The sequence below is a fragment of the Collinsella aerofaciens genome, assembly GCF_039752775.1.
GTDB lineage: Bacteria > Actinomycetota > Coriobacteriia > Coriobacteriales > Coriobacteriaceae > Collinsella > Collinsella aerofaciens_R.
Genome location: NZ_JBDMGT010000013.1, coordinates 1 through 56,144, shown reverse-complemented (window position 1 = coordinate 56,144; position 56,144 = coordinate 1). Strand labels below are relative to the sequence as shown.

The window sequence follows — 56,144 nt, the reverse complement described above, 5'->3', positions numbered from 1 at the left end:
GCTCGACCTTCTCCCTGCTGTACATGCGAACCTCCAGTCCGGACCGCCCCGCGGTCCAACTTTCTGTCCGCACCCCCTAATGAGGCAGATATGCTTACTCAAGGGCGGAAAAGGCTTATCGCTGGGTCCCAGTGACTCAAAAACCGAGATGATTAAGCAAAAGCCACTGCCAAAAAAATACAAATCTGAACTAACTGCCCACCACCCTCTGTCAACCTTTCTATTCAAACCAAATCAGCCAACGTATGTCATAGCAATCCCCGGTAGGTCGCAGGGTGGCGGCTGAGCCTTTTCTTCGGGAAACTTCGCGAAGTCCAGTTCCCGAGGGAAAGGTATGGTCTGTGTAATACCAGATAAACAGTACGTTTTTGCTTAATTGATATTTGGGAGAAGAACCAATTGGTGTGGCTTATTAAGCCCACTTTGCCATTGACGCTCATTTTAATACCACTGGGAGAATTCCGAACTTGGTTGCGCAACTGCTCCTGTATGCTGAATCAACCTAATAGGTGGATATCTGGTTACTACCAGTTGACCACTTGGTAACGGGTGTGCCCACTGCACGGAATGTACCGAACACCCCTCCCGTTTGATGCGTGCGCCATGCTGCAGGGCGTGCGTCCGCGACACTTCCGCATGTCGGAGGAAAGGAGTCCAGGTGTGTAGGAATTCCATTTTTACGAAACGGTGGGTGAAGGGAAGCGCGGTCCTCGTTGCCACTGCAGCGACGCTTGTGTTTGCCAATCCCCAGCAGGCGATTGCCACGCCACTCAAGGGTGTCGACTCAGCGACCGTGTCTCAGTCTGCCTCGAACGTCGTCGACATCGATTTCGCTGACGGCATCAAGGGCCGTATTACGTTCCTCGAGGACGGTATTTTCCGTTATAACGTCGACCCCAAGGGTGAGTTTTCCGAGTACGCCACGCCGCGCAGTAAGTCCCACACGGCTAAGATCCAGGCTCAGCCCGATACCTCGGACACCTACAGCAAGCCGAGTGCGACGGTTGCCGACAAGGGCGACACTATCGAGATCACCGGCGGAAAGGCGACCGTGATCCTGGACAAGGCGACTGGCAAGATGAGTATCAAGTCAGGCGACCGTGGCGTGGTTTCTGAGTCTGCGCCCCTCGACCTTGATAAGAAGGGTACCGTCCAGACGCTCGCCAAGGAGAAGTCCGAGAACTTCTTTGGCGGCGGCACCCAGAACGGCCGCTTCCTGCACACCAACCAGACCATCGCCATCTCCAACACTAACAACTGGACCGATGGCGGCGTTGCCTCGCCCAACCCGTTCTATTGGACGAGCGACGGCTACGGCGTGCTCCGAAACACGTTTGCAGAGGGTTCCTACGACTTCGGTTCCACGGACTCATCGACGGTCACGACTTTGCACAGCGAGAATGAGTTTGATGCCTATTACTTCGTGGCGACCAACGAGGGCGCCTCGAACGTGGCAACCGAGATGCTGCAGGACTACTACAAGGTGACCGGCAATCCGGTGCTGCTGCCCGAGTACGGTTTCTACCTGGGTCATCTTAATGCCTATAACCGTGATGGCTGGTCAACGACCTCGGGTCAAAAGAAGTGGGAGACCAAGGGCAGCAAGTCCTCGAGTGAGAAGGGCGACGTTAAATACGAGTCCGGCATGTCGACGGGCTACAAGCTCGACGGCACGCTTGCGGCCGAGACGCTCAACGGTGATGGCCCTACGGTTGATACCGAGAACATGAAGGCGACCGATTTCGACCGCCAGTTCTCCGCCCGGCAGGTTATCGATGACTACGAGGACAACGACATGCCGCTCGGCTGGTTCCTGCCGAACGACGGTTACGGTGCTGGCTACGGCCAGAACGGTTACTACAAGACCGGCGGCGTCAACTCCGACGGAACGAGTTCTGCCGAGCGCCTCAACGCCGTGCGCGCCAACGTCGACAATCTTAAGAAGTTCACCGAGTATGCCAACTCCAAGGGCGTGAGCACCGGTCTCTGGACCCAGTCGAACCTCGAGCCCGATAGCAACTCCGAGACCCCGTGGCATCTGCTGCGCGATTTCGATTCTGAGGTTAAGACTGGTGGCATCACCACGCTCAAGACCGACGTCGCTTGGGTCGGCTCCGGCTACTCCTTTGGCCTCAACGGCATCAAGACGGCCTATGACACCGTGACCACCGGCGCCAACAAGCGCCCCAACATCATCACGCTTGACGGCTGGGCCGGCACGCAGCGCTTTGGCGGCATCTGGACCGGCGACCAGTACGGCGGTAACTGGGAGTACATTCGCTTCCATATCCCCACGTATATCGGCCAGAGCCTCTCGGGCAACCCCAACATCGGCTCCGATATGGACGGCATCTTTGGTGGCGATCCCATCATCTCCGCTCGCGACTACCAGTGGAAGACATTCACGCCCTCTATGCTTGACATGGACGGTTGGGGCACCTACCGCAAGTCGCCCATGACGCACGGCGATCCATACACGGGCATCTCGCGCTTCTATCTCAAGCTCAAAGCACAACTCATGCCCTATATCTACACGAGCGCGGCCTCGGCGGCCAACATCGACACGGGCAACGGCGATACCGGCCTTCCCATGATCCGCGCCATGCTGCTTTCCGACAACTCCGAGTACGCCGCAAGCACCTCGACGCAGTACCAGTACATGTTCGGTGAGAACTTCCTGGTGGCACCGGTGTATCAGGATACCCAGGCAGATGAGAACGGCAACGATGTCCGCAACGGTATCTACCTGCCCAACTACGGTACCGACGAGAATCCCACCATCTGGATTGACTACTTCTCGGGCAAGCAGTACCGCGGCGGTCAGGTCCTCAACAACTACGAGGCTCCGCTTTGGAAGCTGCCACTCTTTGTTAAGGCCAACGCCATCGTGCCGATGTACGCCGAGAACAACAACCCCGAGGCTGTGACCGAGACCAACACCAAGGGCACCAATCGCAGCCAGCGTATCGTCGAGTTCTTCGCCACCGAGGGTGAGGGCAGCTTTACGCAGTACGAGGATGACGGCTCCTCCATCGAGAACAACACGACCGAGGACGATTCCTACGGCACAATCGACAATATTTCCTACGGTGAGCATGTGAGCACCGTCTATAAGTCGAGCGTGGTGGGCGGCACGGCGACCTTTACCGCCGAGGCATCGCAGGGCGGCTACAGCGGCTACGACTCCAACCGCACCACGACCTTTGTGGCCAACGTCTCCGCCAAGCCCACGAGCGTCTCCGCCAAGAACGGCGGATCCGCGCTCAACGTGGTTGAGGTCGACTCGCAGGAGGCCTTTGACGCCGCGACCCCCGAGGCCGGCCAGGCGGTCTACTTCTACAACGAGACCCCCAACCTCAACCACTACGGTAGCGACGCAGGCAGCACCGAGGCCGAGCAGGGCGAGAGCTTCAACAACACCAAGATCACCACGAATCCCAAGGTCTACGTCAAGTTCGCGAAGACCGATGTCGCCACGGCAGCGCAGACGCTCGAACTGGGCGATTTCGTGAACGCCGATGCCACGCTCGCGGCCGACCGCTTCAACGAGAACCTCTCCGCACCCGCGAACCTTGCTGCCCCCGAGGACGCCACGACCCCCACGAGCATTAAGCTCACCTGGGGGAAGGTCGATGGTGCTACCTCCTACGACCTTAAGGTAGACGGCACTGTGTTCGCCGTGGGCGATGCGGCAGAATTCACGCATACCGATCTTGCCTACAACAGCAAGCATACCTACCAGATTCGTTCGCGCAACGCCGATGGCTACTCCGCATGGAGCGACGTGCTTGAGGCGAACTCTGCGCTCGACCCGTGGCGGAACGTGCCTGAGGCCGAGGAAATCACTTGGGAGGGCTCGCTCTACGGTAGCCATAAGGCCGAACTCGCCTTCGACCATGAGTTCCAGTCGGGCGACGGCGGTTTCCACTCCGGTGGCAACGATCTGGGCAAGGCGCTTACCGTTGACTACGGTCGCGCTTACAAGCTCGACAAGCTCGAGTACTATCCGCGCGATGATGCCGGTAACGGCACTGTGACCAAGATGCGCATCGAGACGAGCCTCGACGGCGTGCATTGGACGACGCAGGAGGTCGACTGGGAGCGCTCCGCCGCTTGCAAGACGGTGGCGTTCGACGGCGCCGTGGCCGCGCGCTACGTGCGTATGACGCCGCTCGCGTCCGTGGGCAACTTCTTCTCCGCCTCCGAGATCGCCATCTACAAGACCGACGGCACGGACGGCTTCGCTGTGGGCTCCAACCTCAACAAGGCCACGGTCTCCGACGGCGACTACTCCAACATGAAGAATTACCTGGGTCTTGAGAACCGCGAGCCCGACACCTCGACGTTCGACTCCCAGATCCGCGCCCACTTCGCCGACCTCAACGGCAACGGCGTCTACGACGTGTACGACTACTCCTTCACCATGGCGGCGCTCGACGGCGGCACTAAGCAAAAGGGCAAGGCTGCTGGCACCCTCGCGGTGATCCCGAGCAAGATGGAGGTCGAGGCCGGCGACGAGATCACGGTCGACGTCTACGCCACCGACGCCGAGAACATCAACGCGCTCGGTGCGCTCGTCAACTTCAACAGCGACCAGTTCGAGTATGTCTCCGAGAGCATCGCGCAGGATGCGTCGACGGCGGGCATGGAGAACCTCTCGCGCGAGAAAGTGCAGTTCACGGATGGCCACCAGACCATCAACCTGGCCTTCGCCAACCGCGGCGACGCCAAGCTCTTCAACAGTACTGGTGTGGTCGCGAGCTTTAAACTCAAGGCTAAGACGGCCGGCAAGGTCGAGCTGCCCTCGACGTCTTGGCTCGTCGGCCCGGCGTGCGACGCGCTCGAGTTCGTGAGTGATGGCACCGTGACGATGCCCGGTGTCCCGCAGCCCACCAAGTCCGAGTACGGCCGCGACGCCTTTGACATCACGATGACCAACGACGAGCTCCCCACCGACGACGGCACCAACGTCGAGAAGCTCATCCAGCAGAAGAGCTATGACGGACTGTTCGACAACAATGAGGGCGGCAACGACTTCGAGTTCCTGTGGAACTATGGGCCCAACTGGATCGACGGCAAGATGCCGACCTACGTCAAGCTGCCCGCCACGATGACGTTCGCCTTCAAGACGCCGTCGAAACTCGATAGCGTCGAGGTCGTTAACCGCAACGGTGGCAACGGCACCGTGCAGAAGATTAAGTCCGTCGTGACGTTCGAGGACGGCTCGACCCAGGAGTTCTCGGGCGGAAGCTTTGATTCCTATCAGGCTCGCTACGCCTTTGGCCTCTCTGCCGAGAACAAGGGCAAGAAGGCGACCAAGGTCGAGATCACGCCGCTTGAGGCATCGGGTGACCAGATGCTCACGCTGCGCGAGATCAACTTCAACTACACACAGGGTGTCGAGGCCATCGAGGGTGTCGAACTGGGCAAGAACCAGACCGAGTTCTTCGAGGGCGATGTGACGCTCGTCGACGCCAAGGCCACGCCCGAGAGCGCCGGCTACCCCTATGTGACGGTCGAGAGCTCCGATCCTTCTGTGGTGAGCGTCTCCGCTGTCCAGGCCGGCGATAGCGTGAGCTACTACCTGCGCGCCAACAAGGCCGGCAAGGCAACGATCACGGTGGCGTCGGTGCTCGATCCCTCCAAGACCGCATCCTATGAGGTCGAGGTCAAGGCTGGTGTCGACACCTCTGCGCTCATGGCAGCGCTTTCCAAGGCCGCGGGCTACAGCGAGTCCGTCTACACCAAGGATTCCTATGCAGCCCTCACCGCTGCGGTCGAGGCGGCTCAGAAGCTCCTCGATGGCGGCCAGGGCAGCTATAGCAAGAAGGATGTCGCAGACGCCACGGCCAAGATCGAGAAGGCAATCGACGGCCTCAAGATGCGCCCCGTCGATGAGAAGAGCCTCATCAACACGCCCGAGAACCGCGAGAACGTCAAGGTGACCGGCTTCTCGAGCGAGGCCGACTATGAGGGCAGCAACGCCGTCAACGCTCTTGACGGCGATGAGCAGACGCTCTGGCACAGCGACTGGGCCTATAAGGCCGGTATGCCCCAGTACCTGACCGTCGACCTGGGCCGCGACTACGATCTCACCGACGTCACGTTCCTGCCGCGCCAGGACGGCGGCACGAACGGCGATATCTTTGAGGCCGAGGTGCTGGTTTCCGACACCGCCGACGGTTATGAGATGGGCACCGCCACGTCGATGGGTACGTTTACCTTCGACAACGACGGCCGCGTGCTCACCGACCGTGGCGACTGGAAGCAGATGAGCTTTGGTGCCGCGCGCGGTCGCTACGTGACCGTCAAGGTGCTCCACGCCGGCGGTGGCAGCGTTGACGCCTACTGCAGCATGGCGGAGCTCAAGTTCTACGGTACGGCCGTTCCCAATCCGGTGGCGAAGGACGACCTCACTGCCGCGATTGAAAAGGTTGATGCCGAGGTTGCAGCCGGCGACCTTAAGGCCAGCGACTACACCGAGGCTTCCTGGACCGCGTTCCAGAACGCCTTGGCGAGCGCCCGCGCCATCCTGAACGACGAGAACGCCACGCAGGACGAGGTCGACCAGGCACTCAAGGCACTCGAGAGTGCTCGCGACGCGCTTGAGAAGACTCCGGTGACCCCGGTCGAGAACCCGACCAAGAAGCAGCTCAAGGCCTTGGTCAAGCAGGCGAAGGAGACTGACACCAGGGGCAAGACGGACGAGTCTGTCAAGGCCCTGACGGATGCCATTACCTACGCCGAGGACGTCTTGGGTGATGAGAATGCTTCCGACATCCAGCTCCAGGCGGCCTATGACCAGCTCAAGCTGGCCATTGAGAGCCTCAAGGATGCCGATTCCGGCAACCAGGGCGGCTCGGGCAACCAGGGTTCCGGCAATGACTCAAACGGCGGCAACCAGGCGGGCAAGCCCGCAGGCGACAAGGCCCAGGGCAGCAAGAAGAGCGGTTCGGCGATCCCCAATACCGGCGACCAGACGGCGGCGACCGTCGCGGCCGTCGGTGGTCTTGGCGCCATCATCGCCGCGATCGGCGCTTTCTTCCATCGTCGCAGCAAGGCTAAGTAGTCCCAGCGACAACTAAGCAAACGTGCCCGCCGCTCCGTCAAGGACGGCGGGCATTGCTTTATTATTTCAGCCAACGTACGTCATGGCAATATCCGGTAGGTCGCAGGGCGCTTCGCGGGCGGGCCAGGCTCTATCTGAACGACTTTGCGAAGCAACCGGAGTGAAGATAAAGCCTGGCCCGCCCGCAAAGCACCACGCAGACCGCAGGGACGGGAGCAGCTATACTACTCTCAGTAGTTAAGGGTCGCGGATCCGCCGCGTCACCGCTCTCAACAGGAGGTCTTTGTTTATGGCAGATCAGAAGCCGGTTGTCGGGATCATCATGGGCTCCAAGTCCGATCTGGGCGTTATGGAAGGTTGCACCGCCGAGCTCGAGGCGCTGGGCGTGCCCTATGAGCTCGTGATTGCAAGCGCGCACCGCACGCCGGCGAAGGTCCATGAGTGGGCCTCGACTGCTGCCGACCGCGGCATCAAGGTGATTATCGCTGCCGCCGGCAAGGCTGCTCACCTGGGCGGTGTCGTGGCTGCGTTTACGCCGCTGCCGGTTATCGGCGTGCCTATGGAGACGAGCGATCTGGGTGGTATGGACTCGCTACTGTCGATGGTGCAGATGCCTTCGGGCGTGCCCGTTGCCTGTGTGGCCATCAACGGTGCCAAGAACGCTGCCATTTACGCCACGCAGATCCTGGGCGCCTGCGACCCCGAGTACCGCAAGGTTATCGAGAAGATGAAGCAGGAGATGGCCGACGCCTAGGCGCCCCGCCATCCTATTTGCAGCATAAGGAGAGCCATGTCCGACTATCAGGGAAAACGTTTTTCGGCTTCTCAGATTCCCGATCCGTCGAAGCCAGACGCTGCCCATGCGGCGCAGCAGGGCCGGACATCCTCTCCTCAGCAGCCGCGTGCGCCGCGCCCCGTGACGCCGGCGACGCATCGCCGACAGGATACACCTGCCGCGTATCGCCCCTCGTCATACAGCACGGCCAAGAAGCCGCCCCGGTCTTCGTCGCACGCCGCGCCGTCGGATTACGCCGAGCCGCCGCGCAAAAAGCGCCACTCCGTCATCCCCATCTTGCTCATCATCATCGGCATCGGTCTGATTGTTGCCGCCGCTGCCATCTTTATCAATGCACAGATTGGCTACAAGCAGGCGAGTGAGTCGTATCAAAAGATCGAAAAGCAATATGTGAGCGACAAAGACGCCAGTGGCGTGCCGATTATCGACTTCAATGCGCTCGCTCAGACAAATCCCGAGGTTGTGGGCTGGATTTACGCACCCGGCACCAACATCAACTACCCCGTGGTGCAGACCAACAACAACTCCAAGTACCTCAATACGCTGTTCGACGGCACCGCCAATGCGTCGGGTGCCATCTTCTTGGATAGCGACGATACCGCGCCGGGCATGGTGGATCAGCAGACCACGATTTACGGCCATCACATGAACGACGGGTCGATGTTCAACGTGATTTCGGACACGACCGATCAGGCGACGTTCGACAGCATGGAATACGTGTACTACATCACGCGCGACGCAACGTATAAGCTGCGCCCGCTGGCGACCAAGGTGGTCGAGGATACGTATGCCAAGGCGCGTACACCCAACTTTGAGGGCGATGATGGGCTGACGAATTATCTGTCCGAGATGCTCGATGGCGCCTCGGCCGCGGCGAGTGACGCGACAGATCGTGCTGCTTCGGCAACCAAGGTCGTAACGCTCGTGACCTGCCGTTCGCTGTCGCTGAGCAACACACGTGCCGTCATGGTGCTCACACCGGTCGAGGAGTAAATTAGCTACTGAATGCGGCAAGGGGAGAAACAATGCTTGAGAGTGGCAAATCGATGCCTTCTGTTGATGCTTGGCTGCGCGAGGCCAAGGCCGATGCTTCGGCGTCCGGGTGCGGCATGTACCTGACGCATAACGGTGCGGTGCGCGCGACGCCTAAGTCCGAGGTGCGCGGGGTCGAGACCGATGGCGTGGCGCCTGGGCATAAGGTGGGCGGCATGGTGTTTGGCTACGATGCTGACAAGGTGCAGGCCGCTATCGAGGCAACGCGCGCGATGCCGGGTATCGGCTACGTGCGCGTGTGGCTGGCGAGCGGCGAGCTTGCCGTGGGCGACGACATCATGCTCGTGCTCATCGGCGGGGACATTCGCCCGCACGTGGTCGATGCGCTGCAGGCGCTTGTCGGTACCATTAAAAATGAATGCGTGAGCGAGGTCGAGCGCGAGGCATAGGCTTCGCGTCGATAGAAGGCTCGTTTACAAAAAATGCCCGCCGGTACGTGTGATACCGGCGGGCATGTTGCGTTTTGGGCGCGCTGGACGCTACACGCGCGTCGCATCCTTGGGGCTCATGGTCATACTCTGGAAGCGGTTCTCCATGTAGTCGTTATCAAAATACTTGCCGTAGAACTGCGCGACGGGAATATCCGGCTCCGTGCCGTTGACGCGCTGGTACCAGTAGTCGAGCGACTGCAGCGTCATGACGCCGTCGACCAGCATAATGACGGTAAAGATGACGGTAGCCGAGTAGCGACTCTTCCACGGAATCATGTTGATGAGTTTGAGCAATCTGGGCAGCAGCAGCTTGATCCAGATGAGTCCGCCCAGGCCCCACAGGCAAGCAAAGCCCGTGCAGGTGCGTCCGCCCGTAAGGACGGCGAGTGGGTCGGGCATGCCAAAGAGCTTCATATGCGAGTAGCTCCACGAGACCACGCCAAATGAGGTCTGCATAAACCAGCCCACGAACACCTCAAAGCTCGCGCCGAGTACAGCGCTTACCAGGAAAATGATGATGGGGTTCTTTTTATAGAAGCGGTTGAGCACCATGGTCATGAGTACGGCGCCAAAGCCATAGATGGGGCTGAAGGGACCGAACAGCATGCCGGCGCGATCCTGGTAGACGCCCGGATCGTCGACCGTCATGTGCCAGATGTCCTCGGCGATCAGGCCGAGCACGCAGCAGACGAGGAATACCCAGAACAGATTGAAGTAGTTGAGCTTGATGTAGCCCTCGCCGGTTTCATCGCGGCCGAGCATGCCCTCGGCGGCGGCGTCGCGGTCGAGCATCTCCTGCAGGCGGCGCTGTAATTCGCGCTCCTGGCGAAGCGTGGGATCGACGGTGGCTGAAAGCGCGATGAGGATGCCGAGCTGGATGGCGGGGCGTAGCAAAAAGAGACCGATACCCTGGAGCATCACGTCGACCAAAAGCTCGACGACGGTGAATGCAATAAGGATGTAGGACAGGCGGGCGGCGTTGCGGCGCTGGTTTTTGATAAGGTCCAGGCCAAAGATGATCAGGATGACGGCACTTGCCGCAGAGAGCATGATGCCGGCGACGATGAGTCCAACCGAGACCAGCATATTGTCGCCGAGCTTTTCGGCGGCGTTGCCGTTGATGAGCGCGGTGATGACCTGCCACATAAAGGCGGCGACTGACGGGAGTGTGCCCACGCCGGACAGGATGCACAGGACGGCGTACACCTTGATGATGAGGGGAATCTTCTTGACCTCCGTGGCGCTGGGGACGCTGGGGTCGAGTTCGTTTCGATCCATACAGAACCTTTCTCGCTTTGTCCTAGGTTACAAGGATACGCCGCCGACCTGCCAAAAGACAGGACGAACGTCCCAATTGCAACAATGCAACCCTCAACGGTGGGCGCGGCGCGGCACTGGCGTCCATGTCGTGTAGCCAAATAAATGTTTGGCCGCAAAACGGATTATTAGCTCGGTGGGCTTTTAAAAAGCGCTGCTCATGCGCTGGGGAGCGCGTCGCGCCGTGCGTATAATAAGGCGGGTAACGCCAAAATACGAGGCTCTGAGGGGATGCCATGTCTCAAGAAACCATCCGCGCGGCCGAGCGTGCCGCGGGACAGGTGAACGCCATGTCGACGTATGATCCGGACTCCGACCAGCTGCATGAGGAATGCGGCGTTTTTGGTGTCTGGGCGCCCGATCGCGACGTGGCTCGACTGACGTACTTTGGCCTGCGTGCACTGCAGCACCGCGGCCAAGAATCGGCGGGAATCGCCGTTGGTGACGGCGGTACGGTTATGGTCCGCAAGGATCTGGGCCTGCTCGACCGTGTGTTCTCCAATGCCGACTTGTCGACGCTCTCCGGTCAGCTGGCCGTGGGTCACGTGCGCTACGGCACCGCCGGCGCCAAGAGCTGGGAAGCCTCTCAGCCGCACCTCTCTACCATCAATAGCGTCATTATCGCGCTCGCGCACAACGGCACCCTCGTCAACACCGACGAGCTGCGCCGCCAGCTGATCGAGCTGGGCGTGCCGTTCCTCTCCAACTCGGATTCTGAGGTCGCGACCAAACTCATCGGCTACTTTACTCAGCGTACAGGCCATCTGCGCGAGGGCATTCGCAAGACCATGGAGCTCGTGCGCGGCGGCTACGCCATGACACTCATCAACGAGCAGGCGCTCTACGCATTCCGCGATCCGCACGGCATTCGCCCGCTCGTGCTGGGCAAGCTGGTGGACGAGGGTCTGGACCAAGCCGATGCCGCATCCGTTTCGCAGCTGCCGTCGCAGGACGGCGCCGCGACGGTCGACGCCACCACCCATGTCACCCGCGCCGGCGGCTGGGTCGTTGCTTCCGAGACGTGCGCGCTCGACATTGTGGGCGCCGAGTATGTTCGTGACGTCCGTCCCGGCGAGATCTTGCGCATCAGCGCCGAGGGCCTTGTGTCCGAGCAGGGCGTGCCTGCCGCCGAAGAGCCTGCTAACTGCATCTTTGAGCAGGTCTACTTCGCTCGCCCCGACTCCATCATGAACGGCAAGAGCGTCTACGCCTGCCGTTATGACATGGGTCGTCAGCTGGCACACGAGGAGCCCGTCGAGGCCGACCTGGTCATCGGCGTGCCCGATTCCGGCCTGCCGCCCGCGGAGGGTTATTCGCACGAGAGCGGTATTCCCTTTGGCGAGGGCCTTATCAAGAACCGCTACGTGGGCCGTACGTTTATCGAACCCACGCAGGAGCTGCGCGCCATGGGCGTGCGTATGAAACTCAACCCGCTGCGCGACAACATCGAGGGCAAGCGCCTGGTCGTCATCGACGACTCCATCGTGCGCGGCACCACCATGGTGCAGCTCGTCAAGATGCTACGCAACGCCGGCGCCAAGGAGATTCATATCCGCATCAACTCACCCGAGGTTATCTGGCCGTGCTTCTACGGTATCGATACCGACGTGCAGTCGCAGCTTATCAGCGCCAACAAGACGGTCGACGAGATTTGCGAGTATATCGGCGCCGATTCGCTGGCCTTCCTTTCGGTCGAGGGCCTGCTTAAGGTCATGCCCAAGGGCGGTTACTGCGATGCGTGCTTTACCGGCCGCTACCCCGTGGCGATTCCCGAGAGTTTTGGCCGCGACAAGTTCATGGAGGGCTTTAAGCCCCGCAACCTGGACAAGCCGCTGCACTTTGATGACGACGCCGTGGTCGAGAAATACGACGACCGCAGCTGGGAAGAGGAGCACGGCGAGGCCTAAAGCCTGCCATGTAGGGACAGGTTTATTTTGGTAGGTTTTACCTGCTGTTTTGTTGATATGACGGCGCGCGTTGTTATGGCGCGCGCCGAAATGAACGCAACTATGAGCACCGTTTGGCGCCCGGGCGGCGGACGGTAGTGGGAGAGGAAGGCTCAGATGAGCGACAGCAAGCATGTGACGTATGAGGATGCCGGCGTCGATACCGCCGAGGGCGGCCGCGCCGTCGACGCGATTAAGCAGATGGTCAAGGACACCAATCGCCCCGAGGTTATCGGCGGCATCGGCGGCTTCGGTGGCCTGTTCTCGGCTGCCGCGCTTAAGGATATGGAAGACCCGATTCTGATTAGCGGTACCGACGGCGTGGGCACCAAGCTCGTGCTCGCCCAGATCATGGATCGCCACGAGACGGTGGGCCAGGACCTGGTCGCTATGTGCGTCAACGACATTCTGGCTTCGGGCGCCGAGCCGCTGTTCTTCCTGGACTACGTTGCCATCGGCCACATCGAGGCCGAGCACATGGCAAAGATCATCAAGGGCGTGGCCGATGGCTGTAAGCTCGCGGGCTGCGCGCTCGTGGGCGGTGAGATGGCCGAGCACCCCGGCGTCATGGCTCCGGCCGACTACGACCTTGCCGGCTTTACCGTGGGCGTCGTCGACCGTCCCAAGATGCTCGACCCCGCAAACGTCCGCCCGGGCGATGTGATCCTGGGCCTGCCTTCCACCGGCGTGCACTCCAACGGCTACTCGCTCGTGCGCAAGGTCATCGGCGTCGACGGCATTAAGCCGGGCACGCCCGAGGCCGCCGCTAAGGCGGAGGAGCTGAGCCGTCCGCTCGAGGAGCTCGGCGGTGCTTCGCTGGCAGACGCCCTGCTGGCTCCCACGCGCATCTACGTCAAGCCGATTCTGGAGCTGCTGCGCGGCGGCGCTCCGGTGCACGCCATTGCCCACATCACTGGCGGCGGTATTACCGAGAACCTCAACCGCGCGCTCGCCGACGACGTCGACGCCGTGGTCACCCGCAACGGTGCCGAGATGGGCTGGGACGTTCCTCCCGTCATCACCTACGTGTCGCGCCAGGCCGAGCTCGCGCCCAACGAGGCATGCAAGACCTTCAACATGGGCGTCGGCCTGTGCCTGATCGTCGCTCCCGAGGACGAGGCCGCGGTGACCGAGGCCCTGGTCGCGCTGGGCGAGAAGCCGTTCCGCGTGGGCGAGTGCGTCGAGGGCTCCGGTAAGGTCGTGTACTCCGATGAGCGCTAACGAGCAGATGGCTGCTGCCGAGGGCCTGGGCTTTGTGCCCTACACCCGTCCGACCGGCACCGATACGGCCGAGCCGCTCAAGATCGGTGTGCTCATCAGCGGTTCGGGTACCAACCTGCAGGCGCTGATCGATCTGATCGCCGCCGGCAAGCTCAACGCTTCGATTGAGCTTGTGGTGTCGAGCCGTCCTTCGGCTAAGGGTTTGCAGCGCGCTGAGCGCGCGGGCATCCAGACGCTCACGCTGTCCAAGGATGTCTATGCCGACCCCATCGCCGCCGACGAGATCATCGCGCACGAGCTGCTCGAGCGCGGCTGCGAATATGTGGTCATGGCCGGTTACATGCGCATGGTGCACACGCCGCTGCTGGCGGCGTTTCCCAACCGCGTGGTCAACTTGCATCCGGCACTGCTGCCGAGCTTTACCGGCGCGCATGCGATCGACGATGCCTTTGCGCGCGGCGTCAAGGTAACCGGTGTGACCGTGCACTTTGCCAACGAGATCTACGACAACGGCCCCATCATCGCCCAGCGCGCGCTGGCTGTCGAGGAAGGTTGGGATGTCGACACGCTCGAGGAGCACATCCACGCGATTGAGCACGTGCTGTATCCCGAGGTTGTTCAGATGCTCGCCGACGGCCGCGTCCACGTGCTGGAGAGCGGCAAGGTCGCAATTGACGCGCCTCGCGGCTAGCGGCGCACAGTACAATTTAGCCGAGTAGTCAGGGTGGTCATTGGCGCCAAGGCGCGCGTGGCCACCTTTTGTTTTGGGTAGTCATCGGGAACGGGCTTTAACGACTGGTCATTCAAGAACGTCGCAGGTGACTAGGTGAGAGAGGTGAGCGCATGGCGGATAACGAAGCGCTGTTTACGCCTGAGCTGGTGTTTTTTGATTGGGAGTGTGCGACGCCGGATGAGGTGTTCGCGCGGCTCGAGGGCGAGCTTGCACCACGTGGCTACATTGCATCCGGTTGGCTCGACGCCGTTCGCACGCGCGAGGATGCCTATCCCACGGGTCTTGCCATGCCGGCGGCAAACATTGCCATTCCGCATACCGATCCGGGGTTTGTGGCCAAGCCCTATATCGCGGTGGTGAAGCCCGCCGCGCCCGTGACATTTAACGCTATGGCTGGCATGGGCGCTCCGGTGTCGGCGCAGATCGTCATTAATCTGGGCATCGCCGAGCCGGGAGGCCAGGTCGAAGCCCTGCAGGCGCTCATGAACATCTTTATGGACGCCGATGCCGCAGCCGACGTGCTCGGCCAGACCACGTCCCAGGGCATGGTCGACGCCATCCGCCGCCACTTCTAAGGTGGGGCTGAGTCGGCACTTGGGGACTGTCCCTAACTGCCGGCTGCCAGAGCTGTCCCCTTTGCACCAAAATGGTGCAGATTAATCTGTCCCCAATGCACCAAGCGTGCCGCGGGGGCTGCGTTGTGACACAATGGCGTTTGTTCGATTCGTTATGCGAAAGGCCAACTATGGCAAATAAGAAAAAGAACTCCGAGGCCGCGCCGACGCCCGAGCAGCAGGCCCGCGCTGCCTCCAGCTCTCGCAAGAAGCAGCGCAAGACGTACGTGTCTAAGACCGTCAAGATCGTTCTGGTGGTCATCGGCGTGCTGGCGATGCTGCTTTCCGTCTCGGCGATGGCGTGCTCCGGCCTTATGTCGCAGGCTGAGGACACCTCGGGCTACAAGCTGACCGGCGGTGTTGCTGCCACTATCAACGGCACCAACCTTACCGAGGACACCGTGACCAAGCAGATCATGAGCATGCGCACGTCCTACGGCTACACCAAGGATGAGGATTGGGCGCAGTATCTGGTTGACAACGACCTCACGCCCAAGAAGTACCGCAAGCAACTCATCGACTCCTACACGCAGCAGATTCTGCTTCAACAGGCACAGAAGGAGAACGGCGTGACGGTGTCGGACGAGGAGGTCGAGAAGGCTTGGAAGGACGCGTGCAAGAGCGCGGGCGGTGCCAAGGCCTTTAAGAAGACCCTCAAGACCTACGGCTATACCGAGGACACCTACAAGGACTCGCTCAAGGAGAGTCTGGCACAGCAAAAGCTCAAGGACGCCGTGGCGCCCACCAGCAAGCCCAAGGACAGCGAGATTGTCGATTACATCAACGAAAACCTGTCCAGCTACAACGACGCCCGCCGCTCGTCGAACATCCTGATCAAGGTTGATTCCGACGCTTCCGACGAGGACAAGGCTGCCGCCAAGGCCAAGGCGCAGGAGTGCCTGGACAAGATCAACTCCGGTGAGCTGAGCTTTGAGGACGCCGTTGAGCAGTACTCCGAGGACACCGGTTCCAAGGAGAAGAAGGGCGATGTGGGCTGGGATAAGCTTACCACCTTCGTCGACAGCTACCAGACGGCGCTCGAGGGGCTCAACAAGGGCGACGTGAGCGACGTGGTCGAGTCGACGTACGGTTACCATGTCATCAAGTGCACCGACTACTTCCATGTCGATAATCAGGTTGATGATATCAACCAGGTGCCCAAGGCCATCAAGAAGTATGTCTCCAACGTGGTGAAGACGCAGGCGGCCAGCACCGCGTACAGCGAGTGGCTAGAGCAGTACAAGAAGGATGCCGACATCACCGTTAATCCCATGCCCAAGGACGTACCCTATAACGTGAGTCTGAAGGGCGTCACCAAGAGCTCGACCGACGATTCGTCGACGACTGAGTAATCATGGGGCGGTGCTCGCACGAGTGCCGCCCACGCTATTAGAGAGGATTTGCAGATGACCAACGAAGAGCTGCAGAAAGAAATGATCGCGGCCATGAAGGCCAAGGACAAGGTTCGCCTGTCCATCATTCGCCAGGTCAAGGCCGAGGTGAAGAATATCGAGGTTAACGAGCGCCGCGATGTGACCGAGGAAGACGTCAACAGCATGATCAAGCGCCTGATCAAGCAGACGAGCGAGACGCTGGAGATGTCCATCAAGGCCGGCACCGACCAGGAGCGTACCGACAACCTGACCGAGCAGGTCAAGATCCTGGAGAGCCTGCTGCCCGCGCAGGTTTCGGGCGAGGAGCTCGAGGCCCTGATCGAGCAGGTTATCGCCGAGCTGGGCGCCACGTCCAAGAAGCAGATGGGCCAGGTCATGGGTGCCCTGGGCAAGGCCACCGGCGGCAACTTCGATAAGCCGGCCGCAGCAAAGATCGTCGGAGCCCGCCTCGCGTAGGGGCCGAGTGGCACACAGTTGAGGCTGAGGGGGCGTGGCCGTCATGGTCGCGCCCCTTTTTGCTGGGCTGGGCACTCATTGGGGACAGGCTTAAATGAGTGCCCAATGAGCAGGTACTCATTTAAGTCTGTCCCCAATGAGTGGGTGGAAGGTTGCGGGTTCTTTACGGGAATGTAGTGTGGGCTGCGGAAACGTGGTTCTTTCCGTACAATAGTTCAACTCATGTAAACGCAGGGAAGGGACATTCATGGCAGACATGATCGAGATCAAGCATCTCAACAAGTACTTTGGCGACCTGCATGTGCTCAAAGATATCAACCTCACCGTCAAACGTGGCGAGAAGCTCGTAATGATCGGGCCTTCCGGCTCGGGTAAATCGACGCTCATCCGTTGCGTCGATTATCTGGAGGAGCCCACGTCGGGCGAGGTTGTCATCGACGGTACGCCGCTCACCAAAAAGAATCACCTGGAGATGGCTCGCAAGTATAGTTCCATGGTGTTTCAGCAGTTCAACCTGTATCCCAACATGACGGTGCTGGGCAACCTGACGCTCGCGCCCATCAAACTGCAAAAGAAGAGCAAGGAGGAGGCGACCGAGATCGCCATCGCTGCGCTCAAGCGCGTCGGCATGGCACATAAGGCCGGCGAGTATCCGCAGAATCTCTCGGGTGGTCAGCAGCAGCGCATCGCCATCGCCCGTGCCCTGTGCACCAAGCAGCCCATCATCCTGTTTGACGAGCCGACCTCGGCGCTCGACCCCGAGATGGTCCAGGAGGTTCTGGACGTTATGATTGAGCTCGCGCAGGAGGACATCACCATGATCTGCGTGACGCACGAGATGGGTTTTGCGCGTCAGGTGGCCGACCGCGTCATCTTTATGGAGGACGGCCGCATTCTGGAGGAGGGCACGCCCGAGCACTTCTTCGATAACCCCGAGAACCCGCGCTGCCGCGAGTTCCTGTCCAAGATTCTGCACTAGGCGCGGTGATGGACATGACGGATATGACGAGGGCGGCCGTGTCGCGCCGTCACTTTTTGCGGCTGGCGGGCGCCGGCATGCTTGCGCTGACGGGGACCGCGCTTACCGGTTGCGGCAACTCCACCAGCGGCGAGGGCTCCGACAAGGGCTCTAAGCTTGCGGCCATCAAGTCGCGTGGACATCTGAATGCCGGCGTTAAGAAGGATGTTCCCGGCTACGGCTATTACGACACCGCCAAGGGTCGCTTTGAGGGCATGGAAGTCGATTTGTGCTACCAGATCGCCGCTGCCGTCTTTGGCGTGAGCTACAAGGAGGCCCGTGCCCAGGAGCTTGTCGAGTTTAACGACGTAACACCCAAGACGCGCGGCCCGCTGATCGATAACGGCCAGCTTGACGTGGTCGCGGCGACCTACACCATCACCGACGAGCGCAAGAAGAGCTGGGATTTCTCGACGCCGTACCGCACCGACTACGTGGGGCTCATGGTCAAGAAGCGTTCGGGCTTTACCTCGATTGAGGATCTGGACGGCAAGGTCATCGGCGTGAGCCAGGGTGCTACCACGCAGGGCCTGATCGAGCAGATGATCAAGGACAACGGCTTTAGCTGCAAGCCAGAGTTTAGGGCCTTTAGCGGCTATCCCATCATCAAGAGCTCGCTCGACGCCGGCAATATCGACGTCTTTGCCATGGACCGCTCCACGCTGGCCGGTTACATGAACGAGACCGTTGAGCTGCTGCAGCCCGAGGTCAAGTTTGGCGAGCAGGGCTACGGCGTGGCGACCAAGAAGGGCTGCGACCTTTCGGCCGTGGTCGATCAGGTGATTTGCGATCGCCTGGCCGACGGCTGGCTCGACCAAGAGGTCAAGACCTGGGGTCTTGTATAGGCGCATCGTCCAAGGAAGGAATCAAATGCTCGAAGGATTATTTGACGCCGACCGTTGGTCGACGACATTTCAAAATATGGGGCCCTTCTGGGAGGGCTTTGGCGTGACGCTGCAAGTGGTCGTTGCCGGCCTGCTGTTGTCGCTGGTGCTGGGCACGCTGCTGGGCGTGTTCTCTACCACTCGCTCGCGCATGCTGCGCGCCATAAGCCGCGTGTACGTGGAGTTTTGCCAGAACACCCCGTTGCCCGTGCAGGTGCTCTTTATGTACATGGCCGGTCCGCAGTTTTTGCAGGCCATAACCGGTGCCGACCAGCCGGTGCGCATCGCGCCGTTCGTGCTGGGCTTCTTGGGCGTGGGTCTGTATCACGCGGCCTACATTTCGGAGGTCATCCGCACTGGTATCGAGGCGGTTCCGCGCGGTCAGATGGAGGCGGCCCAGAGCCAGGGCTTCACCCGTGCGCAGGCGTACTGGTACATCGTACTGCCCCAGACATTCAAGATCATTCTGCCGCCGCTGTGCAACCAGGCGCTCAACCTGGTCAAGAATACGTCGGTGCTGGCGCTTGTGGCCGGCGGCGACCTTATGTACCGTTCCGACAACTTTGTGAGTCTGTACGGTTACCTGCAGGGATACATCGTCTGCTGCCTTATGTACTTCATCATCTGCTTTCCGCTCGCCATACTGGTGCAGTGGCTCGAGCGCCGCTCCAAGGAGCGTCCGCGCGGTGTGAGCCTGGCCGAGCTGGGGCTCGACAACGTAGAGGAGGCCTAGCGCATGGAAATCTTCAACGCGACCAACCTGCTCTACATTTGGGGCGGCTTTGTTAAGACGATCGAGATCTCGGCGCTGTCGATCTTTTTCTCGCTCATCTTTGGCACGGTGCTGGCGCTCGTTAAAAGTTATGCGCCCCGTCCATTCCGTATTTTGGTGAGCGCCTATATCGAGCTGTTCCGTTGCACGCCAAACCTGCTGTGGATCCTGTTTATCTACTTTACGGTGCAGGGTTTGGACATTGTGATTTCGACCATCGCCTTTACGCTGTTTACCAGCGCTGTTATGGCCGAGATTGTGCGCGGAGGCCTCAACTCGATTCCGCGCGGCCAGTTTGAGGCAGCGCAGAGCCAGGGTTTTGGCTTCTTTGCCACCATGCGCTACATCATTCTGCCCCAGACGTTTAAGACGATCATTCCGGCGCTGTTTAGCCAGTGCACGACCGTCATCAAGGACAGCTCGTATCTTTCGGGCATTAACGTGGCCGAGCTCATGTACACGGCCAACGTCGTGATGGCCCACGCGATCGATCTGTCGCAGGTGCTTATGCTCTACGGCCTGGTGTTTGCGATGTACTTTGTGCTCAACTTTGGTATCTCGCTGCTGGTCCGAGCGTATCAACGTCGTATTGTGGCAGCGTAGAATGTGACAAAGGGACTGTCCCTTTGTCACATAGAGAAAGGAATCGCGATGAGCGATCTGGAGAATAAGAAGAATCCTGTGGTCATTACCATCGCGCGCGACTTTGGCGCCGAGGGCCACGAGATTGGTCGTATCCTCGCCGATGAGCTGGGGATTCCGCTGTACGATAACGAGCTGCTGGTGCGTGCTTCGCTGCGCGCGGGCGAGTCGCTCGACAAGATGGCCGCCTACGACGAGCGCCTGGCCGTGGAGAACATGGCGTTTCTGCCCGACCGCTACGATGCGCGTTCGTACTCGGACAAGTTGTTCCAAAAGATGAGCCAGGTGATTTTGGATCTGGGTGAGACCGAGAGCTGCATTATCGAAGGCCGTCTGTCCGATTATCTGCTGCGCAACAACCCCAACCACATCGCCGTGCTGGTGACTGCGCCCTTTGAGGACCGCGTCGAGATCGTGCGCAAGAAGCGCGGTCTCAACAAAAAGAAGGGCGCCAAGCTGGTCAAGCAGCAGCAGAAGGCGCGCGAGGCGTTCTATAAGCGCTACAGTGCCGGAAAGTGGAAGATGACGAGCGGTAAAGACATCGTCGTCAACCGCGCCAAGCTGGGCCGCGAGGGTTGCAAAGACGTTATTGCCGCAGCCTACCGCTACAAAGTAGCGCAGCTCGAAGACTAACCGACCAAAACCATCACAAAGGTGCCTGTCCCCATCGTGGTGGTTGGGTGGTCGGCATAGAAAAAGTCCCCGCCGGGCGTGTGCTCGACGGGGACTTTGCCGTTTGGTGGTTAGCGCTGTAGGTGATTACTCGCCCAGCAGGCTCTTGGTGATGGAGGCAGCGGCCTTCTTGCCGGCGCCCATCGCCAGAATGACCGTAGCGGCACCGGTGACGATGTCGCCGCCGGCCCAGATGCGGGGATCGGTGGTCTGGCCGGTCTCCTCGTCGGCGACGATGTAGCCCCACTTGTTGAGCTCCATCTTGCCGCCGATCTTCTTTGCGAAGGGGTTGGCGTTGGTGCCGATAGCCGAGATTGCGACGTCGCAGGGAATCTCCTCGATGGCGCCCTCGATGGGCACCGGGCGACGACGGCCGGACTCGTCGGGCTCTCCGAGCTCCATCTTCTGGACCTTGACGGCGCACACGGAGCCGTCCTCGCCAGCGACAAACTCGAGCGGGGAGACGAGCGGCAGAACCTCGACGCCCTCGGCCTTAGCGTGGTGCAGCTCGGCGCGACGGCAGGGCATCTCGTCCTCGGTACGACGGTAGGCGATGATGGCGTGCTCGGCGCCCAGACGCTTGGCGGTACGGACGGCGTCCATAGCCACGTTGCCGCCACCAAAGACGACGACGTTCTTGCCGTGCTTGGTGGGGGTGTCGTACTCGGGGAACTTGTTGGCCTTCATCAGGTTCACGCGGGTGAGGTACTCGTTCGCGAAGAAGACGTTGGGCAGGTTCTCGCCGGGGACGTTGAGGAACTTGGGCAGGCCAGCGCCGGTCGCCACGTAGATGGCGTCGAAGCCCTGCTCGAACAGCTCCTCGGCCGTGGCCATGTTGCCCACGACGGAGTTGTACTCAAACTTGACGCCCATGTCCTCCAGGCCGTCAATCTCGCGCTTGACGACTGCCTTGGGCAGACGGAACTCGGGGATGCCGTAGACCAGCACGCCGCCGCCGGTGAAGAAGGCCTCAAAGACGGTGACGTCAAAGCCGTTGCGGGCGAGCTCGCCGGCGCAGGTGATGCCGGACGGGCCGGAGCCAACGACGGCGACCTTCTTGCCGTTCTTGGGGGCCATCTTGGGCGTGGAGGCGAGCTCGGGGCGGTCACCCAGGAAGCGCTCGAGCTGGCCGATGGCCACGGGCTCGGACTTCTTACCACGGATGCACTTGCCCTCGCACTGGTTCTCCTGCGGGCAGACGCGGCCGCAGATGGCGGGAAGCATGGAGTCCTCGCGGATGGTATCGAGAGCGCCGCCGAAGTCCTTCGCGCGGATCTGCTCGATAAAGCGGGGAATGTTGATGTTGACAGGGCAGCCCTCAACACAGAACGGCTTCTTGCAGTTGAGGCAGCGCTCAGCCTCGGCCAGCGCCATCTCCTCGGTGAAGCCCTTGTCGACGGGGCGGAAGTCGCAGGCGCGCTCGGCAGCCGGCTCCTCGTTATCGGGGGTGCGGGGCGACTTCATATCGGCAACGAAACGACCGTTAACTAGTGGCATGCGCAGCTCTTTTCCTCATAGGCCTTGAGGGACTCGCCCTCTTCGGAACGGTAAGCGGCCTGGCGGGCACGAAGGTCATCCCAGTCGACCAGGGTGGCATCGAAGTCGGGGCCGTCGACGCAAGCGAACTTGGTCACGCCGCCCACCTCGACGCGGCAGCAGCCGCACATACCGGTGCCGTCAACCATGATGGGGTTGAGGGACGCGGTGATGGGGGTGTCGTATTTCTGGGCGGTGAGGGTCGAGAACTTCATCATCGGAACGGGGCCGACGCAGAAGACCTGGCTCACGGCCTTGTCCTGCAGCAGGCGCTCCAGCGGAGCGGTGACAACGCCCTGCTCGCCGTAGGAGCCGTCGTCAGTGGTGATGTGGATGTGGTCCTCGTCGAGGAGCTCGCGGAACTGGTCCTCCATAAGCAGGAGGTCCTTGGTGCGGGCGCCCATGATGGCGTGCACCTCGTGGCCGGTCTCGACCAGGTGCTTGGCGACCGGGAAGGCAATTGCCAGGCCGACGCCGCCGCCAATGACGGCGCAGGGGCCCTCGGCCATCTCGGTGGGAACGCCCAGCGGGCCCACGACGTCGCGCAGCGACTCGCCGGCCTCGTAGGTGGAAAGCATCTCGGTGGTCTTGCCGATCACCATGAAGATGAACTCGACCCAGCCCTCGTCACCGTTCCAGCCGGCCAGGGTAAACGGGACACGCTCGCCCGTCTCGTTGGCGCGAACCATGAGGAACTGTCCAGCGTGCGCATGCTTGGCGATTGCAGGCGCCTCGATGCGGAACTTGAACACCTTCTCCGAGAACTGCGTCTTCTCCAGGATCTTATACATAGAACCCCTCTCTTGTTAGGGCCGCCGAACCGTGCCTCCACGGAAATGGACGGTAGCCCGAATAAAACCGTACGCGCACAGGCGTTGTGCAGACATACGGTGCAAATTATACCCTCATGGACATGTCACTTACGTGTGTCTTCGGCGGTTGGGAGCAGGGTTTATCCACTTTGGCCTACCAAAGGGGGAGAGGTTTATTTTGGTCGGTTTTATCAGGTAAAACGGCAAATGGGGCCGGCCTCGGGTTGTGATGAGGCCGGCCCCATTTGGGGTGCTATGCATGTATGTCGGCGCGCGGTTGATTGCGATGCCGCAACTGGGGCGTTTCCGCAGGTAAAACCTGCCGAAATAAACCTGTTCCTAAATGATAGGTTTTAGTGCTTGCCGTTGGCGGAGGCGGCGCCGTTGACATGGTCGCGGGCATAGACCACGCCGTGCACGATCGCCAGGCCGGCGGCGTCGGCCGCGCGGGCGCAGGTGTCCTGGAAATCCTCGGCCTCGCGGGCGCGCAGCTGCTTAAGAACGTAGTCGGCGACGGCCATCTTGCCGGGAGGGTTGCCGATGCCGGTGCGGATGCGGCTGAAGTCGCGGCTGCCCATCTTGTCGATGATGGAACGCAGGCCGTTGTGACCGGCATGGCCGCCGCCCACCTTAACACGCACGTCGCCGGCGGGAATATCGAGCTCGTCGTGGATGACGAGCAGCTCCTCGGCCTTGATCTTGTACTCGCGGCAGAGTTTGGAGATGGGCCCGCCCGAGGTGTTCATGTACGACTGCGGCTTGACCAGTACAATCTGGCGCTTGCCGCCCTCTTCCTCGGGATCGTTGATGTTGATGAGCGCGACCTCGGCGCCTGCTTGGTTTTTCCAGTACGTGACGCCGGCCTGACGGGCCAGCTCGTCGATTGCTTTGAAACCAGCGTTGTGACGGGTCTCGGCATATTCCTCGCCAGGGTTGCCAAGTCCGGCAACCATGCGAATCTTAAGCGGCTGTGCAGCTGCCATATTTGTCCTTCCGTTACATAAAAAGTTTAATCAACGACAAAGGCTACCACGCCCGCCGAAGGCGAGGCTTTGCTTCAGCGAAATCCCACCAGACAAAAGCGCGGCCGCGGCAGAGCGAGCCGTCGGAACAGAAGAAACCCCCGCGCGACCTTTGCGAAGCAAGGGGGAGCGCGGGGGTTTCTTCTGTTCCGACGGCGATGCGCCGGGTTGCAAGGACGATGCGACTACAGCGCGAAGTCGCCGCCGACGAGCGTGGAGACGGGCTCCTCGTGGTAAACGGCGGAGATGGCCTGAGCGAACTCCTCGGCGACCGAGATGGTCTTGATCTTGCCGCCGACCTCGACGGGAATGGCGTCGGTGACGAGGCACTCGACGATCGGGGCGTCGTTCAGACGCTCGATGGCCGGACCGGAGAAGATACCGTGGGTGGCGCAGACGTAGATATCGCCAGCGCCCATAGCCTTGAGCTCCTTGACGTTGGCGCACAGGGTGCCAGCGGTGTCGATCATGTCGTCGTTGATGATGCAGGTCTTGCCCTTGATGTCACCGATGATGCCCATGACCTCGGCGGCGTTGTGGCGCGGACGGCCCTTGTGGGCGATGGCCAGGTCGCAGCCGAGCATGTCGGACAGCTTCTTGGCGGCCTTGGCGCGACCCACGTCGGGGGAGACGACAACCAGGTTGTCGGTGTCGAAGTGCATGTCGTTGTAGTACTGGCCAAACAGCGGCAGCGCGGACAGGTGGTTAACCGGGATATCGAAGAAGCCCTGGATCTGGCCCTGGTGCAGGTCGAGGGTGATGATGCGGTTGACGCCGGCGCGCTCGAGCAGGTTGGCGACGAGGCGGGCGGTGATGGGCTCACGCGGGCCGGCCTTGCGGTCCTGGCGGGCATAGCCGTAGTGGGTGATAACGGCGGTGATGGAGCGGGCGGATGCGCGCTTGGCGGCGTCGGTGGCGATGAGCAGCTCCATGAGCATGTCGTTGACGTTGCCGCCGGCCACGGACTGAATCAGGAAGACGTCGGCGCCGCGGACGGTCTCGTCGTAGCGGGCGTAAATCTCACCGTTGGCGAACTGCTTTAGCGTAAGGCCCGAAAGCTCGACCCCAAGGTACTCAGCAATCTTCTGAGCGAGGGGACGGTTGGAGGAACCGGAATACACGCGGATGGACTTGCGCATATTCTCCGACTTCTCGGGATCATTAATCGGCATTACCCTTCTCCTTTATATCGAATGCCATATAGATGCCTTGTTGCATTGTAACCGCGCGGCGGGGTTAATCGGGTCTTGATAACGTCTTTACCGTCAACGGACACGAACCGACCACTCATCCGGTTGCGCAGGTCACGATAGAAAAAGGAGCCGCCCCCATGGGAACAGCTCCTTAGATGCTTGGTAAAACGTTATACCTCGTCGTCCTCGTGCAGACGGCGGCGATAATCGGCGGCCCAGCCCTCAATATTTATCTGGCGGGCACGACCCAGGCCAAGTGCGTCTGCCGGGACCGGCTCGGTGATGACGGAGCCGGCGGCCACGAGCGCGCCGTCGCCAATCTGGGCGGGCGCGACCATCATGGTGTCGGAGCCGATGAAGGCATCCTTGCCGATGACGGTCTTGTGCTTGTGCACGCCGTCGTAGTTGCAGGTGATGGAGCCCGCGCCCACGTTGACGCCGGAGCCCATGGTGGTGTCGCCGATGTAGGACAGGTGCGGCACCTTAGAGCCCTCGCCGATCGTGGACTTCTTGATCTCCACGTGCGTGCCGGCCTTGGAGCCGTCGAGCATATGGGTGCCCGGGCGCAGGTAGGCGCGCGGGCCGCAGTCGACGCCGTTCTCGATGACGGCCTCGACGGCGATGGTTTCATCGATGGTGCAGCCGCTGCCGACGGTGGTGTCGGTGAGGCGGCTGTTGGGGCCGAGCTGGCACTCCTCGCCCACGGTGACGTGGCCGATCAGGTGCGTCTGCGGCCACACGACGGTGTCGCGGCCGATGACGGCATCGGGACCGATCCAGGCCTGCGTGGGATCGATGAACGTGACGCCCTCGGCCATCCAGTGCTCGTTGATGCGGTCGCGCGCGATGGCGGTGAGCTGCGCGAGCTGAATGCGGCTGTTGACGCCCAGGCCGTCGCGGTAGTCGTCGCAGTGGAAGATGGAGACCACCTGGCCGTGACCCTTGAGGATTTCGAGCATGTCGGGCAGGTAGTACTCGGACTGCGCGTTGTCGTTGCCGATCTCGTTAATGTGGGCGGCGAGCTGCGCGCCGTCAAAGGCGTAGCAGCCGGCGTTGCACTCCAGCAGCGTGGCGGCCTGCTCGGGCGTGCAGTCCTTCTGCTCGATGATGCGCTCGATCTGGCCGTCGGCGCCCAGCTTGATGCGGCCGTAGCCAAAGGGGTCGGGCGGGGTCATGGTCATGACGGTGCAGGCGAGCTCGCCGGTGGCGACGGTCTGCGCGAACTTGGCGACGGTGTCGGCGGTGATGAGCGGCAAGTCGCCGTTGAGCACGACGACGGGGCCTTGCGTGATGCCGCAGGCCTCGAGCGCGACCTTCACGGCGTGGCCGGTGCCCAGGCGCTCGGTCTGCTCGACGCACTCGACCTTGGTGGCGCTGTTGGCGTAGGCGCCGTCGATGAGGGCGCGCATCTCGTCGGCGTGGCTGCCGATGACGACCACGACGCGGCTGCAGCCGGCCTTGATGGTGGCGTCGACGATCCACTGAACCATGGGCTTGCCCAGGATCTTGTGCGAAACCTTGCAGTGGTTCGACTTCATGCGGGTGCCCTCGCCGGCGGCGAGGATAATTGCGGTTGCGTCCATGTGATCTCCTGTTACGTTATAGAGACGTGTGCTTGGAAACGATACACGGCGCAATATGATACCGCAGGCATATGTTGAGCGCGTAACGATTGGATTGCGGCGGTTGAGGCTTGCGCCGCCGGCGTGGCGTTTGCGCTGGCCGTGCATGGCGGCGGTGCTGCGGAGCTGTCGTTTGAGCGAGGGGACGGGGGTGCCCGTGGACAACATACGAGAGGAGTTTGGCGGCGAGCCCGTCGCGGCATTCTCGATGTCGCATCCAGCTGTGCCGGCGCTCTATATAGTGCTGACGCTGGGGCTCACCATGTTCTCGATGCAGCCGGTGCTGATTGCGCTGTCACTTGCGGGCGGGTTGGCGTATGGATTTGCGACGCGTGGGGCTGCCCGCACGCTGGGCGCACTTCGCTGGCAGCTGCCGGTGATTTTGATTATCGCGCTGGTCAATCCGCTGTTTAGCGCTTCGGGTTCGACGGAGCTGTTTCGCATCGGCGTGCGCGCGGTGTATCTGGAAAGCATGGTATACGGCCTGTGCATGGGTGGGCTGTTTGTGGCGAGCGTGCTGTGGTTTGAGGCCGCGGCGTCGATGCTCGAATACGACAAGGTACTCGCGTTGCTGGGCAACGCCGCGCCGGTGATCGCACTCATGATTTCGATGTGCATGCGGCTTATCCCGCAGTTTTTGCGCCGCGGCCGCACGGTGCTGGCGGTGCAAGATGCGATTGACGTGCCGGGGCGCGCGCCGACCGACCCCGTGCGCTCGCGCCTGCGGGCGTCGAGCGTGCTGATGGGCTGGGGCATGGAAGATTCGCTGGAGCGCGCGGACGCGATGCGCTCGCGCGGGTGGGGTGCCGCGACGCGTCGTACGACGTATGCGCGGTATCGGCTGGGGCGCGGCGATGTTGCCGCGCTGGTTGGGCTTGTGCTGTTTGGCGTGGTCACGGTGGCAGTGGCGTGGACCGCGACGACGCAGTATTCGTTTTATCCGCAGCTCTTGGTGCCGGCGCCGTGGCCGGGCTATGTCGTGTACGCTGCCTGGATGGTGCTGCCTTGCGCGTTGCACGCGATTGATGAGAAGAGGTTTGGCTGATGGCTCGGTTGGATAGGGGCCCGGTGTCGGGTGCGGCGTGCGGCCCGGATATGCCAGCGATTGAGGTGCGGAGCCTGAGCTTTGCCTACCCCGGGGCTGATGCTGCGGTGCTCGAGGGGCTTGACTGGTCTGTTCCCCAAGGTGCGTTTGCACTGCTTGTTGGCGGTACAGGTTCGGGCAAGTCGACGCTGCTGTCGCTGCTCAAGCCCGAGATCGCGCCGACGGGCGAATGCGCTGGCGAGCTGCGCGTGCTGGGCGAGCCCGTCGCCGACATGGATGTGCGGACATCGGCGGAGCACGTGGGTTATGTGTTCCAGGATCCCGAGAACCAGATCGTGTGTGAGACCGTGTGGCACGAGATGGCGTTTGGCCTGGAAAACTTGGGGCTAGCGCGCGACGAGATGCGCCGCCGTGTTGCCGAGACCAGCTATTTCTTTGGTCTGGAGGACTGGCTTCATCGCGATACCGATACGCTTTCGGGCGGTCGCAAACAGTTGCTGTCGTTGGCGGCCGTTCTGGCGCTGCGCCCGCGCGTGCTGCTGCTCGACGAGCCCACGTCCCAACTGGATCCCGTTGCGGAGAAGAATTTCCTGCACGCGCTGTTTCGTGTGAATCGCGAGCTGGGCTGCACGGTTGTTGTGGCGACGCATCAGCCGCGCCCAATGCTCGAATACGCGACGTGTGCGTACCGGATTGAGGGCGGCCGCGTGCGTGAGGTGGCGGATATGGCTTCTTTGGGACGCCGAGAATCGCTGTTTTCCGATGACATGTTGGGGTGGGGTGCCATCCGATGTGCAAAAAACGGAGTATTCAGCAGGCGTGAGGACAATTTGGGCTCTCTGGAGCCGCCCGGGGACGTATCGAGCGCGAAAAAAGTTCAGAATTGGACAAATCGTCCAAATTTGTGGCGCAAACGTCGCTCGAGAATGGCTCGGAAGCCTTCCCGCGCACGGATGGAAGCAGAATACTCCAAAAAATGCACGCTGGGTCGGCTACCACCCTGTCGGAAGGTTGGTTTCGCTACGATCGAGCGTCCGGCTGGGTGTTGCGTGGGCTCGATGCGTCGTTTTCGGCTGGTGCGGTGCATGCGATCGTGGGCGGCAACGGATGCGGTAAGTCGACGATGCTTTCGGTGCTGGCCAAGACGGTCAAGTTGCAGCGTGGGCATATGGAGCGCGGGGCGGCCTCGGCGGCGCTGCTGCCTCAGAATCCCAAAGCATTGCTGGTTGCCGAGACGGTTCGCGACGAGCTGATGGAATGGGCTTCGACCTGCGGATATGACGAGAACTTGGCGCAGGAGCGTGCGGCGAGCTTGGGGTTGTCGGGTCTGGATGGACGCCATCCGTACGATCTTTCGGGCGGGCAGCGCCAGCTGCTTGCACTGGCAAAGCTGCTGCTGATCGGCCCCGAGCTGCTGCTGCTTGACGAGCCCACGAAGGGCTTGGACCTGGAGAGCCGCCGCATCATCGCCCGCGCCCTGCGTGATCATGCGAAGGCTGGCGGCACCGTCATCATGGCCACGCACGATTTGGACTTTGCCGAGCAGGTAGCCGACTACGTCGCCATGATGTTTGACGGCGAGATTGCCTGCATGGAGCCCCCGGCCGACTTCTTTGCCGACAACGTGTTCTATAGGGCGTGATGGGATGACGGACTGTCGTTTCTCGTGCTTGCTTGCAAAACTGGAGATCCCGCTGTTGTTGGCGGTGCCGGCGGTGATGACTGCGGCGTTGCTGGCGGGTGTTGAGCAGGCAGCGTTGGCCATGCTGGTTGTGGTGGTGCTGGTGCTCGCGCTGTTCTTTGCGGGCTACGAGGTGTCGCGCCCGGGCCTTCGCCAGATTATGCCAACGCTGGTTCTGGCAGCGTTGGCCGCGGCGGGGCGCATCCTGTTTGGGCCCATTCCCGACTTTAAACCGGTGAGCGCCATCGCCATTATCGCGGGGGCGACGCTTGGTCGCCGCAATGGTTTTATGGTTGGCGCGCTGGCGGCGCTGACCAGCAATTTCTTTTTTGGACAGGGCATGTGGACGCCGTGGCAGATGTATGCCTGGGGTCTGGTGGGCTATATCGGTGGCGCACTGGCGCATGCGGGCGCTTTTGATCGCGCCGACGGCACCGTGCGCATGCCGGCGCTGCTGGCGTACGGCTTTGCGTCGGGCCTGCTCTATGGCGTCGTGATCAACGCGTATGACATTATTGGTTTTGTACAGCCGCTTACTTGGGCGGGTGCCGTGGCGCGTCTTGCCACGGCAGTGCCGTTCGATATTACACACGGCCTTGCGACCTGCGTGTTTTTGGCCGCCTTGTACAAGCCTTGGTGCCGTCGCATCAACCGCGTCGTCGTGAAATACGGGCTGTAAGGCCGGTTGCACCGGGGCGAGAATCAATACTGCTTTGGTGCGATTTCAAAACTATGACGGTTTACGGGGTTGGATTGACGCAGACCGACCATACCGGCATTTTTCGATAATTGGCGAGCCGTCTACCTGCGGTTTTAATTTGCTTGAGTTGCGTGTGGTTGGAGGTCCGCGATTCGGCCCCGTAAACCGGCATAGTTTTGGAATGGCCGGCTGATATGACGGGCATCGTGGCCCTCAGAGAGCCAAATTGATCCGTTTTCTTCCGTCCACAGGCGTCCCCAGGGAATCAGTTGACGGGGCGCGCCACGAAACTGGCCCATCTACTACGTTTAGCTTGATACCCCCGGCCATGACCGCGTTTTATAAAAAACCACAGGCTTTCTACCCGCGGTTTTCTTTTTTCGTTGTTCGCTGTGGTTGAGGGTAGTGGCTTAAACGTAGTAGATGGGCGTGTTTCGTGGCGGCTGTGCCGCGTGGATTCCCTCGCGAGGTGAAAATGATCCGTTTTCTTCGTCCCCGAGGGATCGTTTGGGGCTAGAGCTCTAGCGTGAGGGTGACGGGGCAGTGGTCGCTGCCGAAGATATCGCCACGGATACCGGTGTCGCGAACGTTGGCGGCGATCGAATCGCTTACCAGAAAGTAATCGATGCGCCAGCCTGCGTTGTTCTTACGGGCATTAAAGCGGTAGCTCCACCAGCTGTAGACGCCCTCGACGTCGGGGTTTGCCGCGCGCCAGGTATCGGTAAACCCGCCGTTGAGCAGCTCGGTAAACTTGCCGCGCTCCTCGTCCGAAAAGCCTGCGTTGCCGCGGTTGGACTTGGGGTTCTTAAGGTCGATCTCCTCGTGCGCCACGTTAAAGTCGCCGCAAGTTACGACGGGTTTGCCGGTCTCGCACTCGAGCGCGTTCAAAAAGCCGCGGTAGGCATCGTCCCAGGCCATGCGCACGTCGATGCGGGCGAGTTCGTTTTGCGCGTTGGGAGTGTAGACATCCACAAACCAGAACTTGTCGAACTCCAGCGCGCAGACGCGGCCCTCGGTCGCGGCTTGGGCGACGAGCTCGGCCGCCTCGCCCTCGCCGGCGTAGGGCAGCAGCGCATCGGCGCGCAGTACGCGCAGCGGTTCCTGGCGGCTAAAGACCGCGGTGCCCGAGTAGCCCTTGCGCTCGGCGTAGCTCCAGGTTTGGTGATAGCCGGGCAGGTCGATATCGACCTGGCCCTCCTGCAGCTTGGTCTCTTGCAGCGCCAGGATATCGACGTCGAGTTCTTGCGCGATCTGGATAAAGCTCGGGTCCTTTTTGAGCACGGCGCGCAGGCCGTTGACGTTCCACGAGGCGAAAGTGTAAGTCTGAGGCATGGTGTCCTTTCGACGGGGTTGGCAGGCTTAAGATTAACGCAACAAGAGCGGGGCGGAGTCCGCGAGTGATAGTGCGAACGCCGCCGTCCCGGAGACACGGACGGAGGACTCATATGACGCAGGCAATATCGGACCCCAGGCAGGCCTCCGCCGCGCTGGCGGATCTGTTTGACACCCACAAGCGCGTGGTCTTCTTTGGCGGCGCTGGTGTTTCTACGGCAAGTGGCATTCCCGATTTCCGCAGCGTGGACGGCCTGTATCACCAGCAGTTTGCCTATCCGCCCGAGACCATGCTGTCGCATAGCTTTTACGAGGCGCATCCGGCGGAGTTCTTCGACTTTTACCGCACCAAGATGATCGCGCTTAACGCTAAACCCAACCGCTGCCACACCAAGCTGGCCGAGCTGGAGCGCGCCGGTAAGCTTGATGCCGTGGTGACGCAAAATATCGACGGCCTGCATCAGATGGCCGGCTCACAGCGAGTGTTTGAGCTGCACGGATCGGTCCATCGCAACATTTGCCAGTCGTGCGGCGCGGTCTATAGCGCCGAGTGGATTTGCTCGCGCGAGCACGAGGATGCCGCGGGCGTGCCTGCGTGCCCCGCGTGCGGTGGCCGCATCAAGCCCGATGTAGTGCTCTACGAAGAGCCGCTCGACGAGCATGTGTTGACCGGTGCCGTTGCCGCCATCGCCGCGGCCGATGCCCTCATTGTGGGCGGGACCTCGCTCGTGGTGTATCCGGCGGCAGGCCTTACGCGATACTTTACCGGCGATACGCTGGCTATTTGCAATCTTGCTCCTACCGATCAGGATGCAAATGCCGACCTGCTGATTTCTTGCGACATCGCGGCCGCGTTTGCGTTCTAGCCCGCGCGCGCGGATACAATAGAAAGACTGAGTGCAAAGCGACCCCGCCGCCAGCTCCCCAGACTCGGCGGCGTGGGCATTTTAGGAGGATGTTCATGGCGAACGACAGCAAGACATGGCGGTGCGGAAAGTACGAGCTCAGCTTTGACCGTCCGCGCATCATGGGCGTCCTCAACGTGACGCCCGATTCGTTTAGCGACGGCGGGGAGCACTTCGACCCGGACGCCGCGATCGAGTATGGCCTGGCGATGCTCGACGCCGGCGCCGACATCATCGACGTGGGCGGCGAGTCCACGCGCCCCGGCTTTACCCCGGTCAATCCCGATGAGGAAGCGCGCCGCGTGCTGCCCGTGGTGCGCGCGCTGGCCAAGGAGGGCGCCATCGTCTCGATCGACACGCGTCATGTGGCGGTTGCCAAGGCGGCCGTGCGCTGCGGCGCCTCGATCGTCAACGACGTGACCGGCTTCACCGACCCCAAGATGGTCGAGTTTGTTAAGACGAGCACCTGCGGCGTCATCGTGATGCATGCCGGCGAGGTCGCCGCGCCCACCCGCACGCACGCAACGGTGCAGCTCGATACCTCGGCAGCGGCGTTTGTTGCCGAGAAGGCGCGCGAGGCGGCTGCCGAGGCCGCGCGTGAGGCCGAGAAGCCGGCTCGCCGCCGTCGCGGCAAGTTGCTGGGCGAGCCTAAGCCGGAGGCCAAGCTTCCGGGCGGCGTGGTGCAGCCCTCGTTGCCGTTTGGCGATCCGGAGCCCGCGCCGGAGCCTTCAAGCGAGCAGGAGACGCCGGCCGCCGAGCAGGCTACTGCCGCCGAGACCGTTGCGCCCGCGCCCGAGGCCACGCCCGCAGCCACCGAGGCCGCATCGGAGTCCAATGACCGCTTGGCCGCCATGATGCGCCGCAGCGCCCGCCGCGAGGAAGCCTACGTGCCTACCTCGCAGCTCCGCCGCTTCACCCTGCCCGATTCGGCGCCCATCATGCGCCGCGTCATGGGCTTTCTGTCCGACCAGGCCCGCACACTCATCCATGCCGGCGTGTCGCGCGACCGCATCTGCATCGATCCTGGCCCGGGCTTTGGTAAGTCGGCTAACGAGGACATCGTCATCCAGCGCGAGACTGCCAAGATGGCGTCACTGGGCTATCCGCTCATGTGCGCCGTGTCGCGCAAGCGCTTTGTGGGCGCCGTCTCGGGCGTGACCGAGGCCGCCGAGCGCGATGCCGCTACGTTTGGCGTGTGCCTGGGCGCCATCCAGGCCGGTGCCAACATCGTGCGCGTGCACGACGCCGCGGGTTTTGCGCAGTTCCTGAACGGTTACTGGGCGGTTGCCAAGCCGCAGCCGCGCCGCGCGTTTGTGGCTGTGGGCTCCAACCTGGGGCATCGCTGCGACAACATCCGCGCCGCACGCGAGATGATCGCCGAGATTCCACTCACCTGCGTGTCCAACTCCTCCAAGATTTACGAGAGCGAGCCGGCCTACGAGACGCGCCAGGACGCGTTTGCCAACGCCGTCATCGAGATCAAGACCGAGCTGGCGCCGCTGGTGCTGCTCGATGAGCTCATGAAGATCGAGGCCGAGCTGGGGCGCGACCGCTCCAAGAAGGCCAAGGCCAACGGTCCGCGCACCATCGACCTGGATCTGCTGTGGATGGATGGCGAGACCCACGGCGGCAAAAAGCTGCGCCTGCCGCATCCTCTCATTGGCGAGCGCGACTTTGTGCTGGTGCCGCTCGAGGACCTGATGCACGACCCAGCGCGGTTCTTCCGCTACAACGGTGTCGAGGTCAAGGAGCCCGAGGACCGCGTGGGCCATATCGTTGGCGAATTGGGGCGTATGTAGATGATCGAGATGAATGCTGTTGCCGCCGGCACCGAGCTCGACGCGGCGCGTAACGCGGGCCGCGAGGGCGTGTCCGCGGGCTGGTGCGCGTGGAGCGCGGGCGATGCTTCGCTGACGTTTTCGCTGGTTGTGCGCCCCGATGTGAACATGCATGCCTTCCACGGCCTGCCGTTTGTGGCCGCGATGGGCATGATGGACGCGCTCGTGGGCACGGCATCGACGCCGGGGTTGGGCCTTGCCGGTAAGGTGGGTATCCAGTGGCCGAGCGATATCGTGTGCGGTGCGCCTGCGTTTGAGACGTCGCTCGCGCGTGTTACCGTGAACGGCGGTGCCGGTGCTGTGGGCATGTTCGGTGCCGTGACGGTGGATATTGAGCGTTCGGCGTTGAGCGAGCTTGGTGTGGACGTGGCTGACGAAGCGCTGGTCGAGGCGCTCGCCGCCGCCGTGCTGGCCCGCGTGGACGCCTGGGCGGTTGTTGTCAACACGCCGCAAGGCGCCGCAGGGCCGTTGGCCCCCGTGTTGGGCGAGTACTTCGATATGGTGCCGCTGCTCGGTCGCCAAGTTGCGGCGGTGTCGCCCAACGGCTTGCCGCTTGCGGTCGGTGTGTTTGCGGGCCTGGACATCTGGGGTCGCGCGACCATCAAGACCGATGCCGGCGAGCAGGAGTTTCCGCCCGAGGCCGTACGAATTCGCGGGCTGTAGCGCGGGGCGTTCGCGCCCAAAGATAGACATGACAACAAGACCCTCCTCGGCCTGTGCCGGGGAGGGCTTTGCGTGACTGCGGGGTAGCACCTCGGACCTATTCCTCAAAACTGAAAATTTTTCGATTTTGAGGAATAGAATTAAGCCAGCTCGGGCTTTTGCGAGGTATATTCGTTGCAGAGCCTATTCCTCGAAACTGAAAAATTTTCGTTTTTGAGGAATAGCGATAAAAGACCGCAGGGAGGCGCCAATGAAACTCATCAATAGAACGTCATACATGGACATGTTGACGAGCCTTATTGGCGTGCCGGACATCAAGGTCATAACGGGCATTCGCCGTGGCGGTAAGTCAAAATTGCTCGAGGCCCTCCGCGATTACGTGGAGGCAAATCTGTCCAATTCGAATGTCATCCATATCAATTACAACCTTGACGAGTTCGAGGACCTGCTCGAATATCATGCCCTGCTCGCCTATGTAAAAGAGCATCGAGCGTCCGACAAGCAAAACTTCCTGCTTATCGATGAGGTTCAGATGTGCGACGGCTTTGAACGCGCGATCAACAGCCTCCATGCATCCGAGCAGTACGACATTTTCATTACCGGATCGAACGCCTTTTTGCTGTCGAGCGATCTGTCGACGCTCTTTACGGGGCGTACGTTCGAGATCGAGGTTTTCCCATTCTCGTTTGAGGAGTATCGTCTCTATGGCGACGAGGGCGATGTCGACCGCGACTTCGATGAGTACGCGAGAACCGGCGGTATGTCCGGCTCTTACCCTTATCCACTGCAGGAGCAGCGCTATCAATATCTCTCCAATGTCTTTAAAACGCTCATCGTGAGGGATATCGTGCAGCGGCATAACGTGAGAAACGAATCGGCGCTGCTGCGCATTGCCGATTACATGATGGACAACGTTTCCAACATTACGTCGGCACGCAACATTACTGATGCATTAAATGCGGATGGGCTAAAGATTACGAACAAGACGGTCGGCACGTACATGGGGTACCTGTGCGATGCGTTTGCCTTCTATAAAGTTCGTCGGTACGACATTCGCGGCAAAAAATACCTTAAGAGCGGCGAGAAATATTACCTGGCAGACCACGCGTTCAAATACGCACTGCTCGGTACACGTGATATGGATTGGGGACGCGTATACGAGAACATGGTGGCCATCGAGCTGCTGCGCCGCGGATACGAGGTATACGTCGGTGTGCTCTATAAAAAGGAAATTGACTTTATAGCAATCAAGCGAAGCGAGAAGCTCTACATTCAGGTGAGCGACGACATCAGCTCGGATAAGACATTTGAACGCGAGATTTCGCCACTGCTGAGCATTGGCGACGCGTACCCCAAGATGATTCTCGCCCGAACGCATCACGAGGCCACGGACCGCAATGGGGTGCAGATCGTGGACCTGGCGAGGTGGCTATGCGGCGAGGCGTAGCAGAAAGCCTATTCCTCAAAACTGATAAATTTTCGATTTTGAGGAATAGGACCGATGCGTTGCCTAGTTCGCCGCTCGCGTTCGTGCTCGACTTAAGCCCCTGCTCTATCCCAGCTCCTGCATGCGGCGGTAGATTTCGCAGATACCCTTGATGGTGAGCTGTCCGTCGACCACGTCGAAGGCGTCGGTCGAATCGGCGACGATGCTGGCGAGACCGCCCGTGGCGATAACGGTGGCGTCCTCGCGGCCCAGCTCGCGCTTCATGCGCGCGACTAGGCCCTCAGCCATTGCGGCGGCGCCCGTTACGGCGCCGACCTTGATGCACTCCTCGGTATCGCGGCCGATGGCGTGCTCGGGCGCCTCGAGCGGAACGCTGGCGAGCTTGGCGGCTCGGGCGGCGAGCGCGTCCATCGAAATGCGGATGCCCGGCGCAATCGCTCCACCAATGTAATAACCGTCCTCATCGATGACGTCGATATTGGTCGCGGTGCCAAAGTCCACCACGATTGCCGGCGCGCCGTAGAAAGTTTCGGCCGCAACGGCGTTAGCGACGCGGTCGGCACCTACGGCCTGGGGACGCGCCGCGCGCAGCTTGGTCACCGCGGCCGTCTGCGGTCCGATGACGATGGCGTCTGCGGCAATGCGGTCGGCCACGGCGTGCCATTCGCGCGAGAGCTGCGGCACCACGCCCGCAAAGGCGATCGCGTCGACCGCGTCGAGCGAAAGGCCGTACATCTTAAAGAAACCCATCAGGCGCACATGGATCTCGTCGGCGGTATAAGAGCGGTCGGTGGGCATGCGCCACGACTGCACCAGCTCGTCTCCGTCAAACAGGCCCATGGCCGTCTGCGTATTTCCCATATCGATAGCGAGCAGCATGTCTACTCCCAGTGTTGGCATAAAAGGACGCGCACCATTGTATACGCGTCGCCGACGGCACTCGGCTGCGATTCGTTTACGGTGATAGGGGCTGAGGGGTTTAAATATGAAGGAATTATGCTCCACGAGTTTTTCCTTGCCGTTTACCGAACTCCCGCGTAATATTCTTTCTTGCGCACATGAGGCGCCCAGACATTGCGGGGTGGAGCAGTCTGGTAGCTCGCCGGGCTCATAACCCGGAGGTCGTAGGTTCAAATCCTGCCCCCGCGACCAAAATTTCAGCCCTGAACTGGTAAAACGGTTCAGGGCTTTTTCGTTGCCTTGGGGCAAAAATGCCCAAAGTAATCTGTATGGTAATATGTATGAGCGAAAAAAGCCTTAGACCCTGCGTTTCGCCAGGCTATCTCTGAGCGCTCGGAGCACCTCAACCGCAACGGGCAACTCGTCAATCTCGAATGAATCAAGAATCTCTTGCACCTCGGCGGAAAGCTTCGCCTTGTCGGGTTTTGGGGCGTCACTGAGCAAAGCGTCGGTGCCTACCGACAGCTCCTCTGCAATCTTTGCGAGCACGGGCAAGCTCAGCTTGGTGTTGCCCGTTTCGATGTGGCTCATGTGCGTTACCGATATTCCAACTTTTTGCGCGAGCGCCTCCTGCGACAGCCCGCAGGCTTTGCGGTAACGCCTGATGCGCTGTCCTATGTCGAAGTATTTCATTTTAACCGCCCGTCAAAATCAAGTTGCCTTGAATCGTATGGGCGATTAGCCTCAAATATAATAAACTGGAAAGGCTGTATTTCATGCATGCAGTTAATGTTTGAGACCTCATTCTTACGAACGAGGCGAGAGCGTTAGTGAGTCAAAAAAACAGGAGGTAATGCGATGACGCCAATGAACGAGCAGGAAAACCTGCTATCGGGTATCACAATCGCTCATAACCTGATGCACCGCGTGGTCAGTCTTCAGCAACGCATCAACCAGCTCACCACTCAGTTTGCCGCCAAGACGGAAAAGAAGACTAAAAGGCACCCTGTTCTCTATGCAATCGGGGGCTTCCTTATCGCGTTCACGCTTATCACGAGCACGCCACTTAAGGTGATAACGTATCTCCCTACCCTTCCGTTCTTCTCGATGGGAGGCACGGAGCTTCAATTGGCGGTCTGGAATATCGTGAACCTCATCGTCTCAGCTATCATCGGTGCGATTCTATACAAGGTCATAGCGAAGACGGCGGACAAAAGCCGCTCCCAGAGAAATGCCGCGATTGACCAAAGCAACCAACGAGTTGAAGCCAACAACCAGGCCCTAGCCCAGAGCATCGAGCAAACCAAGCAGGAGATTTTCGCCGTACAGCAGCAATGGGCTTCGCAGGTCGCCCCGTGGTACCCCATGGATTACGACAGCATCGAAGCCGTGGATTTCTTCCTTGCTGCCGTGCGCAACCATCGCGCCACCACCGTACAGGAGATGGTCAACCTCTACGAGACCGAGATGCACCAGCGCCGCATGGAAGCGGGCCAGCAGCAGATTCTCAACCAGCAGCGCATCGGCAACATGCTGCAAATAGGCAACCTGTTCATGCAGGGGCAGATTCTCAATCAGGCCCAGCAGATAAACGCGAACACCGCCAGTGCGAGCGGCAACCTCGACTGGATGGCTCGCGCGATGGGAAAGCGCTAAGTAATGACGCGGTTGACATAACGAGGCAACTCGAAACCACCATGAAAGAAAAGGGGATGGATAATGAACGGATTATCCCAGTGGGCGCGCTCGCATAAGCCCCAAGCCGCAGCGATAGCCGCTGCGATCGTTGTTGCGATCGTTGTTGCGATAGCCGTGGCAAGTGGAGCGTTCGCAACGTCCGAGCAACAACCAGAACAGCAGGAGTCAAGAACTGTCGATGTGACCCTCAGCGTCACGGCCGACCACGGCTGGGACGAGAACTCCACGCCCGCCATCGCCCATATCGAGGGCAACGACGTGGACTTCTACCACGCGGTGACCCCTGATGCCGAAGGCAACAAGGGCACTTCCACGGTCGAACTCGCCGAGGGCGACTACACCGTGAGCTTCGTCAGCCCCGTCAACTCCGACGGTTCCGCGTTCGACATCTACGACACGGGCGCTCCCGTCGACATCACCGTCGACGCCGACGCGAAGACCGCACCTGCCGTCAACTGCCCCATGGCGCAGATTCCCGCCGACAAGGTCACCGATGACATGCTCGCCGACATCGTCAACAAGACCAAGGACGCCATCAAGAAGGGTGACGAGACCCTGAAGGGCGATGCGGGCACTGGCATCCTCGATAAGCTCGACGGCAACGTAGCCAAGAACCCGAACGCGAGCGACAAGACCAAGCAGGAGGCAACTGACGCCGACAAGGACGTCGATGTCAACGACAAGCCTGCACAGACGACGCCGTCTGCCAAGAATGACAACAACGCCAAGGCCGACAGCAACGCTGGTTCCCAGCCTTCCAACAACGGTTCTTCGAACGCTGGTTCTGCTTCCAGCAAGCCCTCCCAGTCCAGCCAGCCTTCCAAGCCTGCCCACACGCACACTTGGGTGAACCACACGGCCACCCGCAATGTCTGGGTAAGCAACTGGGTCGACGTGCCAGACTACAGTACTCAGCAGGTCGCTGTCGGTACCAAATACATCTTCTCTTACGACGGCTATACCACTACTAGCGACGCCGACGCCGAGTCACACGCTGTAGCACTCATCAAGCAGGGTTTGCCTGATAACTACCGTATGGAAACTGTTTACGAGACCCAGACTGTCCAGACTGGTTCCCACAAGGAAGACCACGGTACCAACAAGACCGAAACCTACGTGGACTACGTGTATTGCAGTTCGTGTGGTGCTCGCCAGTAGCCCATCACGGCACGTGCTGTGTTCGGGCATAGCCCTCACAGACCCGCGCGCTCCCTTTCGGTCGCGTGCAGGTGTCCGTTTCCCGAACAAGGGGAGCATCCGCATAACGGGTGCTCCCCTTGTTTTTTGCCCAGATGCTCCGGAATACCGCGAAACAGGATCAGCAACAGCGCACCGGCCTTTGAAGGGCTTTTCGAGGTCTTTCGGTGGGCTGTTCTGAGACCTTTTCGCGCCCCTGTCCGAACAAAGCCCCTGCGAAGGTCTTTCGCTGGGCTGTGCTGAGCCCATTTCGCGCCCCTGCCCGAACAGAGCCCCTGCGGAGGTCTTTCGAAGGTCTTTCGCTGGGCTTTGGATGGGCATGCGTGAAAGACGCCTGCGGCGTCGGGTGCCTCTGAAACGGAGATAAGGAGGTACACGATGGACAGGGAGCGTCTTGAACCCAGCAGCCCCCAGGAGGAGGCCATGTGGAGGGCGCAGGTGCTCAGGCGCACCGCCCGCATCTGCTCGGCGAAGGCCAAGGAGCTTGAGCGCATGGCGAAGGTGGACGGCAACGCCCCCATGCGCGACAGCGGCACCCTGAAGGACGTGCTCAGGCGCATCGACAACGTGATGGAGTGGCGGTTCGTGAACGCTCTGGGCGAGGTCGTCCTCGACGGGGACATGCTCGCGGAGAGCATCGACTGCGAGGCCCTGCGCACCATGCGCTACTGCGTGGCTGAATGTCTCAAGCGAATCGAGGAGCGGGAAGCGGAGGGGAAAAGCGATGAGTGACTACGGCATCAAGACCTACGCCGACCTCGCCGAGACGTGCGGGAACATGGTGCTCGCAAACGAGATGGCAAAACGCCCGCTTGAGCTTGTAAGTGGGGACTGGGCGCCATGGGAGGAGATTTTCCAGTGGTACATCATACAGGACCCGTCGTTTGTCATGGGGCACACGGGCGAGCCGGTGTTCTACGACGAGGAGCTTGACCTGTACGTCCTTGGGGTAAATCATCTAGGCACGGCTTGGCAGCCCGTGCCCGCTCCGACAATCTACGACTGAAAAGACGCCGAAGGGCGCAGCGAAACAATCGCTGCGCCCTTTATTTTTTTTTCTTCGCGGACACTCAAGACGCACTTTCTACACGTCGTCACTTTACGCCTGGACTTGTAGAAAAACTCCGAGAAGATTGCCCCGTTTATGGGGCTTGCCGAAGCGCTTTCTACAACTGTCGCAATTTTCGACAAATTCAACCCCTGAAACACGCCTTGTTTTCTACGGCGTTTCACGCCATATATCAGGAGAAATCGCCTTGGCTCCCTCCGCTATACGCTTCGGGGGCAAAAAAGGCAAAAGGGCATAAGGGGGACTGACGCAGCGTGCGCTGCGGTCGGCATAGCCGACAGTCTCCCTCGATGCGACCTTAGGGTCGCAAACGCTGCGAGCGCAAGGCGCTCGCAGATGCCGTCTCAGGACGTACGCCAGCGGGCTTGGGTGCCGGCGGAGCGCCACATGAAAAGGGACGGAGGCGAAAAGCCGTCCGTCCCTATCGAGACAGTGGATGCCGCCGTGATCGAAGCGACTACCCCTGCGGTGCGGGGCAGATCGCTTCGCTTTCGCGGCGGCCTGCATCATGAGGTTCAGCGGGCTGCGGGTTGGCTTACGGCTCGCCTTGCGGGACGTCTCGCACCAGCCCCTCGTATCGCTCCTTGATGCTGGCGGGCATGCACCGGCGGTCGGTGTCGGACCCGCAATAGGCTCTGTTCATCCACTCGGTCACTTCGTACTCCAAGATGAGCGGTTCGGGCCAGCCCATCTTTGAGGGGGCGCGGACGGGGTTTTGGGTGGAGCTCCATCCGATGCCGTGCTGGGGCAGGAGCGCCTTGACCTCCTTGACGAAGACCTGCTTGGACTGAACCCTTCCCGAGGGGTTGTTGCGCCGCGACCAGTGACGGTACAGGTCGTGGAGGAACTGCCAGGGGAGCAAATCCCAAGTGACTTGCGGCAGGATGTCGTCGAGGAACTGGCGCACGGGGTCGTTCACCTCGCGATACTCGGCAAGGAGCCTGCACGTCGCCTCGGGGGCGTCAAGCTCGTAGTAATCGGTCTTTGCGAGGATGCGGTGGAGCACGTATTCGAGGACTTCGGGTCGGTTCAGGTAGTCGCCCTTGATGTACTTGCGCTCGCAGCCCTCGAAGCGCTTCTCGAAGGGAATCACCAGAAGGCGGCGGTACAGAGACTCCGACTTGTCGCGAAGCTTCGGCAGCGAGTTGATGCACTGAATCATGAAGCCTCGGAACTTCACCGAGCGCGGGTCTTTGAACTTGCGGTTCATCAAGAACGGGTCTCCCGTGATGATGGACTTGAGCGCCGCCGCATCGTCCAGGTAGGTGCCCGTGTCGTTCTCGTCGGTGATGATGGCGGAGACGCGCGTGAGGGATTCGAGCTTGAAGTCGTCCCCGAACGCCTTGATGGGGATGGACGCCCACGCCCCCTTGCCGCAGAGGTTGCGGGCGAGGGTGCAAAACGTCCCCTTGCCGTTGTTGCCGAGGGTCGAGTGCAGCCACGCGCTCTTGTTCCAGTCGACGTTGGGGCGCACGACCGCACCGAGAACCTGCCAAAGAAGCTCCACGACCTTGGGGTCGTCGGAAAGCTCGTCCATCCACGTCACCACGTCCCAGTCGGTGCCGTCCTCGTTGTTGCGGATGACGGGATTGGGGGCGTCTTCCACGAAGTCCGTCCCGATTTTGGAGGTGAACACCAGCTCGGGGTCGAAGTCCATGAGAATCTTGTTGCCATAGTCGTACAGGCCGTTGTTCACGGCGACGAGGTCGGGTTTGGTGCAGGGGGACACCACCTCGCACACCGCGCGCAAGATCGCAACGACCTCATCGACGTTGCGTTTGCTGATCGTTGCGTCATAGCGGCGGATAAGCCGCGTGAGGTTGTCGCTTCTGGTGTCGTAGACGCCCTTGGCGTCCCCCTCCGACTGGTACACGCCCACGTCGTAGTTTCCGTCCCCCTCGTCTGCCGCCCAGCAGATGAGCTTGGCGTGGTGGAGCCACTTGATGGCAAGCGCAATCTGGAGGGGCAGAAGCTCCCTGAGCTTCTTGAGGCGCTCTCCCGGCGGCTTCTGGTCGGGGTAGGCGTCCTTCAGTTTTGCGCCGATTGGGGCATTTTCGTCACGAGGACCGAGGTTGTACCTCTCAATGGCGTTGTTGGTGGCTTGGAGCAGCTCATTCTCAATGGTTTCTGGGGACGGGATGCTGTCCATGTCGATGCCCCCAAGATAGTCTTCGGTCACGGTTCTTATAAGCTCGTTATACGTCTGTCCCATGGCTTCTCCTCCGAATCTTTCGCGGTGTTTTTAGAATGTTTTACCGTGACATTCGGTGACTGAGAAGACCTCGTTATCTGCAAAAGCGCAGGTAGAAGGGCTTTCTGTTCATAAATGAGCGGAAAGTCGGTGTGCTGTTTTCGTGAAGTGAGGACGCCGCGGCGGAGAAGGTGGCGCACGGCAGGTTTGGCAGGTGCGCGGCAGGGGTCGGCGCGGCGACTTCCTGCCGCCCTTCCTTCTGAGGCGATGGGGGCTGAGAGGGCGCTGGCAGTCCTGGCAGCCTAAATAGTACATGGACACAGGTAAGACCGTCCCCTGCCTTTTCGTGTACGTCTTCTTCCACCGCTACCCGTTTTGCGGTGGCGGGAGGGGCTGCCAGGGTTGCCAGTCCCGCGTTGCGAGCCTGCGGGCGGGGGTTTGGGATGGCAGTTCGGGCCTGAAAAGCCCTGCCGCAAGACTGCCGCGAGGCCGCAACGGCGTCGCCCCGATCATGCAACGACGGGATGAGGAGCGTGCGAGCGTGCGTTGCAAGTGCGGGGCTTGCCCTGCCGCTTATGGTGACTTTATGGAACTGTTTTCCGAAAAACGCGGCGTGAAAACGGGCGCGTCTCTCTCGTTGCCCTCAGCATCGGTCTTCCCGGGCGATGTGCCTAAAATCAAGCGACATTTTCCCCGTTTGGCAAGAATGGCACAGCGGGGTAAGATGTCATCAGGCCGTTTGAGGCCTCGTGCTCTGGCGCTTCCGTCTTCTCGGAGCGCTAACCACTGGATGCAGGTGGCGTCTCCCATGACGCCTTAAGAGGCTGCCTCGGGGAAACAGAGCCTCCCCACGCCATGTCCGATGCACCAAACCCCTGCTCGGGCTGGGCAAGGCCAAAAGACCGCTGCAGGTCGGCTCGCGGGACGCGCGAATTGGGTTTCGCCGATTCCCGCATGTCAGGAAGCGCGGATGTGCGTATCGCATCCGATGGGAGCGCCTTCTGGCCAGGATGCACGCCGCTATTGCGGCTGTGCCTGTTGCCAGGAGGCAGTCATGGCTACAAACGAAACCGATTCCATTTTTCTCATCGACTCAAAAGAGGCCGCATTCGTGCTGGGCATCAGCTCTCGCACGCTCGCGAACTGGCGCTGCAAGGGCCGAGGGCCTGCGTACATTCGCCTGGGCAAGAAGCGCTCCCCTGTGATGTATCGCGTGAGCGACGTGCAGGACTGGATTGTCGAACATCAGGTAAAGGCGAGCGGAGATGCTCGCCGATAGGCGACGCAAAGGAAGGGAGGTAAAACATGTCCCGCGTCGCCCTTGAGCTTGGAGAGACAAGCATTGACCGCGCAAAGATTACGCCGACGCCCGACGGTGGCTATCGCATGCAGTGGAGCATGCGCTTGCTGAACGGGCGTCTCATCAAGAAGACGACCAAGGGGAAGTGCACCAAAGGCGAGCTGCGCCGCCGCGCTCATGCCCAAGCTGAGGAAATTCTCGCAACAGGCGGGGGCAGCACTCCTTGGAAGGGCTCGTCGAGCATGCGCGACTATATCCGCAAAGAGGTAATCCCCGGAATCGAGCGCACCGATGATTCCATCTTGCGACCCCGAACACGGGACAAATACTGCCACGTGCTCAATCTCGCGGCGGAGGCGTTTGGGGGCTTTCGCATCGCGGACGCGGTTCGCCCGCGCAACCTCGAAGGCATCTTGGAGGGGATGGCAAGGCGCCACGGCACCTCTACCGCCAAGCATTGCCAAAAGACGGTGAGCAAATATGTTCTTGAACCTTTGGTGCGCGACGAGGTAATCGCTCACAACCCCCTCAAGAGCTTCAAGCCGCGCCTGCCTGAGTGCCGCATGACAAACAAGGCTCCGGGCGGACAGGCGCTCACGCCGGAGGAGCGCGGGCGCGTGCTCGAATACCTGCTTGCGATTGACCCCAATGATGTAAATCCGCCGAAAAGAGGGCACTATACCGTTGAGGATGTGCGCAATCTGCGCCGCGCTGTCGTTGAGATCACGCTGCTGCAGGCAGTGACGGGGCTTCGCATCAACGAGGCGAGACTTCTCAGCCGCGCGAACGTCGAGGACAAGGACGGCTTGCTTAGCGTCACCGTGACGGCCGAGGTGTCAAAGACCCATCGCGGGCGTACCATCCCCATCCTTGACGAGCGCGTTGCCGAGCGCATGAGGGCGCGGCTGGAAAGAGCGGGGGCCGAACCAGGCGCGCTGCTGTTCCCCGCCCCCGCGGCTCCTGGCAGCGCGTGGGACATCAACAACGCGCAGCATGCCATTAAGAAGCTCTATCACGAGTTGGCAGACGCCTTGGACATACCCCTTCTCGATAAGGTCTTGACCCATGTCTGGCGCGCGACCCTCAACACCGAGTGGATGCAGAAAGGCGTTCCCGATTTGATTCGCTCGGCGTATTTCGGGCACAGCCCCGAGGTGAATCGCAGCTACTATACGGATACGACCAACGTCTCCGTTTTGGTGGACATGCTCCGTACGACCTAGGGGTTCGAGGTAATCTGTATGGTAATATGTATGAGCGTGATTTTACGTGATTTTACGTGATACCGAGTGACACTGTTTTGGTCGAAAAATAGGGTTTGAGCTGGGATGATACAGCGTGTGACCTCGGGAAACTAAAATTTGAAAAGGGTGCCCGGAGGTCGTAGGTTCAAATCCTGCCCCCGCGACCAAGAACTTGCAGCTCGTCGGCCTAGCCGACGAGCTTTTTTGTTATTGCGGGTCAATGTTTTCGACCCAGCTCTCAACTTCCCAAACAAAATCTCAATCTGTAACATCTAGATCCGATTTGGGCGGCTAGGTGTTACAGATCGAGATATACCGGTGGGTTGGGTCGTGTTTGTCTAAATCTGTAACACGAGGGACGGATTTTGCCGAGTAACTGTTACAGATTTAGATTTTCTAGCAGGCGGGTTTGGTTTGTCTCGATCTGTAACAGATAGGGGCCAAAAGTGGGCCTAGCTGTTACAGATCTAGATTGTTGAGGATGGGCCGAGAGGAATGTCTCGATCTGTAACAGTAAGACCCGGTTTTGCCGCGTAACTGTTACAGATTGAGATAAACCGACGGGCCGCCCCGCCCATCCCCATCCACCTGCTGCCACCTGATATTCGCCGATTTCCGTTGCGCTGTTGTATTCCCATGCCATATCCTCTAGATAACTACGCGGCATCATCGCCGCCGCGCCTACAAGAGAGGAATGTCCATGACCACACCTGCATCCAAGCTGCTCCAGCCCATTACGGTTGGCCCCCTTGAGCTCAAGAACCGCATTATGTTTCCGCCGCTGACCACCGGCTACGAGGAGCGTGACGGTTCCATCGGCGAGCGCAGCCTGGCTTTTTACGAGCGCTTGGCCCGTGGCGGCGTGAGCTACATCGTCATCGGCGACGTCGCTCCCGTCATGACCGCAAGCCCCACGCCCAAGCTGGCAACCGACGCCCAGATCCCCACGTTTAAGGCGCTGGCCGATGCCGTCCACAAGCACGGCGCCAAGGTCGCGCTGCAGCTGTTCCACCCCGAGTACGATGTGCCCGGTGTCGGCCGCATGGTCATGGGCTCCATGGCTGCCGCCAAGGCCGCGCAGGAGGCCAAGGCCGCCGGCGACGAGGAGACCTTTGCCGCCAAGATGGCCGAGTCCAACGAGATCCGCAACCAGGCCTACGCCAAGCTGCACCACGACATGCAGCACTTTGTGAACGAGGCGAGCGTAGAGCAGCTCACCCAGATCAAGGAGGCCATCGCTGCCTCGGCCGCTCGCGCACAGCAGGCCGGGATCGACGCTATCGAGGTCCACGGCGACCGCCTGGTGGGTTCGCTGTGCTCGGCCATCCTCAACCAGCGCACCGACGAGTACGGTGGTTCGTTCGAGAACCGCGTTCGCTACGCGCTGGAGGTCGTCGCCGCCATTAAGGAGGCCGCGCCGCAGCTGATGGTGGAGTACAAGCTCCCCGTGATCATGGAGAACCCCGACGGCACGCCGCGCGGCAAGGGTGGCCTGCAGCCCGACGAGGCCTGCGAGTTTGCCAAGCTGCTCGAGGGCGCGGGCATCGATATGATTCAGGTCGCACAGGCCAACCACACCGGCAACATGGGCGACACCATTCCGCCCATGGGCGCCATGCCCTACAACTGGACGCTGCCCGTGGCCGAGCGCGTCAAGGCCCTGGTCTCCGTGCCGGTGGCAACCGTCGGCCGCGTTGTCTCGGTTGAGGCCGGCGAGAAGATTCTGGAAGACGGCGCGGCCGATATCATCGCCTATGGCCGCTCGCTCATGTGCGACCCCGACATTGCGCTGAAGGCCGCCACGGGTGAGCCCATCCGCGAGTGCCTCAACTGCAACAAGGGCTGCGTCGACGCGATTCAAAATCGCAAGTACATCTCGTGCGTGCTCAATGCCGAGAACGGCGACGAGGCGACCATCGCCATTAAGCCGGGCGAGGGCGACAAGAAGATCGCCGTGGTGGGCGGCGGCATCGCCGGCCTGGAGGCCGCACGCGTGGCGGCCAAGCGCGGCTACGACGTGACCATCTACGAGGCGAGCGATCACTTGGGCGGCCAGATTGTGCTGGCGGCTGCGCCTCCGCGCAAGGACGAGATCATGCGCTCGGTCGAGTACTACGAGAAGATTCTGCCTGGCCTGGGCGTGAAGGTCGAGCTCAACCACGTCGCTAGCCCCGCGGACCTCAACGCCGCCGATGCCGCGATTGTGGCTGTGGGCGCGCACGACGTGGTCATCCCCGTTCCGGGTGGCGACTCGGACAAGGTCGTCTCGAGCTGGGACGTGCTGGCCGGCAAGGTGGAGCTCAGCGGCCGCGTCGCCGTCATTGGCGGTGGCCTGGTGGGCACCGAGACCGCCGAGTATCTGCTGCAGCACGGCTGCGAGGTGGCGATCGTGGAGATGCTCGACAAGATTGCCGCGGGCGAGTCCGAGACCATTCTGCCGCTGATTATGAGCGACTTTGCCGAGCACAACGTGGAGCAGCACGTGAAGACCCGCCTGACCGCCATTACCGACGAGGGCGTGGAGGCTGTTCGCACCACCGAGGACGGCGCCGAGGAGCCGGTGAAGATCGCCTGCGATTACGTGGTGATGGCCGTGGGCTCCAAGGCCAACGCGTTTGACCTGGATGGCGTGACGGTGCCCGTGACCTGCGTGGGCGACTGCTCGGGTGAGCGCACCGCCGACATTGCGAGCGCCATTCGCACGGCGTATCACGCGGCCAACGAGCTGTAGTTGAACATCGCGGCCAGGCGGGGCGGTAGCACGGATCCGTCTCGCCCGGCTGTGCCCCGTCGGGTGTCAACCGGTGCGGGGCCTGCAAGCGCAGCAGGTCCCGCCCTTTTTGTTTTGCTCCGGTGGATGGCAATGCGCGGTAATCATGAGGAGTGAGGACGTCTACTGCCTTGCAGATCACTCAAAATTATTGGGGGAGGGGTTAATAACTATATCCTCTATATCAAAGGACATAAAGAGATGCCAATTTTGTTGACAAGCGAATGACGATTAGCTGCGAGTCAGCTACCAGCGTAAATAATCGATAAAGAAATGTCGTAATTTGGTGCCAAATGCCCAGATAACGCCGCGTCTATTTTAATTAACTGCTTTGAGCAAACAGTAAAATGCTACTATCTAACTTGCACGTAAGAAAGCAGATTAACGGTTAAGGCTAAGAAGTGGCAGGTATGTCGGAAGCAACTAGGACTCGCACGCATGCGCCCGAGGTTAGGCAGCGCGCCGTCGAGATCCTCCAAGAGGGGGTCGGTCATCGCGCCCTCGCCGCGGAGCTTGGCATTCCCCAGGCCACGGCTCGTCAGTGGGCCCGCGCGTATGCCGTGGGCGGTGCCGACGCCGTTCTCAATGCCGGTTCGCATCATCACACCTACTCGTACGACGTAAAGCTCGCTGTGGTTAAGGACCGTCTGGAAAACGGCTTGACGGTTCGCGAGGCCATGATCAAGCACAAGATTCCCAGCGAGTCTTCGGTCAAGGCTTGGTGCCGTCAGTACCGCGAGAGCGGTGAGGCCGCACTGGTCGATAAGCCGCGCGGTCGCAAGCCGCGCGTTAAAAAGGCGGAATAGCAAACGGGATGGTGCGCCCATAGGGGCGCATTTTTCTTGCCGCGCCAACTTTTTGGACCGACGCGAGCCTGTCGGGACATCCTCCAACGTGGCCAATAAACCGCGCGCAGTGGCCCGCGCGCCTGTCGCTGCGATAGGGGAGCGTCGCCCCACTGCTCCAATGCGGACAGGCTCCTTGCCCCGTACGCCTAAAACTCCCCAGTTGACCGAAAACCCGCTGCCGCTACTCATCAATTGAGCTATAACGTTAAACAATTGCAGCGTTTTTGCATGGGGGAGTGATGGTATGACGCTACTGTATTTCCTTACCCTGTTTCCGCTGGTACCGGCGCTGAGCATGCTGCTCGCGCGCGGTGACCGCGCCCGCGATGCGGTGGGGCTCATAGGTTCCGGCATTATTATGGCGGTGACAGTTGTAGTCGCCGTCATGTTTTTTGGCACGGGTCCGCAGAGCTTTGAGGTTGCCCCCGGTACCTCGCATGTGCTCTCGATCATCAGCTCCGTCATCGACGTCATCCTGTGCGCCGTCATCCTATACAACGCGTACAAATATAGGAACGCGCTCACCACGGTGCTCGGCATAGTCCAACTGGTGGGCTCGCTCGCCTTTGCAGCCATGACGCTGCCCGCGACCGAAGCCGTCACCGCAACCCCGCTCTACCTGGACTACATGAGTGTGATCATGGTGCTCGCCGTTGGCATTGTCGGCAGCCTTATCTGCGTGTATGCCCTGGGCTACATGAAGGACTTCCAGGCCCATGACGAGCACGAGGCCGCGCTGCGCGGGCAGACCGCGCCCGACCGTCGCCCGCAGTTCCTGGCGCTCATGTTCCTGTTCCTCTCGGCCATGTTCGTCATCGTGACGAGCGACAACCTTGAGTGGCTGTTCTGCGGCTGGGAAATCACCACCGTGTGCTCGTTCCTCATGATTGGCTACACGCGCACGCCCGAGGCCATCAAAAACGCCTTCACCCAGATCATCCTCAACATGCTGGGCGGCATCGCGTTTTTGGCGGGCCTTATGTTTCTGCACGTCAACGGCATGCCGCTGACCATCTCGGGCATGATCGAGCTTTCCGGCGCCGGTACCGCGCAGTCCGCACTGCTGGTGATGCCGGTCGTCCTGCTATCGCTCGCCGCCCTTACCAAGGCCGCACAGATGCCGTTCCACACTTGGCTGCTGGGCGCCATGGTTGCCCCCACGCCCACGAGCGCCCTGCTGCACTCGTCAACCATGGTCAAAGCCGGCGTGTTCCTGATGGTCAAGCTGAGCCCGCTCTATGCCATCTATCCCGTGACCGGCTTTATGGTCACGAGTGTGGGTGCCATCACGTTTTTGCTCGCTGCCCTCATGGCCATCTCGCAGAGCAACGCCAAGCGTGTGCTCGCGTACTCCACCATTTCCAACTTGGGCCTCATCAGTGCCTGCTTGGGTGTCGGCGCGCCCGAGGCCGTATGGGCGGCCATCTTCCTGATCCTGTTCCACACGGTGGCAAAGTCGTTGCTGTTCCTGTGCGTGGGCACGGCCGAGCATCATATCGGCAGCCGCAATATCGAGGACATGGACGGTATGTTCAGCCGCATGCCGCACTTGACGCGCCTGATGATGCTGGGCATCATGGGCATGTTTGTGGCGCCGTTTGGCATGCTCGTGTCCAAGTGGGGCGCCCTGGTGGCGTTTGCCCAGACCGGCAACGTGCTCATGATCATGGTTCTGGCCTTTGGCTCGGCCGCGACGTTTTACTTCTGGGGCAAGTGGCTTGCCAAGCTTTCGGGCGTCGACCCCACGGCTCAAAACGTTGAGGTCAATGTCCATAAGACCGAATGGATGGCGCTCAACACCATCGCCGCGTTGCTGATTCTGTGCTGCGTGGCGTTTCCGATTATCTCGAGCGGTCTGGTGTCGCCTTACTTGGCCATGGTGTTTGGCCGCGTGCCGTACGTTATCGGCAAGGACGCTATGTATCTGATGGTGGTTATCGTGGCGTTTATCGCCGTGGTGCTGCTGACTTCGTTCCGCGTGAGCAATAAGCCGCACGTCAACGTGTACCTTTCGGGCGTGGGAACCGACAAATATCGCCATTTCCGCGGCTCGATGGGACACGAGGTGAAGGCCGAAAAGCGCAATTGGTACTCGGAGGACGCCCTTGGTGAGAAGCGTATTGGTCCCGCGGGTAGCGTCGTGTGCTGCAGCATTATCTTGTTTGCGCTGCTGTGTTGCGCGTGGATTGGGCCCGAGCGGCTTGCCATGAGCGCGCCCTCGGTGCTGCGCGGCAAGTATTTTGAAGGCTCGGGCGTCGTGGGCATCTTTATAGGCACCGTGGCGTTTGCCTTGATTGCGCCGCTTGTGGGCGGCCTGATCGACGGTCTTGACCGTAAGCTTTCGGCCCGCATGCAGGGCCGCGTGGGCCCGCGCCTGTTGCAGCCCTTCTTCGACGTCGCCAAGCTGCTGCGCAAGGCCCCCGCCAGCGTAAATACCATGGACGATACCTACATGGCGTGCGCGCTCATCTTTACTGTCGTGGGTGGCGGCATCTTTGTGTCGGGCTCCAACACGCTGCTGTGCGCTTTTATGGTGACGCTTGCCGCGATCTTTGTGGTGTTGGCGTCCGCCTCGACGCAAAGCCCGTTTGCCCAGGTTGGCGCCGACCGCGAGCTGCTGCAGGTTATGAGTTACGAGCCCGCCGTTCTGCTGATGAGCGTGGGCCTGTATCTTGCCACCGATAGCTTCGATTCCATCGCCGTGACGGGGCAGTCGGCCCCCATCATCGTGTACAGCGCGCCCATTTTCCTCGCACTGCTCGCGGTGCTTACCATCAAGCTGCGCAAGTCGCCGTTTGACCTTTCGTACTCGCATCACGCGCATCAGGAGATTGTCCAGGGCGTCGCCACCGAGATGAGCGGTGGCACGCTGGCCAAGATGACCCTTATGCACTGGTGCGAGACCGTGCTGTTTTTGATGTGGGTGGGCATGTTCTTTGTTTGGGACAACCCGGTGAGCTGGGTGGTCGCCCTGGTCGTGATGGCTGCGACGTATTTTGTCGAGGTACTGATCGACAACACCTTCGCACGCAGCACCTGGCGCAGCTGCTTTAGGCTCGGATGGGGCGTGGCGCTGGTGTTTGGCCTGCTCAACCTTATGCCCATCCTCGTCGATGTGTTTATTTAGGAGGCGGCATCCATGGATCATAAAATGTCGCGCTCGCCGTGGGTTATTCATTACGACGGTTCGAGCTGCAACGGATGCGATATCGAGGTGTTGGCCTCACTTACCCCGCAGTTCGATGCGGAGCGGTTTGGCGTGGTCAACACCGGCAACCCCAAGCATGCGGATATCTTTTTGGTGACGGGGTCGGTCAATGCCCAGAACCTGCCCGTCGTGCGCCAGATCTACAACCAGATGCTCGAGCCCAAGTGCGTGGTGGCCTGCGGTATCTGCGCGTGTTCGGGCGGCGTGTTCCGCGATGCCTATAACGTGATCGGCGGCGTGGACCGCGCGATTCCCGTGGATGTGTACGCGCCCGGGTGCGCCATTCGCCCCGAGACCGTGATCGATGCCATCGTGGAGGCATGCGGCATCCTGGACCAGAAGGAGGCCGTGATGCGCGCTGGCGGCGATCCACTTACCGTGGGCGGTGCCGCTACTTGGGACGGTGGCGTTGAGTTGGGCGAGGACGGGTTTGTGGCTGCGGGGGCCGGGGCTGATGGTGCCGGTGACGGTGTCGAGGCCAACGTGTCCACCAGGTCCGCCGCGCCCGCCGCTGCAAAGGAGGCCGAGTAATGCAAAAGGCTATCTATACCACCGTCGGGATCGACGAGCTCCTGTCGCATGTCCAGGCGCTCAAGGGCGTCGGCGCGCGCTTTGTGCAAATGCACGCCGAGCGCAACGTCGACGACGGCACGTATCGCCTGGTCTATACGTTTATCAACGTTCGTGTTGCTCAGGAGCAGATTGCGCAGGACGGCAGCTATGCGATCGAGAACCTGGTGGTTGAGGGAATTAATCAGTACCAGGAGATTCCGTCCATCAGCTCGTACTATCCGGCAGTATTCCCGTTTGAAAACGAAGCGCACGACCTGTTTGGTCTTGCCATCACTGACATGCAGATTGACTTTAAGGGCTTTTTCTACCAGGTCTCGACTACCGAACCCATGAGCGTTATCACGCCCGAGGTGAAGGCCGCGCGCGAGAAAGCCATGAAGGTGCGTGCCGCTGCCGAGGCCAAGGCGCGCAAGGCCGCGGCCGAGAAGGCCGCCGCCGCTGCGGCTGCTGCAGGGGAGGGTGCTGCGAGCACAGGCGATGCCGCGGGCGCCTCTGCTCAGCCCGCTGCGGCTGCCGGCTCCGATGCTCAGCATGATGAGGTCGCTGCGAAGGCCGCGCTCAACGCTGCCGAGATGGAGGCAAAGCTCGCCGCCATGGATCCCGAGAAAGCGGCCAAGGTCCGCGCGGCGCTTGCCGCCAAGGCCGCCCGCGACAAGCAGAAAAAGGAGGCGTAAGGTCCATGGCACATCGCTCCGTTATTCCGTTTGGCCCGCAGCACCCGGTGCTGCCCGAGCCGCTTCATCTGGATCTGGTGATCGAGGACGACCGCGTCATCGAGGCAATTCCGCAGATCGGCTTTGTGCACCGCGGACTCGAGAAGCTCACCGAAAAGCGTGATATGCACCAGTTTGGCTACATCGCCGAGCGCATCTGCGGCATTTGCGCCGTGGGCCACAGCTGCGGCTATGCCAGCGCCTGCGAGCGCATGCTCGACATCGAGGTGCCCGGCCGCGTGCAGTATATCCGCACCATTTTGCACGAGCTTTCGCGCATTCACTCGCACCTGCTGTGGCTGGGCCTGCTCGCCGATGCCTTTGGCTTCGAGGCGCTGTTCTATCGGTCGTGGACCCTGCGCGAGCAGATTCTCAAGATCTTCGAGAGCACCTGCGGCGGCCGCGTGATCCTTTCGATTAACGAGATCGGCGGCCTTAAGCACGACATTGAGGACTCCGAGCTGGCCGGCATTGTCCAGACGCTTGACGCCATGCGCCCCGACTACGAGGCCCTGGTGCATACGTTTTTGGACGACGACAGCTGCGGCGAGCGCTTGCATGGCGTGGGCGTGATCAGCAAGAAGGATGCGCTGGAGCTTTCGATGGTCGGCCCGTTCGGTCGCGCCTCGGGCGTGGACTACGACGTGCGCATGTTTGGCGACGGTGCCTATGCGGACCTGGCTGCGTTTGAGCCCATCGTTGCCACCGATGGAGACTGCTATGCTCGCTGCCAGGTGCGTTGTGCCGAGGTCACGCAGGCCATGGACATCATTAAGGAGCTTGTGGACAAGATCCCACACGACGGTATCGGCGGGCGCACCAAGCTTACGCCGGCCGACGGCGCGCGCGGCGAGGTTGTGATTGAGCAGCCGCGCGGCGAGGCGTATTACTATGTGCGCGGCAACGGCACCAAGAATCTGGACCGTTTTCGCGTGCGCACGCCGACGTCGCAAAACCTGGCAGGTCTGACGCATGCGCTGCAGGGCGTACTCCTTGCCAACGTTCCCATGATTATCCTGACCATCGACCCCTGCATTAGCTGCACGGAAAGGTAGGCGCGGCATGAGTTTGCTGACATTTGCCAAGACGGCCTTGGGCTCTATGGTCAAGCAGCCGGTTACGGTGTGCTATCCGCAGGAGAAGCTCGCGGCGCCCGAGCGCTTGCGCGGGCATATCGTCAACGACATGGACGTGTGTATCTGCTGCGGCATGTGTGCGCGTCGCTGTCCGGCGGGCGCGCTCGCAGTCGATCGCAAGGGTGGAACGTGGTCGATCGACCCGTATGCCTGCGTGGTGTGCGGTGAGTGCATCGAGAGCTGCCCCAAGCACTGCCTGACTATGGACACCGCCCGCACCCCAGTCGCAGCGGACAAGACTCCCACAGTAGAAACCAAGCCGGAATAGCGCTGGAATAGGGCCGGTGGGGCAAAAATGCCCCATCGGCCCCGCGCTTAAACGCGCGGTTGGGCCGCCACGAACAAAGCTATGCCGGATTACGGGGCTGGATAGCGAATCTCCGACCATACAGAAAATCGCAAAAACAAAACCGACGCTCCTATAAGTTGTCAATAGGCAGTTTGCGGGAGCGCTCCCTTCAATTCGCACAGGAGCTCGTAATA

45 protein-coding genes, 1 tRNA gene and 1 pseudogene are annotated in these 56,144 nt (G+C 60.9%); 37 read left to right on the top strand and 10 right to left on the bottom strand.

From position 1 onward, the window contains the following. Positions 1–691: 691 nt before the first annotated feature. The 4 genes from ABHR63_RS05165 (at position 692) to ABHR63_RS05150 (ending at position 9,307) form a co-directional block, all read left to right on the top strand. Complete coding sequence (locus ABHR63_RS05165; protein WP_346964956.1) at positions 692–7,069, top strand: discoidin domain-containing protein; 6,378 nt, start codon at positions 692–694, stop codon at positions 7,067–7,069. Between the two features lie 289 nt (positions 7,070–7,358). Beyond that, complete coding sequence (gene purE, locus ABHR63_RS05160; RefSeq protein WP_346964957.1) at positions 7,359–7,823, top strand: 5-(carboxyamino)imidazole ribonucleotide mutase; 465 nt, start codon at positions 7,359–7,361, stop codon at positions 7,821–7,823. Positions 7,824–7,859: 36 nt separating this feature from the next. Beyond that, a complete protein-coding gene (locus tag ABHR63_RS05155; RefSeq protein WP_346964958.1) occupies positions 7,860–8,858 on the top strand; it encodes a class B sortase in 999 nt (332 codons plus the stop codon). A gap of 32 nt (positions 8,859–8,890) precedes the next feature. Further along, a complete protein-coding gene (locus tag ABHR63_RS05150) occupies positions 8,891–9,307 on the top strand; it encodes a molybdenum cofactor biosynthesis protein MoaE (RefSeq protein WP_346964959.1) in 417 nt (138 codons plus the stop codon). A gap of 90 nt (positions 9,308–9,397) precedes the next feature. On the opposite strand, the gene ABHR63_RS05145 is transcribed toward ABHR63_RS05150, so the two are convergent. Continuing rightward, positions 9,398–10,627 carry a putative ABC transporter permease gene (locus tag ABHR63_RS05145; protein ID WP_117716194.1) on the bottom strand — a complete coding sequence of 410 codons (1,230 nt, stop codon included), beginning with the start codon at positions 10,625–10,627 and terminating at the stop codon, positions 9,398–9,400. A gap of 275 nt (positions 10,628–10,902) precedes the next feature. On the opposite strand from ABHR63_RS05145, the gene ABHR63_RS05140 reads away from it, so the two are divergent. From ABHR63_RS05140 to ABHR63_RS05090, 11 genes are all read left to right on the top strand, one after another. After that, the gene (locus ABHR63_RS05140; protein WP_148331751.1) at positions 10,903–12,573 is read left to right on the top strand and encodes an amidophosphoribosyltransferase; all 1,671 of its coding nucleotides are present in this window, start codon (positions 10,903–10,905) and stop codon (positions 12,571–12,573) included. A 156-nt stretch (positions 12,574–12,729) separates the two neighbouring features. After that, the gene (gene purM, locus ABHR63_RS05135; RefSeq protein ID WP_117655823.1) at positions 12,730–13,833 is read left to right on the top strand and encodes a phosphoribosylformylglycinamidine cyclo-ligase; all 1,104 of its coding nucleotides are present in this window, start codon (positions 12,730–12,732) and stop codon (positions 13,831–13,833) included. Next, complete coding sequence (gene purN / locus ABHR63_RS05130) at positions 13,823–14,524, top strand: phosphoribosylglycinamide formyltransferase (protein ID WP_055285383.1); 702 nt, start codon at positions 13,823–13,825, stop codon at positions 14,522–14,524. The genes purM and purN overlap by 11 nt, the downstream gene beginning before the upstream one ends. Before the next feature lie 152 nt (positions 14,525–14,676). Then, a complete protein-coding gene (locus ABHR63_RS05125) occupies positions 14,677–15,141 on the top strand; it encodes a PTS sugar transporter subunit IIA (protein WP_117746187.1) in 465 nt (154 codons plus the stop codon). A 170-nt stretch (positions 15,142–15,311) separates the two neighbouring features. Next, entirely contained in the window at positions 15,312–16,532 is a 1,221-nt protein-coding gene (locus ABHR63_RS05120) for a peptidylprolyl isomerase (protein ID WP_099432435.1), read from the top strand. 54 nt (positions 16,533–16,586) lie between these two features. Then, positions 16,587–17,030, top strand: coding sequence for a GatB/YqeY domain-containing protein (locus ABHR63_RS05115; RefSeq protein ID WP_055310319.1), 444 nt, complete (start codon positions 16,587–16,589; stop codon positions 17,028–17,030). A gap of 247 nt (positions 17,031–17,277) precedes the next feature. Beyond that, the gene (locus ABHR63_RS05110; RefSeq protein WP_022094215.1) at positions 17,278–18,009 is read left to right on the top strand and encodes an amino acid ABC transporter ATP-binding protein; all 732 of its coding nucleotides are present in this window, start codon (positions 17,278–17,280) and stop codon (positions 18,007–18,009) included. Between the two features lie 8 nt (positions 18,010–18,017). Then, complete coding sequence (locus tag ABHR63_RS05105) at positions 18,018–18,893, top strand: transporter substrate-binding domain-containing protein (protein ID WP_117746189.1); 876 nt, start codon at positions 18,018–18,020, stop codon at positions 18,891–18,893. A 25-nt stretch (positions 18,894–18,918) separates the two neighbouring features. Further along, entirely contained in the window at positions 18,919–19,665 is a 747-nt protein-coding gene (locus ABHR63_RS05100; RefSeq protein ID WP_346965893.1) for an amino acid ABC transporter permease, read from the top strand. A gap of 3 nt (positions 19,666–19,668) precedes the next feature. Then, positions 19,669–20,307, top strand: coding sequence for an amino acid ABC transporter permease (locus ABHR63_RS05095; RefSeq protein ID WP_055285379.1), 639 nt, complete (start codon positions 19,669–19,671; stop codon positions 20,305–20,307). Between the two features lie 48 nt (positions 20,308–20,355). Then, the gene (locus ABHR63_RS05090) at positions 20,356–20,979 is read left to right on the top strand and encodes a cytidylate kinase-like family protein (protein WP_117746190.1); all 624 of its coding nucleotides are present in this window, start codon (positions 20,356–20,358) and stop codon (positions 20,977–20,979) included. Between the two features lie 126 nt (positions 20,980–21,105). On the opposite strand, the gene gltA is transcribed toward ABHR63_RS05090, so the two are convergent. The 5 genes from gltA to glmU all read right to left on the bottom strand — a co-directional run bounded on the left by gltA (position 21,106) and on the right by glmU (position 27,164). Then, on the bottom strand, positions 21,106–22,515 hold the full coding sequence (gene gltA, locus ABHR63_RS05085) for an NADPH-dependent glutamate synthase (RefSeq protein WP_022094914.1): 1,410 nt from the start codon (positions 22,513–22,515) through the stop codon (positions 21,106–21,108). Then, a complete protein-coding gene (locus ABHR63_RS05080; RefSeq protein ID WP_006235793.1) occupies positions 22,506–23,345 on the bottom strand; it encodes a sulfide/dihydroorotate dehydrogenase-like FAD/NAD-binding protein in 840 nt (279 codons plus the stop codon). The genes gltA and ABHR63_RS05080 overlap by 10 nt, the downstream gene beginning before the upstream one ends. A 374-nt stretch (positions 23,346–23,719) precedes the next feature. Then, positions 23,720–24,349 (bottom strand): aminoacyl-tRNA hydrolase, encoded by a 630-nt coding sequence (gene pth, locus ABHR63_RS05075; protein WP_006235792.1) that lies wholly within the window; start codon positions 24,347–24,349, stop codon positions 23,720–23,722. 224 nt (positions 24,350–24,573) lie between these two features. Further along, complete coding sequence (locus tag ABHR63_RS05070; RefSeq protein WP_022094252.1) at positions 24,574–25,560, bottom strand: ribose-phosphate diphosphokinase; 987 nt, start codon at positions 25,558–25,560, stop codon at positions 24,574–24,576. Positions 25,561–25,751: 191 nt separating this feature from the next. Beyond that, positions 25,752–27,164, bottom strand: a complete 1,413-nt coding sequence (glmU, locus tag ABHR63_RS05065; RefSeq protein ID WP_215673695.1) for a bifunctional UDP-N-acetylglucosamine diphosphorylase/glucosamine-1-phosphate N-acetyltransferase GlmU — start codon at positions 27,162–27,164, stop codon at positions 25,752–25,754. 196 nt (positions 27,165–27,360) lie between these two features. Between glmU and ABHR63_RS05060 the strand changes: the two genes are divergently transcribed. From ABHR63_RS05060 to ABHR63_RS05045, 4 genes and pseudogenes are all read left to right on the top strand, one after another. Next, positions 27,361–28,248, top strand: coding sequence for an energy-coupling factor transporter transmembrane component T (locus ABHR63_RS05060; RefSeq protein WP_346964962.1), 888 nt, complete (start codon positions 27,361–27,363; stop codon positions 28,246–28,248). After that, positions 28,248–28,844, top strand: a pseudogene (locus tag ABHR63_RS05055) (energy-coupling factor ABC transporter ATP-binding protein); the annotation flags it as partial. The gene ABHR63_RS05060 and the pseudogene ABHR63_RS05055, both read left to right, overlap by 1 nt. Before the next feature lie 380 nt (positions 28,845–29,224). After that, positions 29,225–29,890, top strand: coding sequence for an ATP-binding cassette domain-containing protein (locus ABHR63_RS05050; protein ID WP_346964963.1), 666 nt, complete (start codon positions 29,225–29,227; stop codon positions 29,888–29,890). Between the two features lie 4 nt (positions 29,891–29,894). Further along, complete coding sequence (locus ABHR63_RS05045) at positions 29,895–30,608, top strand: DUF6580 family putative transport protein (protein WP_346964964.1); 714 nt, start codon at positions 29,895–29,897, stop codon at positions 30,606–30,608. Between the two features lie 534 nt (positions 30,609–31,142). Here ABHR63_RS05045 and ABHR63_RS05040 read toward each other — a convergent pair. Then, the gene (locus tag ABHR63_RS05040) at positions 31,143–31,961 is read right to left on the bottom strand and encodes an exodeoxyribonuclease III (RefSeq protein ID WP_346964965.1); all 819 of its coding nucleotides are present in this window, start codon (positions 31,959–31,961) and stop codon (positions 31,143–31,145) included. A 113-nt stretch (positions 31,962–32,074) separates the two neighbouring features. Here ABHR63_RS05040 and ABHR63_RS05035 point away from each other — a divergent pair, with 113 nt between their 5' ends. The 4 genes from ABHR63_RS05035 (at position 32,075) to ABHR63_RS05020 (ending at position 36,814) form a co-directional block, all read left to right on the top strand. Next, positions 32,075–32,827: an NAD-dependent protein deacylase gene (locus ABHR63_RS05035; protein ID WP_195239922.1), complete on the top strand. Its 753-nt coding sequence runs from the start codon at positions 32,075–32,077 to the stop codon at positions 32,825–32,827. A 95-nt stretch (positions 32,828–32,922) separates the two neighbouring features. Beyond that, entirely contained in the window at positions 32,923–34,665 is a 1,743-nt protein-coding gene (gene folP, locus ABHR63_RS05030; protein ID WP_346964966.1) for a dihydropteroate synthase, read from the top strand. Then, complete coding sequence (locus ABHR63_RS05025; RefSeq protein ID WP_346964967.1) at positions 34,666–35,367, top strand: hypothetical protein; 702 nt, start codon at positions 34,666–34,668, stop codon at positions 35,365–35,367. It abuts the gene before it with no gap. A 250-nt stretch (positions 35,368–35,617) separates the two neighbouring features. Beyond that, positions 35,618–36,814: an ATP-binding protein gene (locus ABHR63_RS05020; protein WP_346964968.1), complete on the top strand. Its 1,197-nt coding sequence runs from the start codon at positions 35,618–35,620 to the stop codon at positions 36,812–36,814. A 105-nt stretch (positions 36,815–36,919) separates the two neighbouring features. Here ABHR63_RS05020 and ABHR63_RS05015 read toward each other — a convergent pair whose 3' ends face one another. Then, entirely contained in the window at positions 36,920–37,693 is a 774-nt protein-coding gene (locus ABHR63_RS05015; protein ID WP_158554584.1) for a type III pantothenate kinase, read from the bottom strand. A 196-nt stretch (positions 37,694–37,889) separates the two neighbouring features. Between ABHR63_RS05015 and ABHR63_RS05010 the strand changes: the two genes are divergently transcribed. Continuing rightward, positions 37,890–37,966: transfer RNA gene (locus ABHR63_RS05010), tRNA-Met, on the top strand. 105 nt (positions 37,967–38,071) lie between these two features. Here the strand turns inward: ABHR63_RS05010 and ABHR63_RS05005 are convergent. Then, positions 38,072–38,407, bottom strand: a complete 336-nt coding sequence (locus ABHR63_RS05005) for a helix-turn-helix domain-containing protein (protein ID WP_309321160.1) — start codon at positions 38,405–38,407, stop codon at positions 38,072–38,074. Positions 38,408–38,572: 165 nt separating this feature from the next. Here ABHR63_RS05005 and ABHR63_RS05000 point away from each other — a divergent pair, with 165 nt between their 5' ends. The 4 genes from ABHR63_RS05000 to ABHR63_RS04985 all read left to right on the top strand — a co-directional run bounded on the left by ABHR63_RS05000 (position 38,573) and on the right by ABHR63_RS04985 (position 41,615). Next, complete coding sequence (locus ABHR63_RS05000; protein WP_329964896.1) at positions 38,573–39,370, top strand: hypothetical protein; 798 nt, start codon at positions 38,573–38,575, stop codon at positions 39,368–39,370. 63 nt (positions 39,371–39,433) lie between these two features. Further along, complete coding sequence (locus ABHR63_RS04995) at positions 39,434–40,570, top strand: hypothetical protein (protein ID WP_346964969.1); 1,137 nt, start codon at positions 39,434–39,436, stop codon at positions 40,568–40,570. Between the two features lie 417 nt (positions 40,571–40,987). Then, positions 40,988–41,341 carry a hypothetical protein gene (locus ABHR63_RS04990; RefSeq protein WP_346964970.1) on the top strand — a complete coding sequence of 118 codons (354 nt, stop codon included), beginning with the start codon at positions 40,988–40,990 and terminating at the stop codon, positions 41,339–41,341. Further along, a complete protein-coding gene (locus ABHR63_RS04985; RefSeq protein WP_346964971.1) occupies positions 41,334–41,615 on the top strand; it encodes a hypothetical protein in 282 nt (93 codons plus the stop codon). The genes ABHR63_RS04990 and ABHR63_RS04985 overlap by 8 nt, the downstream gene beginning before the upstream one ends. Before the next feature lie 598 nt (positions 41,616–42,213). On the opposite strand, the gene ABHR63_RS04980 is transcribed toward ABHR63_RS04985, so the two are convergent. Continuing rightward, a complete protein-coding gene (locus ABHR63_RS04980) occupies positions 42,214–43,890 on the bottom strand; it encodes a DNA primase family protein (protein WP_346964972.1) in 1,677 nt (558 codons plus the stop codon). A 1,033-nt stretch (positions 43,891–44,923) separates the two neighbouring features. On the opposite strand from ABHR63_RS04980, the gene ABHR63_RS04975 reads away from it, so the two are divergent. From ABHR63_RS04975 to ABHR63_RS04935, 9 genes are all read left to right on the top strand, one after another. Further along, a complete protein-coding gene (locus ABHR63_RS04975) occupies positions 44,924–45,148 on the top strand; it encodes a helix-turn-helix transcriptional regulator (protein WP_309321154.1) in 225 nt (74 codons plus the stop codon). A 26-nt stretch (positions 45,149–45,174) separates the two neighbouring features. After that, complete coding sequence (locus tag ABHR63_RS04970) at positions 45,175–46,392, top strand: tyrosine-type recombinase/integrase (protein ID WP_346964973.1); 1,218 nt, start codon at positions 45,175–45,177, stop codon at positions 46,390–46,392. Between the two features lie 721 nt (positions 46,393–47,113). Next, positions 47,114–49,144 carry a bilirubin reductase, long form gene (bilR, locus tag ABHR63_RS04965; protein WP_346964974.1) on the top strand — a complete coding sequence of 677 codons (2,031 nt, stop codon included), beginning with the start codon at positions 47,114–47,116 and terminating at the stop codon, positions 49,142–49,144. Between the two features lie 449 nt (positions 49,145–49,593). After that, entirely contained in the window at positions 49,594–49,989 is a 396-nt protein-coding gene (locus tag ABHR63_RS04960; protein WP_035136573.1) for a helix-turn-helix domain-containing protein, read from the top strand. A 286-nt stretch (positions 49,990–50,275) separates the two neighbouring features. Further along, the gene (locus tag ABHR63_RS04955; protein ID WP_346964975.1) at positions 50,276–53,158 is read left to right on the top strand and encodes a proton-conducting transporter transmembrane domain-containing protein; all 2,883 of its coding nucleotides are present in this window, start codon (positions 50,276–50,278) and stop codon (positions 53,156–53,158) included. A 12-nt stretch (positions 53,159–53,170) separates the two neighbouring features. Then, entirely contained in the window at positions 53,171–53,770 is a 600-nt protein-coding gene (locus tag ABHR63_RS04950; protein ID WP_196025916.1) for an NADH-quinone oxidoreductase subunit B family protein, read from the top strand. After that, positions 53,770–54,486 (top strand): NADH-quinone oxidoreductase subunit C, encoded by a 717-nt coding sequence (locus ABHR63_RS04945; RefSeq protein WP_346964976.1) that lies wholly within the window; start codon positions 53,770–53,772, stop codon positions 54,484–54,486. The genes ABHR63_RS04950 and ABHR63_RS04945 overlap by 1 nt, the downstream gene beginning before the upstream one ends. Positions 54,487–54,491: 5 nt before the next feature. Further along, positions 54,492–55,580 (top strand): hydrogenase large subunit, encoded by a 1,089-nt coding sequence (locus ABHR63_RS04940; protein ID WP_346965892.1) that lies wholly within the window; start codon positions 54,492–54,494, stop codon positions 55,578–55,580. A 7-nt stretch (positions 55,581–55,587) separates the two neighbouring features. After that, the gene (locus ABHR63_RS04935) at positions 55,588–55,929 is read left to right on the top strand and encodes a 4Fe-4S dicluster domain-containing protein (RefSeq protein ID WP_055251494.1); all 342 of its coding nucleotides are present in this window, start codon (positions 55,588–55,590) and stop codon (positions 55,927–55,929) included. The last annotated feature ends 215 nt before the right edge of the window (positions 55,930–56,144 follow it).

Bases quoted from the DNA above. Each gene is read 5' to 3' on its own strand.
- purN (WP_055285383.1), top strand. From the start codon at position 13,823: ATGAGCGCTAACGAGCAGATGGCTGCTGCCGAGGGCCTGGGCTTTGTG.
- pth (WP_006235792.1), bottom strand. From the start codon at position 24,349: ATGGCAGCTGCACAGCCGCTTAAGATTCGCATGGTTGCCGGACTTGGC.
- ABHR63_RS04975 (WP_309321154.1), top strand. From the start codon at position 44,924: ATGGCTACAAACGAAACCGATTCCATTTTTCTCATCGACTCAAAAGAG.
- ABHR63_RS04955 (WP_346964975.1), top strand. From the start codon at position 50,276: ATGACGCTACTGTATTTCCTTACCCTGTTTCCGCTGGTACCGGCGCTG.
- ABHR63_RS05000 (WP_329964896.1), top strand. From the start codon at position 38,573: ATGACGCCAATGAACGAGCAGGAAAACCTGCTATCGGGTATCACAATC.
- ABHR63_RS05145 (WP_117716194.1), bottom strand. From the start codon at position 10,627: ATGGATCGAAACGAACTCGACCCCAGCGTCCCCAGCGCCACGGAGGTC.
- ABHR63_RS05110 (WP_022094215.1), top strand. From the start codon at position 17,278: ATGGCAGACATGATCGAGATCAAGCATCTCAACAAGTACTTTGGCGAC.
- ABHR63_RS05115 (WP_055310319.1), top strand. From the start codon at position 16,587: ATGACCAACGAAGAGCTGCAGAAAGAAATGATCGCGGCCATGAAGGCC.
- ABHR63_RS04935 (WP_055251494.1), top strand. From the start codon at position 55,588: ATGAGTTTGCTGACATTTGCCAAGACGGCCTTGGGCTCTATGGTCAAG.
- ABHR63_RS04985 (WP_346964971.1), top strand. From the start codon at position 41,334: ATGAGTGACTACGGCATCAAGACCTACGCCGACCTCGCCGAGACGTGC.
- ABHR63_RS05125 (WP_117746187.1), top strand. From the start codon at position 14,677: ATGGCGGATAACGAAGCGCTGTTTACGCCTGAGCTGGTGTTTTTTGAT.
- ABHR63_RS05105 (WP_117746189.1), top strand. From the start codon at position 18,018: ATGGACATGACGGATATGACGAGGGCGGCCGTGTCGCGCCGTCACTTT.
- gltA (WP_022094914.1), bottom strand. From the start codon at position 22,515: ATGCCACTAGTTAACGGTCGTTTCGTTGCCGATATGAAGTCGCCCCGC.
- ABHR63_RS04970 (WP_346964973.1), top strand. From the start codon at position 45,175: ATGTCCCGCGTCGCCCTTGAGCTTGGAGAGACAAGCATTGACCGCGCA.
- ABHR63_RS05155 (WP_346964958.1), top strand. From the start codon at position 7,860: ATGTCCGACTATCAGGGAAAACGTTTTTCGGCTTCTCAGATTCCCGAT.
- folP (WP_346964966.1), top strand. From the start codon at position 32,923: ATGGCGAACGACAGCAAGACATGGCGGTGCGGAAAGTACGAGCTCAGC.
- ABHR63_RS05090 (WP_117746190.1), top strand. From the start codon at position 20,356: ATGAGCGATCTGGAGAATAAGAAGAATCCTGTGGTCATTACCATCGCG.
- ABHR63_RS04940 (WP_346965892.1), top strand. From the start codon at position 54,492: ATGGCACATCGCTCCGTTATTCCGTTTGGCCCGCAGCACCCGGTGCTG.
- ABHR63_RS05025 (WP_346964967.1), top strand. From the start codon at position 34,666: ATGATCGAGATGAATGCTGTTGCCGCCGGCACCGAGCTCGACGCGGCG.
- ABHR63_RS05005 (WP_309321160.1), bottom strand. From the start codon at position 38,407: ATGAAATACTTCGACATAGGACAGCGCATCAGGCGTTACCGCAAAGCC.
- ABHR63_RS05140 (WP_148331751.1), top strand. From the start codon at position 10,903: ATGTCTCAAGAAACCATCCGCGCGGCCGAGCGTGCCGCGGGACAGGTG.
- glmU (WP_215673695.1), bottom strand. From the start codon at position 27,164: ATGGACGCAACCGCAATTATCCTCGCCGCCGGCGAGGGCACCCGCATG.
- ABHR63_RS05020 (WP_346964968.1), top strand. From the start codon at position 35,618: ATGAAACTCATCAATAGAACGTCATACATGGACATGTTGACGAGCCTT.
- ABHR63_RS04990 (WP_346964970.1), top strand. From the start codon at position 40,988: ATGGACAGGGAGCGTCTTGAACCCAGCAGCCCCCAGGAGGAGGCCATG.
- ABHR63_RS05120 (WP_099432435.1), top strand. From the start codon at position 15,312: ATGGCAAATAAGAAAAAGAACTCCGAGGCCGCGCCGACGCCCGAGCAG.
- ABHR63_RS05040 (WP_346964965.1), bottom strand. From the start codon at position 31,961: ATGCCTCAGACTTACACTTTCGCCTCGTGGAACGTCAACGGCCTGCGC.
- purM (WP_117655823.1), top strand. From the start codon at position 12,730: ATGAGCGACAGCAAGCATGTGACGTATGAGGATGCCGGCGTCGATACC.
- bilR (WP_346964974.1), top strand. From the start codon at position 47,114: ATGACCACACCTGCATCCAAGCTGCTCCAGCCCATTACGGTTGGCCCC.
- ABHR63_RS04995 (WP_346964969.1), top strand. From the start codon at position 39,434: ATGAACGGATTATCCCAGTGGGCGCGCTCGCATAAGCCCCAAGCCGCA.
- ABHR63_RS05150 (WP_346964959.1), top strand. From the start codon at position 8,891: ATGCTTGAGAGTGGCAAATCGATGCCTTCTGTTGATGCTTGGCTGCGC.
- ABHR63_RS05070 (WP_022094252.1), bottom strand. From the start codon at position 25,560: ATGCCGATTAATGATCCCGAGAAGTCGGAGAATATGCGCAAGTCCATC.
- ABHR63_RS05080 (WP_006235793.1), bottom strand. From the start codon at position 23,345: ATGTATAAGATCCTGGAGAAGACGCAGTTCTCGGAGAAGGTGTTCAAG.
- ABHR63_RS05095 (WP_055285379.1), top strand. From the start codon at position 19,669: ATGGAAATCTTCAACGCGACCAACCTGCTCTACATTTGGGGCGGCTTT.
- ABHR63_RS04980 (WP_346964972.1), bottom strand. From the start codon at position 43,890: ATGGGACAGACGTATAACGAGCTTATAAGAACCGTGACCGAAGACTAT.
- ABHR63_RS05045 (WP_346964964.1), top strand. From the start codon at position 29,895: ATGACGGACTGTCGTTTCTCGTGCTTGCTTGCAAAACTGGAGATCCCG.
- ABHR63_RS05035 (WP_195239922.1), top strand. From the start codon at position 32,075: ATGACGCAGGCAATATCGGACCCCAGGCAGGCCTCCGCCGCGCTGGCG.
- ABHR63_RS04960 (WP_035136573.1), top strand. From the start codon at position 49,594: ATGTCGGAAGCAACTAGGACTCGCACGCATGCGCCCGAGGTTAGGCAG.
- purE (WP_346964957.1), top strand. From the start codon at position 7,359: ATGGCAGATCAGAAGCCGGTTGTCGGGATCATCATGGGCTCCAAGTCC.
- ABHR63_RS04950 (WP_196025916.1), top strand. From the start codon at position 53,171: ATGGATCATAAAATGTCGCGCTCGCCGTGGGTTATTCATTACGACGGT.
- ABHR63_RS04945 (WP_346964976.1), top strand. From the start codon at position 53,770: ATGCAAAAGGCTATCTATACCACCGTCGGGATCGACGAGCTCCTGTCG.
- ABHR63_RS05050 (WP_346964963.1), top strand. From the start codon at position 29,225: ATGCACGCTGGGTCGGCTACCACCCTGTCGGAAGGTTGGTTTCGCTAC.
- ABHR63_RS05100 (WP_346965893.1), top strand. From the start codon at position 18,919: ATGCTCGAAGGATTATTTGACGCCGACCGTTGGTCGACGACATTTCAA.
- ABHR63_RS05015 (WP_158554584.1), bottom strand. From the start codon at position 37,693: ATGCTGCTCGCTATCGATATGGGAAATACGCAGACGGCCATGGGCCTG.